49 protein-coding genes are annotated in these 57,203 nt (G+C 71.6%); 29 read left to right on the forward strand and 20 right to left on the reverse strand.

Annotated features, from left to right (window positions below; translation table 11 throughout):
* Positions 1–179: 179 nt before the first annotated feature.
* Positions 180–1,199 (reverse strand): non-homologous end-joining DNA ligase, encoded by a 1,020-nt coding sequence (gene ligD / locus AC0699_RS07905; protein WP_478657020.1) that lies wholly within the window; start codon positions 1,197–1,199, stop codon positions 180–182.
* 52 nt (positions 1,200–1,251) lie between these two features.
* Between ligD and AC0699_RS07910 the strand changes: the two genes are divergently transcribed.
* Complete coding sequence (locus AC0699_RS07910) at positions 1,252–2,322, forward strand: ATP-dependent DNA ligase (RefSeq protein ID WP_478657219.1); 1,071 nt, start codon at positions 1,252–1,254, stop codon at positions 2,320–2,322.
* A gap of 107 nt (positions 2,323–2,429) precedes the next feature.
* Here AC0699_RS07910 and AC0699_RS07915 read toward each other — a convergent pair whose 3' ends face one another.
* Positions 2,430–4,343 carry an AMP-dependent synthetase/ligase gene (locus AC0699_RS07915; protein ID WP_478657022.1) on the reverse strand — a complete coding sequence of 638 codons (1,914 nt, stop codon included), beginning with the start codon at positions 4,341–4,343 and terminating at the stop codon, positions 2,430–2,432.
* A gap of 216 nt (positions 4,344–4,559) precedes the next feature.
* Here AC0699_RS07915 and AC0699_RS07920 point away from each other — a divergent pair, with 216 nt between their 5' ends.
* Together AC0699_RS07920 and AC0699_RS07925 are read left to right on the forward strand one after the other, a co-directional pair.
* The gene (locus AC0699_RS07920) at positions 4,560–4,817 is read left to right on the forward strand and encodes a hypothetical protein (RefSeq protein WP_453664232.1); all 258 of its coding nucleotides are present in this window, start codon (positions 4,560–4,562) and stop codon (positions 4,815–4,817) included.
* Between the two features lie 77 nt (positions 4,818–4,894).
* Positions 4,895–5,344, forward strand: coding sequence for a hypothetical protein (locus tag AC0699_RS07925; RefSeq protein ID WP_478657024.1), 450 nt, complete (start codon positions 4,895–4,897; stop codon positions 5,342–5,344).
* A 70-nt stretch (positions 5,345–5,414) separates the two neighbouring features.
* Here the strand turns inward: AC0699_RS07925 and AC0699_RS07930 are convergent, their stop codons facing one another.
* Both AC0699_RS07930 and AC0699_RS07935 read right to left on the reverse strand, forming a co-directional pair.
* The gene (locus AC0699_RS07930) at positions 5,415–6,338 is read right to left on the reverse strand and encodes a phosphotransferase (protein ID WP_478657027.1); all 924 of its coding nucleotides are present in this window, start codon (positions 6,336–6,338) and stop codon (positions 5,415–5,417) included.
* A 97-nt stretch (positions 6,339–6,435) separates the two neighbouring features.
* Positions 6,436–6,861, reverse strand: a complete 426-nt coding sequence (locus AC0699_RS07935) for a YchJ family protein (protein ID WP_478657030.1) — start codon at positions 6,859–6,861, stop codon at positions 6,436–6,438.
* Between the two features lie 126 nt (positions 6,862–6,987).
* Between AC0699_RS07935 and AC0699_RS07940 the strand changes: the two genes are divergently transcribed.
* The 9 genes from AC0699_RS07940 to AC0699_RS07980 all read left to right on the forward strand — a co-directional run bounded on the left by AC0699_RS07940 (position 6,988) and on the right by AC0699_RS07980 (position 18,814).
* Complete coding sequence (locus AC0699_RS07940; RefSeq protein ID WP_478657032.1) at positions 6,988–8,757, forward strand: hydroxysqualene dehydroxylase; 1,770 nt, start codon at positions 6,988–6,990, stop codon at positions 8,755–8,757.
* Between the two features lie 501 nt (positions 8,758–9,258).
* Positions 9,259–10,587: a 6-phospho-beta-glucosidase gene (locus tag AC0699_RS07945; protein WP_478657035.1), complete on the forward strand. Its 1,329-nt coding sequence runs from the start codon at positions 9,259–9,261 to the stop codon at positions 10,585–10,587.
* Positions 10,588–10,598: 11 nt separating this feature from the next.
* A complete protein-coding gene (locus AC0699_RS07950; protein ID WP_478657037.1) occupies positions 10,599–13,718 on the forward strand; it encodes an alpha-mannosidase in 3,120 nt (1,039 codons plus the stop codon).
* A 247-nt stretch (positions 13,719–13,965) separates the two neighbouring features.
* Positions 13,966–15,006 carry an NAD-dependent epimerase/dehydratase family protein gene (locus tag AC0699_RS07955; RefSeq protein WP_478657040.1) on the forward strand — a complete coding sequence of 347 codons (1,041 nt, stop codon included), beginning with the start codon at positions 13,966–13,968 and terminating at the stop codon, positions 15,004–15,006.
* A complete protein-coding gene (locus AC0699_RS07960; protein ID WP_478657043.1) occupies positions 15,003–15,659 on the forward strand; it encodes a glycosyltransferase family 2 protein in 657 nt (218 codons plus the stop codon). The genes AC0699_RS07955 and AC0699_RS07960 overlap by 4 nt, the downstream gene beginning before the upstream one ends.
* 132 nt (positions 15,660–15,791) lie before the next feature.
* Positions 15,792–16,415: a TIGR04282 family arsenosugar biosynthesis glycosyltransferase gene (locus tag AC0699_RS07965; RefSeq protein WP_478657045.1), complete on the forward strand. Its 624-nt coding sequence runs from the start codon at positions 15,792–15,794 to the stop codon at positions 16,413–16,415.
* Entirely contained in the window at positions 16,412–17,128 is a 717-nt protein-coding gene (locus AC0699_RS07970) for a methyltransferase domain-containing protein (RefSeq protein ID WP_478657047.1), read from the forward strand. Before AC0699_RS07965 ends, AC0699_RS07970 begins: the two co-directional genes overlap by 4 nt.
* 152 nt (positions 17,129–17,280) lie before the next feature.
* Positions 17,281–17,790 (forward strand): mycothiol transferase, encoded by a 510-nt coding sequence (locus AC0699_RS07975; RefSeq protein WP_478657050.1) that lies wholly within the window; start codon positions 17,281–17,283, stop codon positions 17,788–17,790.
* 37 nt (positions 17,791–17,827) lie between these two features.
* Positions 17,828–18,814, forward strand: coding sequence for a D-cysteine desulfhydrase family protein (locus AC0699_RS07980; protein ID WP_478657052.1), 987 nt, complete (start codon positions 17,828–17,830; stop codon positions 18,812–18,814).
* A gap of 190 nt (positions 18,815–19,004) precedes the next feature.
* On the opposite strand, the gene AC0699_RS07985 is transcribed toward AC0699_RS07980, so the two are convergent.
* Together AC0699_RS07985 and AC0699_RS07990 are read right to left on the reverse strand one after the other, a co-directional pair.
* Positions 19,005–19,466 carry a hypothetical protein gene (locus AC0699_RS07985; RefSeq protein WP_478657055.1) on the reverse strand — a complete coding sequence of 154 codons (462 nt, stop codon included), beginning with the start codon at positions 19,464–19,466 and terminating at the stop codon, positions 19,005–19,007.
* Positions 19,466–20,611 (reverse strand): molybdopterin-dependent oxidoreductase, encoded by a 1,146-nt coding sequence (locus tag AC0699_RS07990; RefSeq protein WP_478657057.1) that lies wholly within the window; start codon positions 20,609–20,611, stop codon positions 19,466–19,468. The genes AC0699_RS07985 and AC0699_RS07990 overlap by 1 nt, the downstream gene beginning before the upstream one ends.
* A gap of 182 nt (positions 20,612–20,793) precedes the next feature.
* On the opposite strand from AC0699_RS07990, the gene AC0699_RS07995 reads away from it, so the two are divergent.
* Complete coding sequence (locus tag AC0699_RS07995) at positions 20,794–22,200, forward strand: glycosyltransferase 87 family protein (RefSeq protein ID WP_478657060.1); 1,407 nt, start codon at positions 20,794–20,796, stop codon at positions 22,198–22,200.
* A 96-nt stretch (positions 22,201–22,296) separates the two neighbouring features.
* A complete protein-coding gene (locus tag AC0699_RS08000; protein ID WP_478657063.1) occupies positions 22,297–24,195 on the forward strand; it encodes a M64 family metallopeptidase in 1,899 nt (632 codons plus the stop codon).
* A gap of 38 nt (positions 24,196–24,233) precedes the next feature.
* Here AC0699_RS08000 and AC0699_RS08005 read toward each other — a convergent pair whose 3' ends face one another.
* From AC0699_RS08005 to AC0699_RS08015, 3 genes are all read right to left on the reverse strand, one after another.
* Positions 24,234–25,043, reverse strand: a complete 810-nt coding sequence (locus AC0699_RS08005; RefSeq protein ID WP_478657066.1) for an SAM-dependent methyltransferase — start codon at positions 25,041–25,043, stop codon at positions 24,234–24,236.
* Between the two features lie 87 nt (positions 25,044–25,130).
* A complete protein-coding gene (locus AC0699_RS08010) occupies positions 25,131–25,367 on the reverse strand; it encodes a DUF397 domain-containing protein (RefSeq protein ID WP_453663046.1) in 237 nt (78 codons plus the stop codon).
* Entirely contained in the window at positions 25,368–26,228 is an 861-nt protein-coding gene (locus tag AC0699_RS08015; RefSeq protein WP_478657070.1) for a helix-turn-helix domain-containing protein, read from the reverse strand. It lies immediately after the preceding gene.
* Between the two features lie 290 nt (positions 26,229–26,518).
* Here AC0699_RS08015 and AC0699_RS08020 point away from each other — a divergent pair, with 290 nt between their 5' ends.
* Positions 26,519–26,989 carry an ATP-binding protein gene (locus AC0699_RS08020; RefSeq protein WP_478657073.1) on the forward strand — a complete coding sequence of 157 codons (471 nt, stop codon included), beginning with the start codon at positions 26,519–26,521 and terminating at the stop codon, positions 26,987–26,989.
* Between the two features lie 5 nt (positions 26,990–26,994).
* Positions 26,995–27,396 (forward strand): hypothetical protein, encoded by a 402-nt coding sequence (locus AC0699_RS08025; RefSeq protein ID WP_478657222.1) that lies wholly within the window; start codon positions 26,995–26,997, stop codon positions 27,394–27,396.
* Here the strand turns inward: AC0699_RS08025 and AC0699_RS08030 are convergent.
* The gene (locus AC0699_RS08030) at positions 27,374–28,585 is read right to left on the reverse strand and encodes a cytochrome P450 family protein (protein WP_478657075.1); all 1,212 of its coding nucleotides are present in this window, start codon (positions 28,583–28,585) and stop codon (positions 27,374–27,376) included. The genes AC0699_RS08025 and AC0699_RS08030 overlap by 23 nt on opposite strands.
* 102 nt (positions 28,586–28,687) lie before the next feature.
* Here AC0699_RS08030 and AC0699_RS08035 point away from each other — a divergent pair, with 102 nt between their 5' ends.
* Positions 28,688–29,506, forward strand: coding sequence for a metallophosphoesterase family protein (locus AC0699_RS08035; RefSeq protein WP_478657078.1), 819 nt, complete (start codon positions 28,688–28,690; stop codon positions 29,504–29,506).
* Between the two features lie 8 nt (positions 29,507–29,514).
* Here the strand turns inward: AC0699_RS08035 and AC0699_RS08040 are convergent, their stop codons facing one another.
* A complete protein-coding gene (locus AC0699_RS08040) occupies positions 29,515–30,285 on the reverse strand; it encodes a VOC family protein (RefSeq protein WP_478657080.1) in 771 nt (256 codons plus the stop codon).
* A gap of 133 nt (positions 30,286–30,418) precedes the next feature.
* Here AC0699_RS08040 and AC0699_RS08045 point away from each other — a divergent pair, with 133 nt between their 5' ends.
* Positions 30,419–30,946: a nucleotide triphosphate diphosphatase NUDT15 gene (locus AC0699_RS08045; RefSeq protein ID WP_478657083.1), complete on the forward strand. Its 528-nt coding sequence runs from the start codon at positions 30,419–30,421 to the stop codon at positions 30,944–30,946.
* Between the two features lie 122 nt (positions 30,947–31,068).
* Positions 31,069–32,628, forward strand: coding sequence for a sigma-70 family RNA polymerase sigma factor (locus AC0699_RS08050; protein ID WP_478657086.1), 1,560 nt, complete (start codon positions 31,069–31,071; stop codon positions 32,626–32,628).
* 115 nt (positions 32,629–32,743) lie between these two features.
* Here AC0699_RS08050 and AC0699_RS08055 read toward each other — a convergent pair whose 3' ends face one another.
* On the reverse strand, positions 32,744–33,151 hold the full coding sequence (locus AC0699_RS08055) for a hypothetical protein (RefSeq protein WP_478657088.1): 408 nt from the start codon (positions 33,149–33,151) through the stop codon (positions 32,744–32,746).
* Between the two features lie 475 nt (positions 33,152–33,626).
* Between AC0699_RS08055 and AC0699_RS08060 the strand changes: the two genes are divergently transcribed.
* The 5 genes from AC0699_RS08060 (at position 33,627) to AC0699_RS08080 (ending at position 40,644) form a co-directional block, all read left to right on the forward strand.
* Positions 33,627–33,854 (forward strand): type A2 lantipeptide, encoded by a 228-nt coding sequence (locus AC0699_RS08060; RefSeq protein ID WP_478657090.1) that lies wholly within the window; start codon positions 33,627–33,629, stop codon positions 33,852–33,854.
* A 95-nt stretch (positions 33,855–33,949) separates the two neighbouring features.
* A complete protein-coding gene (locus AC0699_RS08065) occupies positions 33,950–34,843 on the forward strand; it encodes a hypothetical protein (RefSeq protein WP_478657093.1) in 894 nt (297 codons plus the stop codon).
* The gene (locus AC0699_RS08070) at positions 34,840–37,089 is read left to right on the forward strand and encodes an NHLP family bacteriocin export ABC transporter peptidase/permease/ATPase subunit (protein WP_478657095.1); all 2,250 of its coding nucleotides are present in this window, start codon (positions 34,840–34,842) and stop codon (positions 37,087–37,089) included. Before AC0699_RS08065 ends, AC0699_RS08070 begins: the two co-directional genes overlap by 4 nt.
* Positions 37,090–37,141: 52 nt before the next feature.
* Entirely contained in the window at positions 37,142–39,961 is a 2,820-nt protein-coding gene (locus AC0699_RS08075) for an NHLP bacteriocin export ABC transporter permease/ATPase subunit (RefSeq protein ID WP_478657224.1), read from the forward strand.
* A 476-nt stretch (positions 39,962–40,437) separates the two neighbouring features.
* Positions 40,438–40,644 (forward strand): hypothetical protein, encoded by a 207-nt coding sequence (locus AC0699_RS08080; RefSeq protein WP_478657098.1) that lies wholly within the window; start codon positions 40,438–40,440, stop codon positions 40,642–40,644.
* Positions 40,645–40,780: 136 nt separating this feature from the next.
* On the opposite strand, the gene AC0699_RS08085 is transcribed toward AC0699_RS08080, so the two are convergent.
* Positions 40,781–41,473, reverse strand: a complete 693-nt coding sequence (locus AC0699_RS08085) for a TetR/AcrR family transcriptional regulator (protein ID WP_478657100.1) — start codon at positions 41,471–41,473, stop codon at positions 40,781–40,783.
* A 60-nt stretch (positions 41,474–41,533) separates the two neighbouring features.
* Between AC0699_RS08085 and AC0699_RS08090 the strand changes: the two genes are divergently transcribed.
* The 3 genes from AC0699_RS08090 to AC0699_RS08100 all read left to right on the forward strand — a co-directional run bounded on the left by AC0699_RS08090 (position 41,534) and on the right by AC0699_RS08100 (position 45,408).
* On the forward strand, positions 41,534–43,186 hold the full coding sequence (locus tag AC0699_RS08090) for an FAD-binding oxidoreductase (RefSeq protein ID WP_478657103.1): 1,653 nt from the start codon (positions 41,534–41,536) through the stop codon (positions 43,184–43,186).
* A gap of 144 nt (positions 43,187–43,330) precedes the next feature.
* The gene (locus AC0699_RS08095) at positions 43,331–44,629 is read left to right on the forward strand and encodes a VWA domain-containing protein (protein ID WP_478657105.1); all 1,299 of its coding nucleotides are present in this window, start codon (positions 43,331–43,333) and stop codon (positions 44,627–44,629) included.
* Positions 44,629–45,408, forward strand: coding sequence for a hypothetical protein (locus AC0699_RS08100; RefSeq protein ID WP_478657108.1), 780 nt, complete (start codon positions 44,629–44,631; stop codon positions 45,406–45,408). The genes AC0699_RS08095 and AC0699_RS08100 overlap by 1 nt, the downstream gene beginning before the upstream one ends.
* Positions 45,409–45,600: 192 nt before the next feature.
* On the opposite strand, the gene AC0699_RS08105 is transcribed toward AC0699_RS08100, so the two are convergent.
* Positions 45,601–46,296: a lysostaphin resistance A-like protein gene (locus tag AC0699_RS08105; protein WP_478657110.1), complete on the reverse strand. Its 696-nt coding sequence runs from the start codon at positions 46,294–46,296 to the stop codon at positions 45,601–45,603.
* Between the two features lie 362 nt (positions 46,297–46,658).
* Entirely contained in the window at positions 46,659–48,533 is a 1,875-nt protein-coding gene (locus tag AC0699_RS08110) for a cellulase family glycosylhydrolase (RefSeq protein ID WP_478657112.1), read from the reverse strand.
* Between the two features lie 105 nt (positions 48,534–48,638).
* On the opposite strand from AC0699_RS08110, the gene AC0699_RS08115 reads away from it, so the two are divergent.
* Positions 48,639–49,442, forward strand: coding sequence for an N-formylglutamate amidohydrolase (locus AC0699_RS08115; RefSeq protein ID WP_478657114.1), 804 nt, complete (start codon positions 48,639–48,641; stop codon positions 49,440–49,442).
* A gap of 10 nt (positions 49,443–49,452) precedes the next feature.
* On the opposite strand, the gene AC0699_RS08120 is transcribed toward AC0699_RS08115, so the two are convergent.
* From AC0699_RS08120 to AC0699_RS08140, 5 genes are all read right to left on the reverse strand, one after another.
* Entirely contained in the window at positions 49,453–50,217 is a 765-nt protein-coding gene (locus AC0699_RS08120) for a hypothetical protein (protein WP_478657116.1), read from the reverse strand.
* Between the two features lie 31 nt (positions 50,218–50,248).
* Positions 50,249–51,535, reverse strand: coding sequence for a Gfo/Idh/MocA family protein (locus AC0699_RS08125; protein ID WP_478657118.1), 1,287 nt, complete (start codon positions 51,533–51,535; stop codon positions 50,249–50,251).
* 154 nt (positions 51,536–51,689) lie between these two features.
* Positions 51,690–52,502 (reverse strand): maleylpyruvate isomerase family mycothiol-dependent enzyme, encoded by an 813-nt coding sequence (locus tag AC0699_RS08130; RefSeq protein ID WP_478657226.1) that lies wholly within the window; start codon positions 52,500–52,502, stop codon positions 51,690–51,692.
* A gap of 265 nt (positions 52,503–52,767) precedes the next feature.
* Complete coding sequence (locus AC0699_RS08135; protein ID WP_478657120.1) at positions 52,768–53,445, reverse strand: response regulator; 678 nt, start codon at positions 53,443–53,445, stop codon at positions 52,768–52,770.
* Positions 53,442–54,653: a sensor histidine kinase gene (locus AC0699_RS08140; RefSeq protein ID WP_478657122.1), complete on the reverse strand. Its 1,212-nt coding sequence runs from the start codon at positions 54,651–54,653 to the stop codon at positions 53,442–53,444. The genes AC0699_RS08135 and AC0699_RS08140 overlap by 4 nt, the downstream gene beginning before the upstream one ends.
* 289 nt (positions 54,654–54,942) lie before the next feature.
* On the opposite strand from AC0699_RS08140, the gene AC0699_RS08145 reads away from it, so the two are divergent.
* Positions 54,943–57,174, forward strand: a complete 2,232-nt coding sequence (locus tag AC0699_RS08145) for an MMPL family transporter (protein ID WP_478657124.1) — start codon at positions 54,943–54,945, stop codon at positions 57,172–57,174.
* Positions 57,175–57,203: the final 29 nt, after the last annotated feature.

The following is a 57,203-nucleotide window of genomic DNA, read 5'->3' on the forward strand; positions in this document are numbered from 1 at the left end:
GTTCCCGGGGGAAGACCGGCCCCAACAAAGAACAAAGGGGGGGGGGGGGGAAACAGGAAAAGTTGGGCTCCGCCCGGGTGGTGGGCGGGGGGGGGGGGGGGGCCCCCCCCCCCCCCCCAGCGCGTGTCCGGTTCACCACTGACAGCGGTGAACCCTGTGAACCCCACCCCTGGACGGGGTCAGTCCTCGCCTTTGGCCTTCTTGGCCCTGCTCGGCTGGACCCGTTTCGGCTCGCCCGGCATCTTCGGGTACTCCGGCGGGTACGGCAGGTCCCCGAGCCCGTGCTCAGCCTCGTCGCGGCGGGCGAGTTCCAGCAGGCTCTCCAGGCTGAAGCGGTGGTCGTCCATGTCCGCGTGGACATCGCCGGCTTCGGCGTACCGGGCGGGCATCGTCTTGATGTCGAAGTCCTCCGGCACGGCGTCGTCGATCTCCTCCCAGCGCAGGGGCGCGGAGACCGGGGCGTTGGGGCGGGGGCGGACGGAGTAGGCGGAGGCGATGGTGCGGTCGCGGGCGGTCTGGTTGTAGTCGACGAAGATCCGCTCGCCGCGCTCCTCCTTCCACCACTTGATGGTGACCTGGTCGGGCATCCGGCGCTCCAGCTGCCGGCCGCAGGCGATCGCGGCGCGCCTGACCTGGGTGAAGGTCCAGCGCGGTTCGATCGGTACGAACACATGGAGTCCGCGTCCGCCGGACGTCTTGGGCCAGCCGCGCAGGCCTGCCTCGTCGAGGACGACACGCAGTTCGTGGGCGGCGCGCACGGCGTCGGCGTAGTCGGTGCCGGGCTGCGGGTCGAGATCGATGCGCAGTTCGTCGGGGTGGTCGGTGTCGTCGCGGCGCACGGGCCAGGGGTGGAAGGTGACGGCTCCGAGGTTGGCGGCCCACAGGACGGCGGCGGGCTCCGTGGGACACATCTCGTCCGCGGACCGGCCGCTGGGGAAGGTGATGTGGGCGGTCGGGATCCAGTCGGGGAGGTATTTGGGGGCGCGCTTCTGGAAGAAGGACTCGCCGGTCACTCCGTCGGGGTAGCGCTCCAGTGTCGTGGGGCGGTCGCGCAGGGCTCGGGTGATGCCCTCGCCGACGGCGAGGTAGTACTGGACCATGTCCAGCTTGGTGTAGCCGTGCTCGGGGAAGTACACCTTGTCGGGGTTGGACACACGGACGGTCCGCTCCCCCACTTCCAGTTCCACCGCTCCGGCCATGCCCGCCAGCGTAGGCCGTGCCGCGACGGCCCGCATACCGGACAATCGCCGTATGGATCTGCCGGTGATGCCGCCCGTGAAGCCGATGCTCGCCAAGTCCGTGGCGAAGATCCCGCCCGGGATGCAGTACGAAGCCAAGTGGGACGGCTTCCGTGCGATCGTCCACCGGGACGGTGACGAGGTGGTGATCGGCAGCCGCACCGGCAAGCCGCTCACCCGCTACTTTCCGGAGCTGGTGGTCTCGCTCCGCGACAATCTCCCGGAGCGCTGTGTCGTCGACGGCGAGATCGTGATCGCGTACGAGGGACGGCTGGACTTCGACCGGCTCACGGAGCGCATCCATCCGGCGGACTCGCGGGTGCGGATGCTCGCCGAGAAGACCCCGGCGAGCTTTGTCGCCTTCGATCTCCTCGCACTCGGCGACGAGTCGCTGCTGGACACCCCGATGGCCGCCCGGCGGGCGGCGCTCACCGAGGCGCTGGGCGGCGCCCGTGACCCCGTACATCTCGCACCGGCCACGACGGACACCACGGTCGCCGCGGAGTGGTTCGAGCGATACGAGGGCGCCGGGCTCGACGGGGTGATCGCCAAGCCGCTCGACCTTCCGTACCGCCCCGACACCCGGCTGATGTACAAGATCAAGCATGAGCGGACCGCGGATGTCGTCGTCGCCGGCTACCGCTTCCACAAGAGCGGGCCGGTCGTCGGTTCCCTGCTGCTCGGCCTGTACGACGACGGGGGCGCACTCCAGCACGTGGGCGTGTGCGCCGCGTTCTCGATGAAGCGGCGCGAGGAACTGGTGGCCGAGCTGGAGCCGCAGCGCATGACGGATGTGTCGGACCATCCCTGGGCGCGGTGGTCCGAGGAGGCGGCGCACGAGTCGGCCCGGCTGCCCGGTGCGCCGAGCCGCTGGTCGGGCAAGAAGGATCTGTCGTGGGTGGCACTGCGGCCCGAGCGGGTCGTGGAGGTCGCCTACGACCATATGGAGGGCGATCGCTTCCGGCACACCGCGCAGTTCCGGCGGTGGCGCCCCGACCGCACCCCCGACAGTTGTACGTACACCCAGCTGGAGGAGCCGGTGCGGTACGACCTCTCGGAGGTGCTGTCGGGGTCGGGCGGCTGAGCTTCGGACCACGGGTCCGGCAGCGGGCCCGGGCCGTGGGGGCCGGAGCCGTGGGGGGCCGGAGCCGTGGGGGGCCGGAGCCGTGGGGGCCGGGGCCGGAGCCCCCTTCAGCCGTAGAGCGCCTCGATCTCCGTGGCGTACGCGGCCGCGACCGCGTGCCGCCTGATCTTCAGCGACGGTGTCAGCAGGCCGTTCTCCTCGGTGAACTCGCCCGCGACGATACGGAATTCACGGATCGATTCGGCCCGGGACACGGCCTTGTTGGCGTACTCGACGGCTCTGCCCACGTCCGCGATCATGTCCGGGTCGTCGCGCAGGCTGTCGAGCGGGGTGTCCACGGGGCGTCCGCGGACGGCGAGCCAGTGCTGCACGGCCTCCGGGTCGAGTGTCACGAGCGCCGCGACGAAGGGCCGGTTGTCCCCGACGACGATGCACTGGCCGACGGGCGGGCGGCTGCGCAGCCGGTCCTCCAACACGGCGGGCGAGACGTTCTTGCCGCCGGAGGTGACCAGGATGTCCTTCTTCCGGCCGGTGATGGTGAGGTAGCCCTCGTCATCGAGGCTGCCGAGGTCGCCGGTCGCGAACCATTCGTCGCGCAGCACCTCCGCGGTGGCCGCTGGGTTGTTCCAGTACGAGCCGAAGACGATGCCGCCCTTGATGAGGACCTCCCCGTCGTCGGCGATCCGTACGGCGGTGCCGGGTATGGGCAGGCCGACCGTCCCGGGGCGGGGGCCGAGCGGCGGGGTGATGGTGGCCGCCGCGGTGGTCTCGGTGAGGCCGTATCCCTCGTAGACGACGATCCCGGCGGTGTAGAAGAACAGGTTCAGCGCGCGGTCCAGCGGTGAGCCGCCGCTGATGGCGTACCGCAGCCTGCCGCCGAGCTCCTTCCTGATCCGCCGGTAGACGAGCAGGTCGTACAGCGCCCAGGCGAGGTACAGCCCGGCGCCGGGGCCCTTGCCACGGCCCATGAACCGGTCGAGATACGCCTCCGCGAAGCGTACGGCGATCCGGTCGGCCCGTTCGAAGGACGAGCCGCGCCCGATCTTCTCGGCCGTGGCGCGGCCGGCGTCATGGATCTTCTCGAAGAGATACGGCACTCCGACGAGGAAGGTCGGCTTGAACTGGCGCAGTTCGGGCCGGAGTTCGGCGGGCTTGATGCTGGGGCAGTGGCCGAGCTCGATGCGCGCCAGGAGGCACGCGACCTGGATCGTGCGTCCGAGGATGTGCGCGAGGGGAAGGAAGAGGAGGGTGGCGGCGGTCTGACCGGTGACCTCCTTGAACACGGGGTGGAGCAGCTCCACCATGTTGGCGGCCTCGGCGTGCAGATTGCCGTGGGTGAGCACACAGCCTTTGGGACGGCCGGTGGTTCCGGATGTGTAGCAGAGCGTGGCGATGGTGTCGGGCGTGAGTGCGGCGCGCCGCTTGGCGATCTCCTCGTCGGGGGTGTCGCGGCCGAGCCGGGTGAGCCGGTCCAGGGCTCCGTCGTCAATGCGCCAGACGGGCGGCGGCTCGGGCAGCTCCTGTGCGGCTTCGGCGACGGTCGCGGCGTTGTCGTCGTTCTCCACGACGACCAGACGGGCGCCGGAGTCGCGCAGGATCCAGGCGATCTGTTCGGCCGACGAGGTGGCGTAGACCGGTACGGACTGGCCGCCGGCCGCCCAGACCGCGAAGTCGAGGACGGTCCATTCGTAACGAGTGCGGGACATCAGCGCGACCCGTCCGCCGGGCTCCAGGCCGGCCGCGATGAGACCCTTGGCGACGGCGGCGACCTCGCGGGCGAACTCGGCCGCGGTGACGGTCCGCCAGGCGCCGGACTCCTTGCGCCTGAGGACGACGGCGTCGGGGGCTTCCTCGGCGTTCACGAAGGGGATGTCGGCCGTCGATCCGGAGGCGGCGGGCCGCGCGAGCCGGGCGGCACGTACCTCACGCACGGTCCCGCCCTCCCTGATCAGCTCGACCGCGGCACGATCTGCCAGGTCAGCGCGCTGCTTGGCCTTCTTGAGATTCTTGCGTACGCCCATGGTCGGCTCCTGTTCCGCGGGTGCGACGTCGGACTTACCGAGAGTTACCGGGAGATCAACCTACTCTTGCGTAAGGCGAAATCAACGGTCGGTTCCGGAACGGTTGCGGCACAGAGACGGACCCGCTGACGAACGGTGAAGCGCATCCGGTACGTATAGAGGGAGAACACCACCCATGCCCGGCGACCCCGGAGCAACATCAGCAAAGGACCTCACGTGACCGCGTCGAACCTTGTCCCCGTCCCGATTCCCGACGGCGTCGCAGCCCTCATCGGGTCCTGCATGCCGGTCGGCATCCTGCACGCGGAGATCGACGCCGAGTGCGCGGCGCGCGAGGCCCTCCGGTTCCGGGCACCTTTCTGCAGCGAGGACCAGGCGGACCGCGAGCACGCCCTCGCGGCGCTGGCCAGGGCGAACAAAGTGCTGGCCGCGTACAACCCGGGGCTGGTGGTGCGACCCGGCGGGGCGCGCTGACCGGCTGGCAGGAACCCGTTGAACTCTGGCGCTCCTGCCGCTGTGAGGGGTGGCGGGGCTCTCGTTAGCGTCGCCCCGTGACCAAGATCCTCCTCATCGTCCATGTCCTGGCCGCGATCGTCGCCGTGGGCCCGGTGACCGTGGCGGCCAGCATGTTCCCCGCAGCCGCGCGCCGTGTCATGGCCGAGCCCGGCGACGACCGGGCGCGTGCCGTTCTCCGCAATCTCCACCGCGTCTGCCGGGTGTACGCACTCGTCGGCGTCGTCGTGCCCGTCTTCGGACTCGCGACCGCCAACAGCCTGCATGTGCTGGGGGACACCTGGCTGATCGTGTCGATGGTGCTCACCGCGACGGCCGCCGCCGTGCTCGCCGCGCTGGTGCTGCCCCGGCAGAGCGCCGTCCTGGAGGGTCCTGCCGAGATCGCGGACACCAAGCGGCTCGCCATGTACACCGGGATGTTCAACCTTCTGTGGGCGACGGTCACCGTACTCATGATCGTGCGGCCCGGATCGACGACGGGCGCCTGAGTCCCTTGTCCGGGCGTCTGACTCCCTCCTCACCGGTCGGGCCCGCCCCCGGCCACCAGGGCCGGTCCGATCAACATGCGCCGAACCACTGCTGCGCGAGGGACTCGAGCGTCGGCTCCGGTGGCGCGGGCAGCTCGCGCAGGTACCAGGGCAGATTGCTGTACACGTGCAGCAGCGTGTACGCGAGGAGCTCGGCCGGCTCGAAGGTGCGGCCGTACGCCGTGACGAACCGGCCCATCAGGTGCGGGTCGCCGCGGGTGACGAAAAGGCCGACGCCGACGAAGTCGTAGGCCCGGTGGCCGATCATCGCGGGCTCGAAGTCGAAGAGCCCGGTGAGCCGCCATCCGTCCGGGTCGGCGAGCAGGTGCTGGCGCATGAACTCGGTGTGCAGCAGGCAGTGCTGCGGGTCCGGCGTCAGCGCCACCGAGCCGAGGAAACCGGGGATCTGCTCCAGCCAGGGCTCCGGCAGCCCGTGCCGGCGCTGCTGCTCGACGGCGCCCGCGCGCTGCCGGTCGACGAACGCCCCCCAGTCGCCGGGGCCGAGGACGTCCGCGAGCGGCCCGGGGTCGAGCGCGTGCAGCGCGGCGAGGATTTCGCCGGCCTCGGCGACGATCCGCTCCCGGTCGGCCCGAGGTATGCGCTCCCAGGCGACGGCCAGGCCTTCGCCGTGGAGTCGGGACATGAGGACGTAGTGCCAGCCGTTCTCGTACGGGCCGAAGTCACGGACCCGAGGGGTGGGGACGGGCAGTCGGCCCTGAAGGTGGGTCAGGACCCGTCCCTCGGCGATGCCGTCCTGCGCGGCCGTCCCGGGGAAGAGCTTGAGAACGTGCTCGTCACCGACCGCGTAGACCGGCTGTGACCCTTCGGTGAAGCGGGTCAGCGGGGCTCCGGCCAGTCCGAGGCGGGCGCAGAGATCCTCCGCGCCGGGCCGCATGACCGTCTCGTCGGGGACGATCGCGGCCCACTCGTCGTCCGTCTCGACCACAGGCAACATGATCGGGACCGTAGACGCGCCGGGGACCGGGCCACAACGGTGTTTTCGTGCCAGGCCCTGTCCGGTCGGTCCCGTTGGGCCCGCGACGCTCCCCCGCTCACTGTTCGAACGTACCGTCCGCATACACCCAGGCGCCGTCGTGGCGCTCGAAGCGGCTGCGTTCGTGCAGTTCGCCGGGCTCACCGTCGTACGTGTAGCGGGCGACGAACGTGACCGTGCCGGTGGTGTGGAACATGCTGCCGTCGGCGGTGTCCAGGATGTCCAGACCGCTCCAGCGCATGCCGGGGTCGAAGTCGACGGAGGCCGGCCGGGTGGCGGGGTGCCAGGTGCGCAGCAGATACGCCTCGTCTCGGACGACGAAGGCGCTGTACCGGGAGCGCATCAGCAGCTCGGCGGTCGGGGCGGCGGCCTGTCCGGTGTGGAACCGGCCGCAGCAGGCACCGTACGAGGCGGGCAGCCCGCAGGGGCAGGGCGACTCGGCGGTGACGGTGGGCTGCTGGGGGCGGGCGGTACGTCGGGGCATGGCTCCATTGTCTCGCGCCGTGTGTCGCGCTTGGTGAATGGGCCCGCATGCGGGTTCCGGGTCAGTGGGGCCGACCGTATGCTCCTGCGCCGGACGTGACAGTTACCGTCGAGTAGGGGGCTGGGCATGGATCGGTCGGGCACCACACGGCGCACCTTCATCGCAGGGGCCGCGGCGGCCGGATCCGCCGCGGCGCTCACCACCGGAAACGGGACGGCGGCCGCGGCGCCCGCCTCACCCTCGCCCTCGGTCGCCGTCCTGGGCGGCGGCGTCGCGGGGCTCACCGCGGCTCATGAACTCGCCGAGCGCGGCTTACGCGTGACGGTGTACGAGCGCAGAGCGCTGGGCGGCAAGGCCCGCAGCATGGACGTACCGGGCACCGGAAAGGGCGGGCGCCGCCCCCTCCCCGCCGAGCACGGCTTCCGCTTCATCCCGGGCATCTACCACAACCTGCCGGACACGATGCGACGCATCCCCTTCCCGGGCAACGCCAACGGCGTCTGGGACAACCTCGTCGCGCCGCCCGAGATGTCCTTCGCCCGCACCGGGCGCGAGGATCTGCGCATCCCGCTCCCCTGGCCCGGGCACCGCCCGGCCGAGCTCACCCTCGACGAGATCCGCCGGGCCCTCACGGCGTTCTTCGACACGGCTCTGGGCATCCCGCTGCACGAGACGGCGTACTTCGTGAACCGCGGACTGGTCTTCCTCACCAGCTGCGACGAGCGGCGGGACCAGGCCTGGGAGCGCACCCCCTGGTGGGACTTCATCCGCGCCGAGGAGATGTCGTACGACTACCAGCGCATCCTCGCGATCGGGCTGACCCGCAACATCGTGGCGACCAAGGCCGAGGAGGCCAGTACGCGCACGGTCGCCACGCTGCTGGAGGCGTTCGTGTTCAACGCGCTCGGGCGGGGTGCGGACGGTCCGCTGGACCGGATCCTCAACGCCCCGACCAATGAGGCCTGGATCGATCCCTGGGTCGGGCATCTGCGCTCGCTGGGTGTGGAGTTCAAGGTCGGCTGGACGCTGCGCGAGCTGGCGTACGGCTCGGGCCGGATCACCGGGGCGGTCATGGAGGATGCCGACGGGGCGCGGCGGACGGTCACCGCCGACCACTACGTCTCGGCGATACCGGTGGAGCACGCCCGGCGCACCTGGGGAGCGGCGCTGCGGGCCGCGGATCCACAGCTCGCCCGCTGCGACAGGCTCGAGACCGACTGGATGACGGGTATCCAGTTCTATCTGACGGAGAAGGCACCGCTGCTGCACGGCCATCTCAACTGCATCGACTCCCCCTGGTCCCTGACCGCCATTCAGCAGGCCGAGCACTGGCCGCACCGCGAATTCCCGCAGGACTACGGCGACGGAGTGGCGGTCGACTGCGTGTCCGTGGACATCTCCGAGTGGGACAGGCCGGGCATCCTCTACGGGAAGACGGCCAAGCAGTGCACGCGCGAGCAGGTCGCCCGCGAGGTGTGGGCGCAGTTGAAGGCGGCGCTCAACGACACCGGCCGTACGGTCCTCAAGGACGGCGCTCTGCACTCCTGGTTCCTCGACCCGGGAGTGGACGGCCTGGGCACCCCGCACCCCACGAACGACGACGAGCTGCTGATCCACCCCGTGGGCACGTTCCACAACCGTCCCTCGGCGGCCTCGAAGGTCCCCAATCTCTATCTCTCCGGTGACTACGTCGCCGTCGACATCGACCTGGCGACGATGGAGGGCGCCAACGCCTCGGCCCGCGCCGCGGTCAACGCCCTCCTCGATCGCATCGGTTCACCGGCCGAGCGCTGCACGATCAAGCCCCTGTTCCGCGCTCCGGAGTTCGATCACCTCAAGCGCCACGACCGCACCCGCTACCGGCTGGGGCTGCGCAACGTGTTCGACCTGGGCTGAGGTGCCGGCCGGGCTCGCGACCACACGGTGGTGTGTCCGGCTGCGGGGAGTGGCCCGGCTCAGCTGCGCCCCCCGCGGGTAGGCGTACCCGGCCTGGATCTCGTCGGGGGTGTGCCGCTCCCCCGGCCGGGCGGCGCCGGTGATGTCGAACTCGCTCGCCAGGTGGGAGTCCTTGCCGACGCCGACCGCGGTGCCGTCGATCTCGGCGATGAGGACCTCATGGGCAGCCGCAGCCAGCCGGTCAGCTCGGGTGATTCCCAGGGTCGTACGGCAACGCTGAAGGTCATCGAAGGGTCCCCTCGGCCAGGCCGGGAGTCACCCGACGGAAACCGACAGTATCCACCGGAATCAGACAGAATCCAACGGTCACGCGGTGATCGCGTCGCCGCAATGGGCACTGCCCGAGGCCTCCTTGGTTCTCGCGCGAACGTCCCAAAGGTGACAGCGTTGGGCAGGAGAAATACACCGGACACCGGCGGACGGCATGAGGACGGTCGGGGCATGAGGCTGACGATTCTCGGCGGCGGAGGATTCCGCGTGCCGCTGGTGTACGGCGCACTGCTCGGCGACCACGCCGAGGGCCGGATCACCCACGTCACCCTCCATGATCCCGACCGCGCCCGGCTCGCCGCGGTCGCCACGGTGCTCGCCGAACAGGCCGCCGGGATCCCGGACGCGCCGGCGGTCACCGTCACCACCGGCCTGGACGACGCCGTGCGCGGCGCCGACTTCGTCTTCTCCGCGATCCGGGTGGGCGGACTCGCGGGCCGCGCGGCCGACGAGCGCGTGGCTCTCGCCGAGGGGGTGCTCGGCCAGGAGACGGTCGGCGCGGGCGGAATCGCGTACGGGCTGCGGACCGTGCCCGTGGCCATGGACATCGCCCGGCGGATCGCGGCGCTCGCGCCCGACGCCTGGGTCATCAACTTCACCAATCCGGCCGGGCTGGTCACCGAGGCCATGTCCCGGCTGCTGGGCGAGCGGGTCATCGGGATCTGCGACTCCCCCGTCGGGCTCGGCCGGCGCGTCGCGCGCGTCCTCGGCGCGGACCCCGACGAGGTGTGGATCGACTACGCCGGGCTCAACCACCTCGGCTGGCTGCGCGGTCTGCGGGTCGCCGGCCGGGACGAACTCCCCCAGCTGCTGGCCGACTCCGAGGCCCTCGGCTCCTTCGAGGAAGGCAGGCTCTTCGGCGCCGAGTGGCTGCGCTCGCTGGGCGCGATCCCGAACGAGTATCTGCACTACTACTACTTCAACCGGGAGACGGTGCAGGCGTACCGGACGGCCGAGCGGACGCGGGGCGAGTTCCTCCGCGACCAGCAGGCCGCCTTCTACGCGGACCCCTCCCTCAAGCGCTGGGAGCTGACCCGCGCCGAGCGCGAGGCCACGTACATGGCGCTGGGCCGCGAGGCGTCGGGCGCGGGCGAGCGGGCCGCCGCCGACCTCGGGTCCGGCGGCTACGAGAAGGTGGCGCTCGCGCTCATGCGCGCCATCGCCCGTGACGAGCGGGCCACCCTCATCCTCAACGTCCGCAACCGCACGACCCTTTCGGAGCTCGACGAGGACGCCGTGATCGAGGTGCCGTGCCTGGTCGACGCGAACGGCGCCCATCCGTGCGCGGTCGCCCCGCTGCCCCCTCACGCGGCCGGCCTGGTCACCTCGGTGAAGGCCGTCGAGCGGGAGGTCCTCGCCGCGGCGGAGAGCGGTTCGCGCGCCACCGCCGTCAAGGCCTTCGCCCTGCATCCCCTCGTCGACTCCGTCACCGTCGCCCGCCGTCTCCTCGACGGCTATACGGGCGTGCACCCGGGCCTCGCCTATCTCAACCGGAAGTAGGTGTCAGTCAGATGCACGACGAACGCCACAGGATCGAACAGCGCGTCGAGCGGGTCCTGGAGCAGCGCATCCGGCCGCTGATCCACTCCGCCACCGTGCCGCTGACCGTCGAGGCCTGGCAGGTGCCGGACGAGCCGGTGCCGTTCGAGCAGGCGCGGGAGGCGGTGTACGAGCCGTTCGCGACGGGCACGCCGTGGGGTCCGCCCTGGGGCACGACCTGGTTCCGGGTGCGCGGCGAGGTGCCCGCGGACTGGGCGGGACGCCGTGTGGAGGCGTGGTTCGACCTGGGCTTCGTCAGCAGCTGGCCGGGCAACCAGGCCGAGGCACTCGTCCATCTGCCGGACGGCACCCCGGTCAAGGCGGTCAATCCGCAGAACCAGTACGTCCCCATCGCCTCCCCCGCCCGAGGAGGCGAGCAGGTCGCCTTCCTCGTCGAGGCCGCGTCCAACCCCGACATCCTCGCCGATCACTTCCGCCGCCCCACCCCGATGGGCGACAAGCGCACCGCCGGCAGCGACCCTCTCTACACGTTCGCCGGCGCGGATCTCGCCGTACTGGACGAGGACGTCTGGCAGCTGTCGCTGGACATGCAGGTGCTGCGCGAACTGATGCTGGAGCTGGGCGAGCACGAGCCGCGCCGCCACGAGATCATGCACACGCTGGAACGGGCGCTGGACACCCTGGATCTCGACGACGTCTCCGGGACGGCCGCCGCCGCACGTAACGTCCTCGCAGCCGCCCTGTCCCGGCCCGCCCACGCCAGCGCGCACACCCTGTCGGCGGTCGGCCACGCGCACATCGACAGCGCCTGGCTCTGGCCGGTCCGCGAGACCAAACGCAAGACGGCCCGCACCTTCTCCAACGTCACGGCCCTGGCGAAGGAGTACCCGGAGTTCGTCTTCGCCTGCTCGCAGGCACAGCAGTACGCCTGGGTGCGCGACAACCATCCGCAGGTGTGGGCCCGTATCCAGGAGGCGGTGAAGAACGGACAGTGGGCACCCGTCGGCGGGATGTGGGTGGAGGCCGACGGCAATCTGCCCGGCGGTGAGGCGCTGGCCCGCCAGCTCGTCCACGGCAAGCGCTTCTTCCTCGACGAGTTCGGGGTGGAGACGGAAGGGGTGTGGCTGCCGGACTCCTTCGGGTACACGGCGGCCTATCCCCAGCTGGCCGGACTGGCCGGGATGAAGTGGTTCCTGACCCAGAAGCTGTCCTGGAACCAGACCAACAAGCTTCCCCACCACACCTTCTGGTGGGAGGGCATCGACGGCTCGCGGATCTTCACCCACTTCCCGCCGGTCGACACGTACAACGTGGTCTTCTCCGGGCGGGAGATGGCACACGCGGTGCGCAACTACCAGGACAAGGGGCGCGGTACGCGTTCGCTGGCGCCGTTCGGGCACGGCGACGGCGGGGGCGGCCCGAACCGGGAGATGCTGGAGCGGGCGCGGAGGCTGGCCGACCTGGAGGGCTCGGCGAAGGTCGTCATCGAGCATCCCAACGCCTTCTTCGCGGCCGCGCGGGCGGAGTACCCGGACGCCCCGGTGTGGTCCGGCGAGCTCTATCTGGAACTGCACCGGGCGACGTACACCTCGCAGGCCCGCACCAAGCAGGGCAACCGCCGCAGTGAACACGCGCTGCGCGAGGCCGAGTTGTGGGCGACGGCCGCGGCACTGCACGTTCCCGGGTACGCGTATCCGTACGCGGCGCTGGACCAGCTGTGGAAGACGGTGCTGCTGCACCAGTTCCACGACATCCTGCCGGGCTCGTCGATCGCGTGGGTGCACCGGGAGGCGGAGGCGGAGTACGCGCGTGTCGCGACGGAACTGGAAGCACTCACCGCGCAGGCGCTGGAAGCGGTGAGCGGGGCGGGGCCGGTGGAGCCGTGGGTGTACAACGCGGGTCCGCGGGACCGGGCCGAGGTCGTCCGGATCCCGGCGGTGCTGGCCGCCATTCTCGACCCGGGTCTGCCACGGCTGTCCGACGGCGCGGCGGCGGTGTTCGTCGAGGTGCCCGCGTCCGGCAGCGCGCCCGTCGCCGCCCACGTCCCCGTGCAGCATCCCGTCACCGTCACCAACCGGGCCCTCGACAACGGCCTCGTACGGGTCGAGATGGCGGACGACGGCACGTTCACGTCCGTACGCGACCTGGCCGCCGGCCGTGAGGTCCTCGCGCCCGGCGGCAGGGGCAATCTGCTGCGGCTGCACTCCGATCTGCCCAACTACTGGGACGCCTGGGACATCGACAAGCACTACCTGGGCCGCTGGACCGACCTGCTGGAGGGCACGACGATCAGGATCGCCGAGGACAGTCCGCTGCTGGGCGCGGTGCGCGTGGAGCGGAGCTTCGGCAGGGGTTCACGGATCGTGCAGACCGTCACCGTCCGGGCCGGCAGTCGCCGCGTCGACATCGAGACCGAGATCGACTGGCACGAGGCGGAGAAGATCCTCAAGGCCGCATTCCCGGTGGATGTGCACGCGGACCGGTCCACCGCCGAGATCCAGTTCGGCCACGTGCACCGGCCCACCCACACGAACACCAGCTGGGAGGCGGCCCGGTTCGAGGTGTACGGGCACCGCTGGGTGCACATCGGCGAGCCGGGCTACGGCGTCGCGGTGATCAACGACTCGACGTACGGCCACGACGTCTCGCGCACGACCCGCGAGGAGGACGGCGGTACGACCACGACCGTCCGGCTCAGTCTGGTACGCGCCCCGCGCATCCCCGACCCGGAGGCCGACCAGGGCATGCACCGGTTCACGTACTCCCTGCTGCCGGGCGCGACGATCGAGGACGCGGTGGCGGAGGGGTACGCGCTGAACCTGCCGCTGCGGGTGGGACCGGGCGGATCGCAGGTGCCGCCGGTGGTGACGACGGACGGTGCGGCGGTGGTCGTCGAGGCGGTGAAGCTCGCGGACGACGGCTCGGGCGATGTGGTGGTACGGCTCTACGAGTCGCTGGGCGGCCGGGCGACGACGACGCTGCGCACGGGCTTCCACACGGTCGGAGCAGTTCTCACCGATCTGCTGGAACGCCCTCTGCCGGAGCAGCCACCGCTCGACGTCGAGGGCGACACGGTCGGGCTGGCGCTGCGGCCCTTCCAGATTCTGACGGTGCGGCTGACCCGCGCCTAGGCCGTGTTCTAGAACTCCCGCCTGGCCCGCGACGCCTGGCACGCACACTCGCCGCGTTGTCGGAGTCATCCAAGTACGTCCAGTACGAGGATGGTCCTCCGCCTTGCGATTGCACGCACCAGACGCCGCGAGCCCCGCCCTGCGGGCGGACGGCGCTGGTTCTAGAGCACGGCCTAGTCCTTACGGACCTGTGACGGCGCGGCGCGCGACAGGGGTGGAACGTGATCCTCCGCGTAGCGTCGGTGACATGCGAGTACTCGTCACTGGAGGCGCGGGCTTCATCGGGACGCAGGTCGTCGCCGCCCTCGCCGCGCGCGGCCACGAACCGGTCGTCCTCGACCTCCGGCACTCCTCCGGCACCGGCACGGACACCGGACCGATCCACGGCGACGTCCGCGACCCGGAGGTGGTCACGCGGGCGCTGCACGGCGTCGACGCGGTCTGTCACCAGGCAGCGATGGTCGGCCTCGGCACGGACTTCGCCGACGCGCCCGCGTACGTGTCGTGCAACGACCTCGGTACGGCGGTCCTGCTCGCGGCGATGGCGGAGGCCGGAGTCCGCGATCTGGTGCTGGCCGGATCGATGGTCGTGTACGGCGAGGGCCGCTACGACTGCCGGGTCCACGGCCGGGTCCGGCCCAGGCCGCGGCCGCTCGCGGCGCTGGAGGCGGGCCGCTTCGAGCCCGGGTGCCCCGACTGCGGCCGCGAACTGACCCCGGGTCTGGTCGACGAGGACGCCCCGGCCGACCCGCGCAATGTGTACGCCACGACCAAACTCGCCCAGGAGCATCTGGCGGCGTCCTGGGCACGGGCCACGGGCGGCCGGGCCGTGGCGCTGCGCTACCACAACGTGTACGGGCCGGGGATGCCGCGCGACACCCCGTACGCGGGGGTGGCGTCCTTCTTCCGCTCCGCGCTGGAGCGCGGCGAGCCGCCCCGGGTCTTCGAGGACGGGCGCCAGCGGCGGGACTTCGTGCACGTACGGGATGTGGCGAGCGCGAACGCCGTGGCGCTGGAGGCGGTGCGCGGCCGGGAGCCCGGAGTGCTCACCGCGTACAACACGGGCAGCGGCACACCGCACACCGTCGGCGAGATGGCGGCCGAGCTGGCAGCGGCGCACGGTGGGCCGGAGCCGGTCGTGACCGGGGAGTTCCGGCTCGGGGACGTGCGCCACATCACCGCCGATTCGGGACGGCTGAAGGCCGAGCTGGGATGGCGGCCGCTGATCGGTTTCGCCGAAGGCATGGCGGAGTTCGCGGCGGCGGGACTGAGGGGGGCAGCCACGTGAACGCCACCGTGGATGTGGTCCTGCCCTGCCTGGACGAGGCGGAGGCGCTCCCCTGGGTCCTGGAGCGGATTCCGGAGGGCTGGCGGGCGATCGTCGTCGACAACGGTTCGACGGACGGGTCGGCGGAGATCGCCCTGTCGCTCGGCGCGAAGGTCGTCCACGAGGCGCGGCGCGGCTTCGGCGCGGCCTGTCAGGCGGGGCTGGTGGCCGCCGAGGCGGAGTACGTGTGCTTCTGCGACTGCGACGCGTCGCTGGATCCGGGGCTGCTGCCGGAGCTCGTACGGCGGGTGGCGCAGGGCGAGGCGGACCTCGTGCTCGGCCGGCGGCGGCCCCTCGGCCGGGGCGCCTGGCCCGCCCACGCCCGCGCCGGGAACCTGGCCCTGGCCCGGATGGTGCGCCGCCGTACCGGATTGCGCCTGCACGACCTGGGCCCGATGCGGGCGGCGCGCCGCAAGGACCTCCTCGGCCTCGGTCTGACGGACCGGCGCAGCGGCTACCCGCTGCAGATGGTGGTGCGGGCGGCGGACGCCGGCTGGACCGTCGCGGAGCTGGATGTGCCGTACCGGCCCAGAACCGGGAGGTCGAAGGTGACGGGCACATGGCGGGGCACCTGGCAGGCGGTGCATGACATGCGGGCGGTGCTTCATGAGTGAGCCGGGGGCAAGCCCCGGACCCCCCTACGGCCTTCCGGGAGCCGACTCCCGCACCCCCGTACGACCTCCGGCCGTGTCCTCGATCGCCGGACGGGCTGAAACAGCCGCACCCCCACCCCCAAGGAAGGCCGCATGACCACCCTCCTCGTCATCGCGAAGGAGCCCGTCCCGGGCCGGGTCAAGACCCGGTTGACGCCCTCGTACACCGCCGCGGAAGCCGCCACGCTGGCCGAGGCCTCCCTCGCCGACACGCTGGCCGCGGTGAGCGCCACCGCGGCGGCGCGCCGGGTGCTGGTGCTGGACGGCGCGCCGGGAGCCTGGCTGCCGCCCGGATTCGAGGTCGTACCGCAGGTGGCAGGCGGTCTGGACGAGCGGCTGGCCGCCGCGTTCGCGGCCTGTTCGGGGCCCGCGCTGCTGATCGGCATGGACACCCCGCAGGTGACACCGGCCCTGCTCACCCACGGAATGGAACTCGCCGCGGACGGCGCCGCGTTCGGGCCCGCCGAGGACGGCGGCTTCTGGGCGCTGGGACTGGCCGAGCCCGATCCGGGGCTGCTGTCCGGGGTACCGATGTCCGTGCCGGAGACGGGAGCGGTGCAGCGGCGGCGGCTGGTCGATGCGGGGCTGACGGTGCACGACCTGCCACGGCTGCGTGACGTCGACACGCCGGAGGACGCACGGCTGGTGGCGGCCGCCACGCCGGGCAGCCGCTTCGCCGCGGCGGTGGCGGGGCTGGCGCGGGCGGGTGGGCGATGACGACGACGGTACCTGCGGGAACCCCCGCGGCCACGGCGTGGCGGGCCGATCCGTACAACGACGCGCTGCGCACCGGGCGCGGCCCGCTGTTCCTGCGCCGCCCCGACGGCTGGCTGCTGCCGCTGGACGTCGAGCGCTGGTGCGCGGACCCGGACCCGGCCGACCGCACGGTGCTGGACCGCTGCCGGGGCCCGGTGCTGGACATAGGCTGCGGCCCGGGCCGGCTCGTGGCCGCTCTGGCCGGGCTGGGGCGGACGACCCTGGGCGTCGACGTCAGCCCGGCGGCGGTCGCCCGTGCGGTCCGCTCGGGTGGCAGCGCGCTGTGCCGGTCGGTCTTCGACCCGCTGCCGAGGGAGGGCAGTTGGGGTACGGCGCTGCTGATCGACGGAAACATCGGCATCGGCGGCGATCCGCGCGCCCTGCTCTCCCGGGTCGCCGAACTCGTCGCCCCGGACGGGGTGCTGATCGCCGAGGCCGCTCCGGTCGACGTCGACGAACGCGTGGACGTCCGGGTGGTCGACGGCGACGGAGCTCCGGGCGCCCCCTTCCCATGGGCCCGGGTGGGGCTGTCCGCCCTGGTCCGCCACGCGGCGGCGACGGGGTGGCCGAACGCCCTGCCGTGGACGGCCGGTGGGCGTACGTTCGTGTGCCTGTCCCGTGGCCGCCCGGCCCCGACCCCGTTGCCGGTGGCGGCTGTTACGTTCCCCGCGTGACGAAGCACGTGCCCCGGACCGGCGGCGAGAAGGACGTCCTGCGCGAGCGGTCGACGGCGCGACGGCGCGACGGCGGAGATCCGGGCTCGGGGAGCTGAATCCCCGCCGTGTCGGACCCGCGTCGCAGGGGACGTGCGCGGTTCACTCGCCGTATGAACTCCGCAGATGTGCTCGCCGACGCTTTCGGACGTGTCCAGGAGGTGGTGCACGAGGCCGTCGAGGGGCTCTCGGCGGACGAACTCAACGCCAGGCTCGACCCCGGTGCCAACTCCATCGCCTGGCTGGTGTGGCACCTCACGCGCATCCAGGACGACCACGTGGCCGACGCCGCCGGCCGGGATCAGATCTGGACCTCCCAGGACTGGGTCGGCCGCTTCGGGCTGCCGTTCGCCGAGGGAGCGACCGGCTACGGCCACTCCCGCAAGCAGGTCGCGGCGGTCCGAGTAGACTCGCCCGAGCTGCTGCTCGGCTACTTCGACGCCGTCCATGAGGAAACCATCGCGTTCGTCGGAGGGCTGAAGGGCACGGCTCTGAACCGGGTCGTGGACGACTCGTGGTCCCCGCCCGTGACCCTGGGCGTCCGGCTGGTGAGCGTCATCGCCGACGATCTCCAGCACGCCGGGCAGGCCGCGTTCGTCCGGGGCTCGCTCGAACGCCGCTGAGACACCGTTCCACCTTCAGGAGAGCAGCGCCGAAACGATGACCGACGACAGCGGTACCCCCCGACGGGCCACGCTCGGCGCATGGCCTACCCCGCTCGAACCCGCGCCGCGGCTGGCCCGTGCGCTCGGCCTCGGCCCGGACGACCTGTGGATCAAACGGGACGACCTCACCGGCCTGGGCGGCGGCGGGAACAAGATCCGCAAGCTTGAGTGGTTCTGCGGCGCGGCGCTGGCCGACGGCGCCACGGTCCTGGTGACCACGGGCGCACCGCAGAGCAACCACGCACGGCTGACCGCCGCCGCCGGGGCCCGGCTGGGTCTCGACGTCGTGCTGGTGCTCGCCGGCACACCCGGATCGTCGGCCTCCGGCAACATCGCGCTCGACGGGCTGTTCGGCGCCCAGGTCGTGTGGGCGGGTGACATCGGCGGTGAGGCGCTCGGCTCCGTCGCCGAGCAGGTGACCGGGCGACTGCGGGACCAGGGCGCCGTCCCGGCGCTGATCCCCTTCGGCGGTTCCAGCGTGCTCGGTGCGCGCGGTTACGTCGAGTGCGGACGCGAACTCCTCGCCCAGGCCCCCGACCTGGCCACGGTCGTCGTCGCGATGGGCTCCGGCGGGACCATGGCCGGCCTGCTCGACGTGCTGGGGCCCGCGCGCGTGCTCGGCGTCCACTGCGGAGCCGTCGGCGACCCTGCCCGGACCGTGTCCGAACTGGCCGCCGGACTGTCCGGCGCGCCCTGCCCGGCCGAGACCCTGAGACTGAGGCTCGACCAGGTCGGGGACGGTTACGGTGTGTTGACCGAGCCGGTCATGGCCGCCCTGACTCTGGCGGCCCGCACCGAAGGGATCGTGCTCGACCCGATCTACACCGGGCGCGCGATGGCTGGCCTGACCGCAGCGGTCGAGGACGGCGACATCGTGCCCGGACAGCGCACGATCCTCCTGCACTCGGGCGGTCTGCCGGGACTTTTCGGCCACGCGGAGACGCTCGCAAGGGCGGAGGGCGCACTCAGCGCCGGTTTGTGACCCTCGGGGCGTCCCCGCGCCCCGGCATTCCCGTGCCCGGGCGTTCCGTGCCCGGGCGTTCCGTGCCTGGCCGTTCCGCGCCCGGGTGTGCCGTGGATGGCGATCGCTGCTCACAGAGGAGCGCTCATGCAGCTCGGTCCGGAGCGCACGGTTGACCTCTCGGTCCGGAGTGCACAGTTGACGTCCGAGGTCAGTTGCCGGAAGGCGGGACCCTCTTGGCCTTCTCCTCACGACGCGCTCGCCGCCGCTCCGGCCACCCCGACAGTGAGCGCGCCACCCGGGGCAGCAGCAGCAGCACCCCGGCGGTCAGGGCGGCCACGACGCCGAGCGTGAGCAGCCAGTTGCGAAGGTAGTCCAGCGGCAGCGCGGACGGGTTCGTCGGGGCGCCCGGTCGCAGCAGGGGCGGCAGGGCGATCAGGGTGAGCGCCCCGCAGACGATGAGCCCCGCCCGGATCGTGCCGCGCGCGGGCAGGGCCGCCAGCAGGAAGCCCACCGCCAGGACCAGAGGCGCGATGAGTCCGTCATGGAGGACGATCGCTCCTCCCAGCCAGACCACCGCGTCCCACGGGTCGCGTACGTCGCCCGCGCCGAACAGCAGCCACGCGCCGAAGCCCATCAGAGCGACGCCCACCGCGCCCACGACGACCCGCATCACAGCACCTCCAGCCGGCTGACCCATTTCGTCTGGAGCACACCGGGCCGGTTCGGAGCGATGACGCGCGCCGGGAAGCCGTGGTCGAGCGACAGCACCTCACCGTTCAGCCGCAGGGCGAGCAGCGTCAGCGGGTCGCGCGCGTAGCCCCGGCCCATCTCCATGATCCGGTACGCGCCGTGCCGCTCCAGTGACACCACGCGCAGCAGCGCGCCGGGCGGCGCGCCGGCCCGGTCCAGCAGGTCCCGGATCCGTACCCCCGTCCACTCGGCCGACTTGCTCCAGCCCTCGACGCAGGCGATCGGCAGGGTCACGGTGTGCTGGGGCATGGCCCGGAGGTCGTCGAGCGACAGCTCGTACGGGCGGGGCCCGGCCACCGACAGCCGCCAGCGGTCCGCCTGCACCCCGGCGGCGAGCCCCGCCGCTGCCGCGGTCCGGTTGACCGGCAGGCCCTGCGGGCCGTGATCGGGGTGGCGGGGCGCCAGCAGGTCGAGGCTCTTCAGCGGGGTGAGGGACTGGCCCACCGTGACCACGGTGACCGCGCCGACGGCCGCCGCGACGCCGGTCAGGAACGACCGCCGGTCCGGCCCGTCCTCCGCCGGCAGCTCCAGTGTCCCGGGCGAGCGCCGGGTCCAGTGCGCCTTGATCTCGGGCGCCTTGACCGCGAGGTGCAGCAGCAGCGCGCCCACCAGCACCCAGGCGACCGCGTAGTGCACCGGTACGAAGGAGAACGGCCACGGATACCACTGCACGATGTTCAGCAGCCCGCTGAACACCTGGAACACGGCCGCCGCCACCAGCACCCCGATCGACAGCCGTTCCAGTGCGTGCCGCAGCGACCGGGCCGGCGGCCACACGAAGAGCCTCGGGTACACGGTCCACAGCTTCGCCATCAGCAGCGGGATCGCGGCGATTCCGCTCGCGACGTGCAGCCCCTGCGTCAGCCGGTAGCCCCAGACGGGCCGGGGCGGCAGCAGCGGCTGCAGCCAGTCCGGCGGCTTCTGCAGGAAATGGCTGATCAGGCCGGTCAGAAAGCACACCGCGATCGTCACGCCGAGCCAGCGGCCGACGGCGGTGGCGGTGCGGGGGTCGTGCAGCCGGCCTTTGAAGGACGGCAGGGGTGGCCGCTTCAGCGCGGGCCGCATCGATGCGGGCCACCTCAGTGCCGGTGGACGCAATGCCGGCAGACGCAGTGCCGGTGGTCGGAACCTCATGTCTCCATCAGACCCCCGAACCGGCCCCCCGGGGCGGCTCTGACACCTTACAGATCGCTGACGTCAGCGGCCGGTGCACGGTCCCGGGGCGCCGGGACTGCCACGCTGAGCAGGTGATCACCCCGCGCACCCTCGGCACCGGCCTCCTCCTCGCCGCGCTCACCACCGTGCTCGCCCTCACGGTCCGCAAGGACGGCTACTTCTCGGACCCGGTCGGGCTGGCCGGCTGGTACGGGGCCTGCTGGCTGCTGTTCGCCGCGGCCGTGTGGTGTCTGCGCAGAGTGCCGGTGCGCCACGCCGTGGGGCTGATCCTCGGCGGCAGCGTGATCGTCGCCGCGACCGGTCTGCTCGCTCCCCCGCGCACCAGCAGCGACATGTACCGCTACGCCTGGGACGGGCGGGTGCAGGCCGCCAGGATCTCCCCGTACGACCACGCGCCCGCCGACCCGGCGCTCGCCCCGCTGCGCGATCCGTGGCTCTTCCCCACGGACGCGGGCTGCGCGGGCCCGGAGCGTGCCCGGATCCCGGGCCCGAAGGGCGAGATCCACTGCACCCTGATCAACCGTCCGCATGTCCACACCATCTATCCGCCGGTCGCCGAGGGCTACTTCCTGCTGGTCCACGCGCTGTCTCCCGACGGCGCACGGCACAAACCGCTCCAGACCGGCGGCGCGCTGCTGTCGGTGGGCGTGACCGGCGCGCTGCTCCTGGTCCTGCGGCGGCGCGGTGGCGATCCGCGGACCGCGGCGTACTGGGCGTGGTGTCCGGCCGTCCCCCTCGAAGCCGTCAACAACGCCCATGCCGATGTGCTCGGCGTGTTGCTCGGGGTGGCCGGACTCGCGGTCGTCGTGCGCCACCGGGCGGCGGGCGGCGCACTCCTCGGCGCCGCCACGGCCACCAAGTTGCTGCCCGCGGTCCTCCTGCCCGGGGCCCTGTCCGGGGTACGCCGATGGAGTGACGCGGCCGCCGTCCTGCTGCCCGCCGCTGCCGTCGTCGCGCTGACGTATCTGCCGTACGTCCTTCTTTCCCACGGCTCGGTCTTCGGCTATCTCACCGGCTACGTCGAGGAGGAAGGGTACGAAGACGCCTCGGCCCGCAGCCGGTACGCCCTGCTGCGGCTGGTGCTGCCGGACGACTGGGCGGCCTGGGCTCTGGTCGCCGCGATGCTCTGTGTCGTCGGCCGGGTACTCCTGCGCGGGGATCCCGAACGGCCGTGGAGCGGCGCCCTGCTCGTCACCGGCACCGCGTTCCTGGTGCTCACGCCCGGCTACTCGTGGTACGCGCTGCTGCTGGTCGCGCTGGTGGCCCTGGACGGCCGGTGGGAGTGGCTGGGCGTGGCCATGGCCGGCGCCACGAAGTACGTCACGGCCCAGTCCGAGGCCGATTCTTTCGTGGTCACCGCGACGGCCTACGCGGTCGCAGCCGGCGCGGTGCTCGCCGGCTGCGTCCTGCGGCGAAGGCGACGCTCCCGCGACGACGAGCAGGTCAGCACCGGCCCTGCCCAGTCGATCCGGTCGTAGCGGTGGCCGGTCCGGGGAGCGCGGCCAGCGGGCCGACTTCATGGCCAACTCGGCTGTCTTTACGGCCCATTGGGCACGGACCTACGCTCCCGCCCCATGGACACCTCCGGCATACGCTTTCCCAGAGCCGCGGCGCTCGCCACCGCGGGCGCCCTGCTCCTCTCCGGTCTGCTCGGCGCGGCGCCGCCCGCGACGGCCGAAGCCGTCGCCGACGAGCCGGTGACCGAGCACGCCACCGTCGTCCCCGTCCAGACCACGGGCCCGGCCGACAAGCGCTTCAATCTCGTCGTCCTCGGCGACGGCTACACCGCCGCCGGCATGGACGAGTTCCGCGCGGACGTCGACAAACATCTGCAAGTGCTGTGGAGCACCGAGCCGTTCGCCTCGTACCGCTCGTACGTCAATGTGTGGGCGGTCGAGGTGCCCTCGCCCGAGGAGGGTGTCGACTGCGACCCGTCACTGGACGCCCCACGCCGTGACACCCCGCTGAACATGGGCTTCTGGGGCGGCTGCAATCCGGCCGGCGTGCAGCGACTGCTCACCGTCGACAGCGGTGCCGCGACCGCGCTGGCCGATCTCGTCGCCGGGACGACGGGCGCCAACCGCCAGATCGTGGCGCTCGCGAACAGCGACACGTACGGCGGTGCCGGCGGCACGTACGCCACCGCGTCCGGAGGCAATGCCCTCTCCTCTCTCATCACCCCGCACGAGATCGGCCACTCGCTGGGCAAGCTCCAGGACGAGTACGACTACTACGGCCGGGGCGTCCCCGGCGGTACGTACACCGGCGGCGAGCCCGCGTCCGTGCACCACACCCTCCTCACCGAGCAGCAGATGCGGGACCAGCAGGCGAAGTGGTGGCGCTGGCTGGGCGAGAAGAGCGAGGCGGGCGGAGTGATCGGACGGCACGAGGGCGGGATGTACAGCACCAAGGGTGTCTGGCGGCCCAGCAAGCACTCGATCATGAAGACCCTGGGTTATGCCTTCGACCAGGTGGAACGGGAGGTGATGGTCCGCGCGATCTCCGCCAAGGTGAACCTGGTCCAGGACCACACCCCGGACGCCGCTCCGATCGGCGCCGACCGCACGGTGTGGGTGGACACCCTGCACCCGGTCGGCGGCGAACTCGACGTCGTCTGGCGGCTCGACGGCCGTCCGCTGCGGCACACCGACGGCGCCCGCACCGTGGATCTGCGCAGGATCGGCATCGGCCGGGGTACGCACACCCTCACGGCCACCGTCACCGACCCGACGCCGTTCGTCCGCGACCCCGCCGTCCGCGCCTCGGCCGCGCTGACCCGCACCGTGAGCTGGACGGTCGACACGTCCGTACGCACGCACCACACTCCGGTCCCCGCGGCCTTCACGGGCCACACCGCCACCGGGACGCCCGTCGGGGCCGGGTCCGTCGTGTACGCCGACACCACGCACCCCACGGACCGTACGCACGCCGTCCGTTGGTCCCTCGACGGCCGCCCGCTCGCGAACCCCGGCAACGACCGCGACCTGGACCTCGGCGCGCTGCGGCTCCGTCCCGGGACGCACGCGCTGACGGCCAGGATCGCCGGAACGGACGCCGTGCTGCGCTGGACCGTGGACGCGGCCCCGGCGGCGGGTTCGTACGAGCTGTCGGAGCCGCTGCGGACGGTGCACCGGCCCGGGCGGCCGCCCGAGTACGTCTATGACGGTCCGTTCACCATGCGGTTGACGGCGGCCGACGACCAACCCGGGGCGGTCGTCTCGCAGTTCCGGGTGGACGGCGACGGCTGGTACACGTACTACGGCTGGCCGACGGACGCCGACGCGCCGTTCCGCTTCACCCCGAGCGGCACCGTCATCGACGATCTCGTCTACGGCAAGCTCGGTACGCCGCGTGCCGTGCCTTGGGACGACGCGACGCCCGACTACGGCACCCACACCGTCGAGCACCGGACGATCGACGCGGCCGGAAACGTCAGCAGGGCGACGAGTTTCCTCGTCACCCTGCTCGAGTGAGGCTCGGTTCGCCTCCGGGGCGCCTGCCGGACGGAGCGTCAGCCGACGCGGGCGACTCCCGCGTAGCCGGGAATGGGTTCGCCGCCCAGCACGTCGATGACCTCGCCGAGCTCGGGGTGCCACTCAGCGGTCAGTGACACACCGGGCCCGACGAGCTCCAGACCGTCGAAGAACCGGGTGAACTCCTCGCGGGAGCGAAGGCGCAGCGTGAGGCCGCGGGCCTGGTACATCGCGCGGGCCTGCGCCGCCTTCTCCGGGTCGAAGTCGCCCGTCGTGTGGGACAGGACGAGGTAGCTGCCGGGTGCGAGCTGCTGGACCAGCCGGTCCACCAGCTCGTACGCGCCGTCCTCGTCGTCCACGAAGTGCAGCAGCGCGAGCAGCGACAGCGCGATCGGCCGGGTGAAGTCCAGGACCTTGCCCGCCGCGTCCAGGATCGCCTCGGGATCGCGGGCGTCCGCCTGGATGTAGTCGGTGGCGCCCTCGGGGGTGCTGCGCAGCAGGGCCTCGGCGTGGGCGAGCACGATCGGGTCGTTGTCGCAGTAGACGACGCGGGACTCGGGGGCGGCCTGCTGGGCTATCTGGTGGAGATTGGGCTCGGTGGGGATGCCGGTGCCGATGTCGAGGTACTGGCGCACGCCGTTCCTGCCGAGCCAGCGCGTGGCGCGGTGCATATAGGCCCGGTTGACCCTGGCCATGTCGCGCCCGCGTGGTTCGAGGGCGAGGAGCTGCTGGGCCATCTCCTCGTCGACCGGGTAGTTGTCCTTGCCTCCGAGGAACCAGTCGTACATGCGGGCCGGGTGCGGCTTGCTGGTGTCGATCCGTACGGCGGCGGGGTCCTGCCCGGTCATCTGGCGTCTCCAAGGGTCTGCGACGGGTGGGCGACATGAGGACGAACGATCGGAACTGCACGTACCACTCGGGCGGTCGGTCCCGGGTCACGTCAGAAGGAAGTCTGCCTGACCGGACTTGGCGCCCTGGATGAAAGCGGCGATCTCGCCGTGCGTGTAGATGAGAGCGGGGCCTTCAGGGTCGGCGGACTGGCGCACCGCGACCCTGCCGTCGGCCAGCTTCATGGCCTCGATGCAGTTGCCGCCGTTGCCGCCGCTCCACGGCTTGTGCCACCCCTCCGAGCCGAGCTCCCGGGCAGGCATGCCGTTGTATATGCGATCCATTCACAGCTCCTTGCGGACGCCCCGGAGGATGTCCTTCGTGCGTTGCGCGGTGGCGGCCTGGGCCGCCATGCGGTCCATGACCTCCAGGTGCGAGGCCACCTCGGGACGCGCGTCGAGATAGACCGCGCCGGTCAGGTACTCGCTGTAGACCATGTCGGGCAGCTCGGGCACCGCGAACCGGAAGAGAACGAACGGTCCGTAGGTGCCGGGGTGCGGCCCCGTCGCGAACTCCGCGACCTGGAGGGTGACGTTCGGCAGTTCGGTGGCTTCGAGGAGCCGGTCGATCTGAGCCCGCATCACCTTCGGGGCGCCCGCCGGCCGGCGGAGCACCGTCTCGTCCATGACCACCCAGAATCTGGGGGCGTCGGCTCTGGTGAGCAGCCCCTGCCGCTCCATCCGCAGGGCGACATGCCGCTCGATGTCGTCGGCGCTGGTGGCGCCGAGGGCTCCGCTGCGCATGACGCCGCGTGCGTACTCCTCGGTCTGGAGGAGTCCGGGAACGAAGTGGGGTTCGTACGCCCGGATGAGACTCGCGGCCCCCTCCAGGCTGACGTACATGCTGAACCAGCCCGGCAGGACGTCGTGGAAACGCTGCCACCAGCCCGGCTTGTTGGCGTCCTCGGCGAGCTGGACGAAACCGTCGGCCTCGTCGTCGGCGATGCCGTAGGCCCGCAGGAGGAGTTGCACGTAGGGGATTTTCAGCGCGACCTCGGCCATCTCCATCCGGCGGATGGTGGCGGGGGCCACTCGGAGCACCTTGGCGGCCTCCTCGCGTTTCAGGCCGGCTCGCTCCCGCAGATCCTGCAGTCGCTTCCCCAGTACGACCTGCCCCACAGTGGGGGCGGACCGCGGCTCGCTCACTACAGACCTCCCCAGCGCGCTGTTCTCGATGTCACAACGTCACAACGTCACAACGTCACGACGTCACAAGCCGGTGACACGACTCCTGGTTCGGAGACGCGACTCGGCGTCACGACGAGTGTGCCATGACACTCTCCCCCAGAACTCGACACTCTGCAATTTTCAGAGTGCCTCTTGCCAAGTGTCGCCGCCGGGTGGAAAGTGTGTCGGTGAACCAGTTCACGAGGCTGCCGCGCTCTGCTCATGGAGAGGCACGACCGGCACCGCTTCCCCACCGTTAAGGATTGGTCGTGGCTTCTGGTAACGCGCTCAACCCCCTGCTCGTCGGCACGTTCGCGCCGGCCTTCACGGGGTCGGCGATCCGCCGCTTCGGGTTCGAGCTGCCCGGCCGCACCGATTCGGTCGCACGCGCCCGGCGCCTGATCCGGGAGCGGATGCTGCGCTGGGGCCTCGGGGACGACCACCTCGACGCGGTGGCTCTGGTCGCGACCGAACTGTTCACCAACGCCGTGGTGCACACCGAGAGCGAGCGCGTCCTGTGCGAACTGCGCGACGCGGAAGGTCAGTTGCGCATAGCGGTACAGGACCAGGGCTGCCCGCCCGGCGAGCCTCGACTGTGCCGGATCTCCGAGGACGAGCGCGGACGCGGACTGCTGCTGGTGGACGCCGTGAGCAGCGCCTGGGGCGCGCACGACGCACAGCCGGGTCCCGGCCGGATCGTCTGGGCCGAGCTGGCGCTCGACCTGGAGGGTCCGTGCTGAGGAGCATGGCCGGGCTGCTCTCCCGCAGACGCCACGGGACTCAGGAGCAGCGTCGCCTGGAGGTCCCGCCGGGGCTGCCCGCAACACTGGGCTGCGACGCGGTCGGGGTGCCCGCACGGCACGGATTCCGGATGCTGGCCAAGCTGCCGAGCACGGGCTGTGTCTACTCGGACACGGACTGGTGGTGGTGGATCGTGCCCGCCGGCTCCGACCTGGAGCTGAGGTGGCCGCTGCCCTCGTACTACTCCCGCGGGGCATACGTACCGGCGGCGGCGCGGCTGATCCACTGGCCCGAGGACACCAGTCCCTACACCCCACCCATCCCGCTCTATCTGATGATCTGCCAGATCACCGGCACCGCGCCCGCCTGGACGGGTCACGGGCTCAGAAGCGCACAGGGAGCCTGAGCAGCCCGCGGGCCCGCATCGAGGGCCGGTGGGCGAGCTCCCCCTCCGCCATGTCGAGGGCCAGCCGGGGAAAACGCTCCAGCAGCGCCCCGAGCGCGATCGCGGTCTCCAGCCTGGCCAGTGGTGCGCCGAGGCAGTAGTGGATCCCGTGGCCGAGCGCCAGATGCGCGCCGGCGTCCGTACGGTCCAGGTCCAGCCGGTCCGGGGCGGGGAACCGGCCGGGATCCCGGTTCGCCGCCGCGAGCGAGAGCAGGACGGTCTCCCCGGCCGGGACGGTGACGCCGCCGATGGTGACGTCCCGAACGGGGAAGCGGCGGATCGCCAGCAGCGCGGGACCGTCGTAGCGGGCCAGCTCCTCGACGGCGGGTCCCAGTCGGCCCGCCGGGTCCGCACGCAGGGCCGCGAGCTGGTCCGGGTGGCTCAGCAGCGCCAGGACGGCGTTCCCGATGAGATGGACGGTGTTCTCGTACCCGGCGAAGAGGATCAGGAAGACCAGCGACCTCAGCTCGTCCTCGGACAGCCGGTCGCCCTCCTCGTCACGCACCGTGATCAGGGCCGAGATCAGATCGTCACCGGGGCTGCGGCGTTTGGTGGCGAGCAGTGCCGTGAAGAACGACAGCATGCTGACAACGGCGTCCTTGGCCGCGTCAGGCCTGGCCGGATCGGGCGCGACGAGGGAGTCCGTCCAGTCCCGGAAGTCCCTCCGGTCCCCCTCGGGCACACCGAGGAGGTCGCAGATGACCGTGACCGGCAGCGGCGCGGCGTACGCGGCGATGAGATCGGCCCGGCCGTGCGGCTCGATCGCGTCGAGGAGCCGGTGCGCGGTGCGCAGGACGGGGTCCCGCAGCGCCTCGATCCGGGACGGAGTGAACACGCGGGAGACCAGCCTGCGGATCCGGGTGTGGTCCGGCGGGTCCATGTTCAGCAGGTTCGCGTCCAGCGCCGGCGGCAGCGCGAAACCACGGTAGCCACCGGCCCCGGCGTTGCTCCGGTCGAGCGACAGCCTGCTGTCGGCGAGCGCAGCGCGTACGTCCTCGTAACGGGTGACCAGCCAGACGGGGCTGCCGTCGGGGCCCGCCACCTTGTGCACGGGGGCGGAGCCGCGCAGCCGCTCATAGGCGCCGTACGGGTCGGACAGCAACGGGTCGGACAGCAACGGGTCGGGCCGGTCGTGCGGGACATCTGACATGCCCTCACCCTAGGCAACGGGGGGCGGAGAAGGACAGTTGCCCCCTCCCGATGGGATGATCGCCATGACGCTTCGGCAGGCTGTCCACTCACGGGGGTTGCGATGTCTCTGCTCGCCATCAGTGATCTGCACGTCAACCACAAGGAGAACCGCAAGCACGTCGACAGTCTGCGGCCCGGCTCCGACGACGACTGGCTGCTCGTCGCCGGCGACGTCGGCGACCTGGTGTCGGACATCGAGTGGGCGCTGACGCTGCTGCGCGACCGGTTCGCCAAGGTCGTATGGGCACCGGGGAACCACGAGCTGTGGACGGTGTCCACCGACCCCGTCCAGGCGCGCGGCGTGGAGCGCTACGAACTGCTCGTGGAGCTGTGCCGACGGCTGGGCGTGGTGACACCCGAGGACCCGTACCCGGTCTGGACGAGCGAGGACGGGCCCGTCGCGATCGCGCCGCTGTTCCTGCTGTACGACTACACCTTCCGCCCCGAGGGCACGGCCACCCAGGAGGAGGCCCTGGACCAGGCGCGCCGCGCGCATGTCGTCTGCACCGACGAAGTTCTGCTGCATCCCGACCCGTATCCGAGCCGCGACGCCTGGTGCCGGGCCCGGCTGGAGCTCACCGAGTCACGGCTGGCCGCCGTCCCCGACGGGCTGCCCACGGTGCTGGTCAACCACTATCCGCTGGTCCGTGAGCCGACGCGGGTACTGCGGTATCCCGAATTCGCGCTCTGGTGCGGGACCGAGCACACCGCGGACTGGCACATCCGCCACCGGGCCCTCGCGATGGTGTACGGGCATCTGCACATCCCCCGCACCACCCGGCACGACGGTGTGCCGTTCCACGAGGTGTCGGTGGGCTATCCGCGTGAATGGCGGGAGCGCTCGGGGGAGCCGGCGCTGCCGACGACGATCCTGCGCTGAGTCCCCGGTCAGCCCTTCGAGGCGGGCAGCGTGTGGACCCCGAACGCCGCGCGCTGCGGATCGTGCAGCACCGCGAACCGCGGCCCTCCCTCCATCTGCACCGGTTCCAGGAACACTCCGCCGCCCGCGTCCGACGCCGTGTGCGCGGTCGCGTCGACGTCCGTCACCTGGAAGTACGGCAGCCAGTGCGCCGTGGCCTCCGGCGGGAACCGCTCGTCCTGCATCCTGAGCAGCCCGCCGAAGTCGTCGCCCCCGACCCCGAACTGGGTGTAGTGCTCCGATACGTTCACGGTCCAGCCGAAAACCGTCGGATAGAACCGCCTGGCCTCTGCCGGGTCGCGGGTCAGCAGCTCGACCCAGCCCAGCGCACCCGGCGCGTTGAGCAGCTCCGCCCCGGCGAAGTTGCGGCCCTGCCAGAGCGAGAAGACCGCGCCCTCGGGGTCCGCGACCACCGCGAAGCGGCCGTCCTCGAAGACGTCCATCGGTCCGGTGAGCAGCGTCCCGCCCGCGTCGGTGACCGCTGTTGCGGTGGCGTCCGTGTCGTTCGTCGCGAAGGACACGGTCCACGCCGCGGGCTGCTTCGGCTGGTACAGCGGGGTGAGCGCGGCGACCGCGGCGTCGCCGACGCGGGCCATGGTGTAGCCGCCGGCCTCGGCCCGCGGATCGGTCGCCGTGCGCCAGCCGAAGACCGTGCCGTAGAAGTCCTGCGCACCCGGAATGTCGTCGGTGCCGAGCTCGACCCAGCAAGGTCCGCCGATGACGGGACGGGAAGTCTTCATGGTCGTACCTCCGGGGGTGGGATCCCCCGCTAGCACGCTATGCCGCCTGCGTCACAGCGGCCACCTGTGCACGGCCCGTACGATCGGGCACCGCCACGCCCACCCGGGCGGGCGACACCCGTCTGGAGGGCCAATGGTGACCCCTGGCAATGCCGCGCGCCTCTCGCCGGCTCCGGCCGCGGCCGGAGAGCCCGCTGCCGCCGAACGCCCGGCGCGGGCGTCCCCCGTACCGAACGGGGTGACCGGCGTCGGTATGATCGTCGTCGACGCGGGCGGCCGGATCCTCCTCGGGCTCGCGCACAACGGCTGCTGGGAGCTGCCCGGCGGCAAGGTCGACCCCGGTGAGACCTTCGAGCGGGCGGGGGCGCGGGAACTGGCCGAGGAGACGGCGCTCCGGGTGCGCGAAGAAGACGTACGGATCGTCGCCGTGGTGCTCGACGGCGAGCGCGGCATCACCCGAATCTCCGCCGCGGGCCTGGTCACCGGCATCGAGGGCGAGCCGGAGGTCACAGAGCCGGACAAGATCGTGCGCTGGCAGTGGCACCGTCCGGACGCCGTTCCGGCCGAGCTGTTCGTTCCCTCGGCCGCCGTGCTGCGCGCCTGGCGGCCCGAACTGACGCTGCCGGAGGTCCCGGCCCACAGCTATCCCGTCGTCGGCTGACCGGTTCCGGGTTTCCGGGTTCTGGGTTTCTGGGTTTCTGGCTTTCTGTTATCGGCGCGGGGGCGGCGCGTCTCCCATGTGTCGGAGGACAGGCCCGAGTTCTGAAAGAGAGTGGACACAGCGTGAGCAGCGAACGCGAAGCCGCGATGATCATGGCGGCGCAGGCCGGGGACCAGCAGGCGCAGGACGGGCTCGTCGCCGAGTACCTTCCACTCGTCTACAACATCGTCGGCCGGGCCATGAACGGCCACGCCGACGTGGACGACGTGGTGCAGGAGACCATGCTCCGCGTCCTCGGCGGCCTTGAGGGGCTCCGCAGCCCGGAGAACTTCCGCAGCTGGCTGGTCGCCATCACGATGAACCAGATACGCGGCCACTGGCGCGAGCGCCGGTCGGGCGCGATACCCACCGGCGGTGGCCTGGACGACGCGTACGACGTCGTCGACCCCGGCGCGGACTTCGTGGACCTCACCATCACGCGCCTCGGACTCTCCGGTCAGCGCCGCGAGACCGCTGAGGCCACCCGCTGGCTGGACGAGGACGACCGGGCGCTGCTGTCGCTGTGGTGGCTGGAGGCCGCCGGACAGCTGTCGCGGGCGGAGGTCGCCGCGGCACTGGAGCTGTCCCCGCAGCACACCGCGGTACGGGTGCAGCGGATGAAGGCCCAGTTGGAGACGGCCCGTGTCGTGGTCCGCGCGCTGTCCGCCGACCCGCGCTGCGTCCTGCTGGAGCCGATCGTCGCCGGCTGGGACGGCATACCCTCGGCCCTCTGGCGCAAGCGCCTGGCCCGCCACGCCCGCGGCTGCACGGTCTGCTCGGGGCACTGGTCGGGGCTGGTGCCCGCCGAGGGCCTGCTCGTCGGCCTCGCGCTCGTACCGGTGGCGGCATCGCTCGGCCGGTTCGCCTCGTCGCCGGACATGGTCGCGACCGCTTCCGCCCACGCGCCCGCCTCCACCCGTACCCAGGCCCGCCTGGAGCGGGCGCGGCGGCGCCGCCGTACCGCGGCAGTGGCCGCCGCGGTCGCCGCTCTCGTCACGGGCGGCGGTGCGGTCCATCTCCTCACCGGCCCCTCGGACGACGAGGAACCGCGCGCCACGGCCGCCGCCCCGGCGTCCCCGTTGCTTCCGTCGCCCACCCGGAGCCCGTCCCCCTCCCCGTCGCTCACCGCCTCCCCGAGCCCCACGCCGAAGCCCAGCCCGAGCAAGACGGCCAAGCCCACGCCGAAGCCCACGCCGGCCAAGCCCAGGCCGAAGCCCACGCCCACGCCGGAGCAGCCGGACCCGGCGCCGCCCCTGCCGAGCGGCGACGCCGAGCAGGTCGTCGCCCTGGTCAACTCCGAGCGCGCCAAGGCGGGATGCGGACCGGTGACCAGCAACGACAAGCTCGACACGGCGGCCCAGCGGCACTCCGAGGACATGGCGGCCCGTGACTACTTCGACCACACGAGCCCGGACGGGACCGATCCCGGCGACCGCATCACCGCGGCCGGCTACCGCTGGAGCACGTACGGCGAGAACATCGCGAGGGGCCAGCAGAGCCCTGCCTCGGTGATGGACTCCTGGATGAACAGTTCGGGCCACCGCGCGAACATCCTCAACTGCTCGTTCAAGGAGATCGGCGTGGGCATCCACGACGCGTCGGGCGGGCCGTGGTGGACGCAGGCGTTCGGTACGGCGATGTGAGGTGAACCGGCCTGCGGCGGCGCCGGCCGACGGACCGTCACCGTGCGGCGGTGCCGGGGCACCGGGGAGTGCCTGCCCGGACGCCGCCGGGCGGACGGAATCTCGACGAGGCGGTTCAGGCGCAGATGCGTTTGTAGCCGGTCGCCCCCGGCCGGGCCCGGAACGTCACCTCGTGCCCCGCGTCGTCGGTGAAGACCGCCTGCGTCCCGGACGTCAGAGTCATCGTGCCGCGCTGGGTGGGGTTGCCCCACCCTTCGGGCGGGTTTCCCGCGCCGTCGTCGAGCGGCGTCCGAGCCTCGAAGTACGTCGAGCCGATTCGGGCCTCGTCGATCCCGCAGTGTGTGTAGAGGTCGTAGGGGATCGCCCGGCCGGACGGCCGGGCCCGGACCGTCTCCACGGCCTCGCCCTTACCGGCTTTCCCTGCCTCACCGGCCTCGGCTGCCTCCCCCGCCTCGGTGCAGCCTGTGAGGGCACCAGCAGCCAGCGCGAGGGCGCACACGATCCGTCCGGCTCTCTTGGTCATGGCACTTGGACGCCCGGTCCGCTCGGGCGGTTCCACCGGCCGGCGGCCTCCGGAACACAGTCTTCCGCAAACCTGCACACCGAACGCGCAACCGATGCACAGCAGCTGACCGAGGCTCACCGCGTGCGGCGGGGTTGGCGGCATGGCAGGCCATTGGGGCGGGAGTGTCCGATTCCGCTTCGGCGGCGCGCTCCACCCGAAGGGAATCGGGAACGTGAACCTTGTGAAGAAGTCGCCGCCGAGGCGTGGACGCATCTGCACGTGAACGTGAATCCGTGCCGGATGAGGCCCTGACCGGGAGTTGTCCGATTGGCTGTCCGGCGCGTCGGCGTGCTTTGATCCGTCGCATCGCGGGAGTTGCACCGAGGGTTCCTGATTTATTGGGCATCCGCACGACCGCTGACGCGGCCGGGTCGTTTTCCGGCGGGACCGGCCGGCACCTTTGAGAAATATCCACATGAAGGGAAGCTTCATCATGAACTTCACCCCCCAGGTCGAGACCGCTGAGATCTCCGACGCCGACCTCGACAACGTCTCGGGCGGTCTGCACAGCGCCGTTGCCGCCGGTGCGGTTTCCGGCCTGACCTCCACCGTCGACGGCATCGTCCCGGTCTCCGGCGTCCTGGGCTCCGTCGTCGGCACCGTCGAGGGCGCCACCGGCCTCAACACCGGCGCCGTCACGGGCCTGGTCGCCGGTCTCTGAGACCCGCATGAGTGAGCCCCGGAACGGTCAAGGTTCCGGGGCTCACGGCGTCATCATACCCTGACCCGGACATTTGCAGTCGAGGGAAGAGTTACGTGCAGTTCCGCCAAAAGGCCCTTTCCAAGCTGCAATCGCCCGAAGAAATAGATTTGCCGGTGCGTTTTGCCCGTCCGCAGGGCTGGCTCGTCCTCACGATCACGGTTGTCGCCATGGCAGCGGCGTCTTTCTGGGCCGTAAAAGGTTCCGTTTCGTCCACTCTCACCGTCCCCGGCGTTCTTACGCACGCACAGGGCAGTTATGTCCTGCAGAGTCCGGTCGCGGGCCAGGTCACCGAAGTCCTCGCCGAGGAGGGCAAACAGCTGCCCGCGGGCGCGCCGCTACTGAAGGTCCGTACCGCCGAGGACGACAGGACTGCGGGCGACAAGGAACAGGGCGAAACGGCGGAGGACGAAACGACGGAGGGCGACAACGCCGACGGCGACAAGGCGGACGGCACGGTCATTCGCACGATCGCGGCGGGCCGGGTGACCACCCTCGTCGCCACCATCGGTGCGGTCGTCACCACCGGCGCGAACGTCGCGGTCGTGGAGCGGGTCGACGACGCCGGCGCTCCTCTGATGGTGATGCTCTACCTCCCGGCCGACAACGGCTCGACGGTCCCCGTGGGCGCGCGTGTCGATCTCACCGTGCAGTCCGTGCCGGCCCAGCAGTACGGAGTGCTGCGGGGCCGGGTGAAGGCGATCGGCAGGACCTCGCAGACGCGGGCGCAGATCGCCGGATTCCTCGGCGACAGCCAGCTGGGCGAGCAGTTCTCGCGGCAGGGCAGGCCGGTGCCCGTGCTGGTGCAGCTGGACCGGTCGTCCCGTACGAAGTCCGGTTACGCGTGGTCGTCGGCGGACGGGCCGCCGTACGCGATCGACTCCATGACTCTGGCCACCGGGGCCGTCCATCTGGCCGACCAGCGTCCGATCGATTGGCTGCTGCCGTGACCGCACCGCACCGCACCGCCGCACCGCGACGCGCCAACGCCCGCCGCGCCAACGCCCGCCGCGCGAACCCCCGCCGTGCGCAGAAGCCCGTGCAGCAGAAGGCCGTCCGCACGCCCACCGTGCTCCAGATGGAGGCCGTGGAGTGCGGCGCCGCCGCGCTCGCCATGGTGCTCGGCCACTACGGCAGGCACGTACCCCTCGAAGAGCTGCGCATCGCGTGCGGCGTCTCCCGCGACGGCTCGCGGGCCAGCAACATCCTCAAGGCGGCTCGCAGCTACGGGCTGCAGGCCAAGGGCATGCAGATGGAGCCGGCCGCGCTCGCGGGCGTGCGGGCACCCGCCATCCTCTTCTGGGAGTTCAACCACTACGTCGTCTACGACGGCGTGGGACGGCGCCTCGGCCGCCGGGGCGTGCACATCAACGACCCCGGCAAGGGCCGCCGTTTCGTCCCGGCGGAGGACTTCGACACCAGCTTCACCGGTGTGGTCCTGGTCTTCGAACCCGGTGAGGCGTTCCGCCCGGGCGGGCGCAGGCCCGGGATCCTCGGTTCGCTTCCGGCCCGGCTGCGCGGAACCACCGGCACGATGGCCGCCGCGCTGCTCGCCAGCCTCCTCCTGGTCGCGGTCGGCGCCGCGCTCCCCGCGCTGAGCCGTACGTACATCGACATGTTCCTGGTGGGCCGCCAGACCTCGCTGCTGGGCGTTCTGTTCGCCTCCATGGCCGCGATGGTGGCGCTGACCGCCGTACTGACCGGACTGCAACAGGCGAACCTGCTGCGCGGCCGGATCATCTCGTCCACGCTGAGCAGCGCCCGCTTCTTCCGGCATCTGCTCCGGCTCCCGGTGACGTTCTTCGCGCAGCGCAGCCCCGCCGACCTCGTGCAGCGGCTGCAGTCCAACGACGCGGTCGCGGAGACCCTGGCCCGCGATCTCACCGCGTTCGGCGTGGACGGGACCGTCGTCGTGCTCTACGCGGTGCTGCTGTGGACCTACGACCCGCAGCTCACCGTCATCGGGGTACTGATCGCGCTGCTCAATGTGGTCGCGATGCGGGTCGTGGTACGGCTGCGCGCGACGCGTACGCAGAAGCTGCGCGCCGACAGCGCACGGCTCACCAACACCTCGTACACCGGTATCCAGTTGATCGAGACGATGAAGGCCACCGGGGGCGAGAACGGGTACTTCCGCCGCTGGGCCGGGCAGCACGCGACCACGCTGGAGGAGCAGCAGCGTCTGGGCGTGCCGAGCGCGGCGCTGGCGGTCGTCGCCCCCACCCTCGCCACACTCAACAGCGCGGTGATCCTGTGGATCGGCGGGCTGCGTGCCGTGGAGGGCCATATCTCGATCGGTCTGCTCGTCGCCTTCCAGGCGCTGGTGACCCGCTTCACGGCGCCGATCACCCGGCTCAACGGGATGGCGAGCCGGATCCAGGACTTCGCCGCCGATGTCACCCGGCTCAAGGACGTCGAGAACTTCCCCGCGGACGGCCTGTACACCCGCCGCGAACCGGCCGCGAGCACCCGCAGGCTGATGGGTCATGTGACGCTGGACGACATCACCTTCGGCTACAGCCCGCTCGACAAGCCGCTGCTCACCGGCTTCTCGCTGTCCGTCGGGCCGGGGCAGCAGGTGGCGCTCGTCGGCGGCTCCGGAAGTGGCAAGTCCACCGTCTCACGGCTGATCGCCGGGCTCTACAGCCCGTGGGAGGGGACGATCCGGATCGACGGGCAGCGGCTCGACGACATCCCTCGGGGTGCGCTCGCGGCCTCGGTGTCCTTCGTCGACCAGGACGTCTTCCTCTTCGAGGGCACCGTGCGGGACAACGTGGCGCTGTGGGATCCGTCGATCCCGGACGAGGCCGTCGTCGACGCGCTCAAGGACGCGGCCCTGTACGACGTCGTCGCCCGGCGGCCCGGCGGGATCCACGGCCGCGTGGAGCAGGACGGGCGCAATTTCTCGGGTGGGCAGCGGCAGCGTCTGGAGATCGCGCGGGCGCTGGTCCGCCGGCCCAGTGTGCTGGTCCTCGACGAGGTGACCAGTGCGCTGGACGCGGAGACCGAGCAGCTCATCATCGACAATCTGCGGCGCCGCGGCTGCGCCTGCGTGGTGATCGCCCACCGGCTCAGCACGGTGCGTGACAGCGACGAGATCCTGGTGCTCGACCACGGCTCGGTCGTGGAGCGTGGGCGGCACGAAGAGCTGGTCGCGCGCGGGGGCGCGTACGCCGAACTGGTCAAGGAGCACTGAGGTGATCCCCGTTCAGCCCGGCCATCAGGCCCCTTCGGCGTATCCCGACGACATGGTGCTGGCGGCGCTCGGCGGCCTCGGCCGGCAGGTGGACTGCTCCGGACTGCGGAGTCTTTCGCTGGAGGGGCCGCAGGTGCTGTGGCTCGTCGTGGGCGGGGCACTCGACCTGTTCGCCGTCGACGCCGTGCAGCAGGGGCACTGGCACTTCCTCGGCCGGCTGGAGACGGGCACCCTGCTGCTCGGCCCGGTCGAGGGGCCCCAGCACACCCTGGTCGGCAGGCCGTTGCAGGGGTGCGTGCTGCGCCGGATACCGCTGCGGGAGCTGCACCAGCCGTCCGGGTACGCCGACGCGTGGTCGTACCAGAACCCGTACCAGAGCCAGTACGACAGCCAGGACGGCACCCTGAGCCTGCTGGAGCACGCATTCGCGCTCGGCGTCGGACGCGGCCAGCGCGTGCTGTTCGAAGCCCCGCTCGACGGCCGGACGACGGACGACGAGGCGGTCGCCGACGACGACATCCTGTGGCTGCCGGTCTTTCCCGGCAGCGTGCAGTACGGCGCGGCGTTCAGCGCCGAGGCGGCCGCCGATCTCCTCGTCGACGGCGCCCTGTGGCAGCAGATGGTCAACCAGCAGTACCGGCTGCTGTCGGGCCTCGACCGCTGGATCGAGCGGCTCGAACGGGCCCACGAGGACAGGGCCGCCGCCGGCATCAAGGCGGGCGAAGCGGTACGCGCGGGCGCGGACCAGGCGCTGCTGGCCTCCATGGGCCGCTCCCGCAGGACTTCCTCGGCGCGGTCGGCAGGCGCCGCCTCCGACGACGCCGTGTACTCCGTCTGCCGGCTGGTCGCGTCGGCGGCCGGGGTCACGCTCGCGGAGCCCAGGCAGGGCGGCCCGGTCAACGAGCGGATCGGGCCGGTCGAACGCATCGCGCTCGCTTCGCGGATCCGGACCCGCGCGGTACGGCTCGACGGGAAGTGGTGGCGGGAGAACTGCGGACCTCTGGTGGGTCACCGTGCCAAGTCCGGTGCACCGGTAGCCCTGTTGTGGCGGCGTGGCGGATATCAGGCGGTGAACCCGGTGACGGGCAGCCGGATCCGTGTCGACGAGGACACGGCGGAGGAGTTCGAGCCGCGTGCCGTCATGTTCTACCGGCCGCTGCCCGAACGCCCGATGAGTCTCTGGCGGCTGATGCGCTTCAGCCTCCATGGCAGCCGCCCGGACGTGCGCAACCTCGCGATCGCGGGCCTGGTGACGGTCGCTCTGGGCGCGCTGGTGCCGATCGCCACGGGACAGGTGCTCGGGGTGTACGTACCGAACGCCGAGACCAGCCTCATCGTGCAGGTGTCCGTGGCCGTCATGGTCGCGGGCATCGTCTCCGCCGCGTTCATGCTGCTGCAGAACCTCACCATCCTGCGCATGGAGGGCCGCATCGAGTCCACGCTGCAGCCCGCCGTGTGGGACCGGCTGCTACGGCTGCCGACCAAGTTCTTCGCCGAGCGCTCCACGGGAGAGCTGGCGAGCGCGGCGATGGGCATCAGCGCGATCCGCAGGCTGCTGTCGGGCGTGGGCCCCGTGGTCGTCCAGGCGAGCACGGTCGGGGCGATGAACCTCGTCCTGCTGCTCGCCTACAGCGTCCCGCTGGCGCTGGCGGCGATCGCGATGCTGACCGTCATCGGGGTCGTGTTCCTGGGGCTCGGGCTGTGGCAGCTGCGCTGGCAGCGGCGGCTCGTGGAGCTCGGCAACAAGCTCAACAACCAGGCGTTCCAGACACTTCGCGGGCTGCCCAAGCTGCGGGTCGCGGCGGCGGAGAGCTTCGCGTACGCGGCGTGGGCGCGGCAGTTCGCGCGCAGCCGCGAGCTGCAGCGGCGGGCGGGCCGGATCCGTAATCTGACCACGGTCCTCGACGCGGTGTATCTGCCGCTCTGCGCGCTCATCATGTTCATGTTGCTGGCGGGCCCGGCGCGCGGGAGCCTCACGGCCGGTGAGTTCCTCACCTTCCACACCGCCGTGACGATGATGCTGGCGTCGGTGACACAGCTGACCGGAGCGCTCGTCTCCGCCGCTGCCGTCCTGCCGATGTTCGAACAGATCAAGCCGGTTCTTGAAGAGGCGCCCGAGGTACGCGGCGCCAGCACCCAGCCCGGAGAGCTGTCCGGGGCGATCGAGGCCCGAAAGGTGTCCTTCCGTTACGCCGACGACGGCCCGCTCGTCCTCGACGACGTGTCCCTCACGGTCCGGCCCGGCGAGTTCGTCGCGATCGTCGGTCCCAGCGGCTGCGGCAAGACGACCCTGCTCCGCCTGCTCATCGGCTTCGACAAACCCGCCTCGGGCAGCGTGCTCTACGACGGTCAGGACCTCGCCGCACTCGACCAGGCGGCCGTCCGTCGCCAGTGCGGTGTCGTCCTGCAGAACGCCCAGCCGTTCACCGGGTCGATCCTGGACTGCATCTGCGGCGCCGAGCCGTTCACGCAGGAGGAGGCGTGGGAGGCCGCCGAGATGGCGGGGCTCGCCGAGGACATCCGGCGCATGCCGATGGGCATGCAGACCATGATCGCCGGCGGCGGCGCGATCTCCGGCGGACAGCGACAGCGTCTGATGATCGCCCAGGCCCTCGTACGACGGCCGCGCGTCCTGTTCTTCGACGAGGCGACGAGCGCGCTCGACAACGCGACCCAGCGCACGGTGATCGAGAGCACGCGGGCGCTGCGGGCCACCCGTGTCGTCATCGCCCACCGGCTGTCGACGGTGATGGACGCGGATCGGGTCGTCGTCATGTCGGAGGGGCGGGTGGTGCAGGTGGGGCCGCCGGCGGAGCTGCTGGCGGATACGAGCGGGCGGCTGCACGAGCTGGTACGGCGGCAGATGACCTGAGGTGCGGGCCCGGCTCGTTTACGCGTGGTGCTCTGCAGTGCGTGACAGCACATGCACATCCCGTCCCTTTTGCTGGATTTTGCCCTAAATTGTTGACCGTGTCACTATCTCGGTTCTAGCGTGAAAGGCACGAGGTGACTCGTAGAGGGTTCAATCATTAGGGCCGCTCGGCACCTCGAAGACCGGTCGGGACCGTGACCGAACGCCGCGGCCCGGGCGGCGGGGTGGTGTCGCGGAACTGTGGCCCGCCGCATCATGTCGGCGAGGCTGCGAAAGCCCGGTACCGAATCCCACCCGTACCTCCTCGCCATACTCATGAGGCGGCGTCAGTTCTGCCGCGCGTGGGCGGGTGCCGGTGCCGGTGCCGGACAGGGTCGCGAGTGCATCCCGCGCGTCGGCCCCCAGGTGGGCCGGATGCGCGCCGGGCCCGGGACTTCCGGGTCCGCGAAACCCACTCATCCCTGAAGGGAAGAATCATGAGCGCAACCATGTCCCGGACCGGGCGCCTCGTTGCCGCAGTGTTCGCCGCGCTCGTCCTCGCGTTCACCGGGATCGGAGCCGGCACGGCCGCCGCGGCGGACTCGCACTACGGCAACTCCGGATACTCCAGTGACCGCGGCGGCCACGACGGCGATCACGGCGATCACGACTACGGAAGCTGGGACGGCCACGACAACTGGTGAGATGACACCGGGGTCCCGCTCGCCTCGAGCGTGGGGTGCCCCGGCTACGAGATACAGGTCCGCCGCTGCTCAGCGGCGGACCTTTCGCACGCCGCGACGAACTCGGCGGGCTGCCCGACAACGCGTGGTGGCAGTCTCAACCATCGTCGCGGACGGCGGAGAGCAGACGGGCACAGCGCGCGCTCATGTCCTGCGCGGACAGGTCGGGGTGGGAGACCCACCAGCCGACGAGGGCGCTGACCGTGCCCGTCCACACATGCTTGAGGGCGTCCGCGTCAAGGACGTCGTCATTGCCGTGGCCACGCAGCAGCGACGCGGTGCCGGAGGCAGCCAGGTCGTCGATGGCCTCGCGGTGACGGTGGGCGGCGCGCCATGGTTCGGAGCCGGGCGGCAGGGTCCGGTCGTACAGCACGAACCAGGCGTGCCGCTGTTCCTCCAGCGTTTCGAAGACCGCGGTGAGGACGGCGTGGGGCAACCGGCGCTCCGACGGACTCGATGACATGGCCTCGTTGATCGCCGCGAGAAGGCGGGGGCCGATGTGTTCGAGACAGGCCGCATAGAGGCCGTCCTTGGAACCGAAGTACGTGTACAGCATCGGCTTGGTGACCCCGACGCGCCGGGCGATCGCGGCCATCGACGCCGCGGCGTGGCCGTGCCGTCCGAACTCCTCCAGGGCCGCGGCCACGATCTGCTCCTCGCGACGGGCACGCGGGACGCCCTTGGTTCCGGCGCCGCGGCTCCGGCCCTGGATTCCTTGCGTACCGCCGGATCCGCTCGATGCGGCGGCGCCGGCCGGATCCGGAGTGGCCGAGGCACTTGCAGTGGTCATGACGGGGACTATACATTGCGGTAACTTACCAAGAGGTAAATTACCGAGAGGTCATATCTCGTGGTCGACAGCACTCCGCCCGTGTCCCGCTCCGACTCCAGCTCCAGCTACAGCGCCAACTCCTCCCGGAACCGCTCCTGGTGGGGCTGGGGCGCGACGGACAAGGCGCTGCCCGACGCCGAATGCACCGCACTCGGCGGACTGGTCCCGGGCGCGGCGGCGACCCCGCTGCCGGTGCCCGACATCTCCGCCCTCGAACTGCCCAAGGTGCGCATCGAGCCGCCCACGGCCCTCGCCCCGTTGATGTCGGCCGCGCCGCGGGACCGGGCCTCGCACACCTACGGCAAGGCGTACCGCGATGTGGTCCGGGCCCTGAACGGAGACCTCTCGGCCGCCCCCGACCAGGTCGCCTTCCCCCGCACCGAGCAGGACGTGATCGACGTTCTCGACTGGGCGACGGACGCGGACGTCGCCGTCGTGCCGTACGGAGCCGGCAGTTCGGTCGTCGGCGGGGTCGAGTACCGCGCGGCGCGGCACAGAGGCGTGGTGTCACTGGACCTCTCCTCCCTGGACCGCGTGCTGGAGATCGACCGTGTCGGCCGAGCCGCCCGGATCCAGGCCGGCGCCCTGGGCCCCGGCCTCGAAGCACAACTGAGGCCGCACGGACTCACTCTGCGCCACTTCCCGCAGAGCTTCGAGTTCTCCACCCTGGGCGGCTGGCTGGCCACTCGCGCCGGCGGTCACTACGCCACGCTGTACACCCACATCGACGACCTGGTCGAGTCGATGCGCGTGGTGACACCCGTGGGGGTCAACGAGTCGCTGCGGCTGCCCGGTTCGGGAGCGGGCCCCTCCCCCGACCGGTTGTTCCTGGGGTCCGAGGGCACGCTCGGCGTGATCACGGAGGCCTGGATGCGGCTCCAGGACCGCCCGCTCCACAAGGCCTCGGCCACGGTGCTGTTCGGCGACTTCGGCGATGCGATGAACGCCGTACGCGCCATCGCGCAGTCGGGTCTGCACCCGGCCAACTGCCGGTTGCTCGACCCCGGAGAAGCCGCACTGGCAGCTGTCGCACGGGACGGCGAGAGCGTGCTCGTCCTCGGGGTGGAGTCGGCCCACTTCCCCGTCGGCGAGGGCCTCGCCGATCTCGTCACCCTCGCGCGTGACCACGGCGGCTCACCGACGCCGGCCGTCCCCGGCGCCGAGGACACGGCCGGGGACGCCGCCGGCACCTGGCGCTCGGCGTTCCTGCGGATGCCGTACCTGCGTGATGGGCTCGCGCGGATGAGCGTGGTCACCGAGACGTTCGAGACGGCCTGCACCTGGGACCGTGCTCCGGAGCTGTACGAGTCGGTGCGCAGGCGACTGGGAGACGTCGTGAGGGAAGTGACGGGCACCGCGGGCACGATCAACTGCCGCTTCACCCATGTCTACCCGGACGGTCCCGCGCCGTACTTCACCGTCATCGCGCCGGGGCGGCGCGGCGAGGAAGTCGCCATGTGGGACGAGATCAAGTCCGCGGCCATGCAGATCCTCACCGACCACGGCGCGACCGTCACCCACCATCACGCGGTCGGCCGCGACCACCGTCCGGGATACGACCGCCAGCGCCCGGAGCCGTTCGCCCACGCACTGCGGGCCGTGAAGCAGGCGCTCGACCCTGCCGGCATCCTCAACCCGGGCGTGCTTCTCGATCCGGGCGCTGCCGACTGACGGTGGCCTTCACCGGAGTTCAGCTCGGGACGGGGGCCACCTTCGGCGGCCGGGACGCCGGCCGGAAGTGGTCGCCGCCTCCTGCGGCCCCGGCACGTCCCCACGGAATTGGGCAGCACCCTCCGCGATCACTATGATCCGCCGATGATCACAAGAAAACGACTGGCAGCCGCCCTGTGCGGCGCGCTGCTGGTCACGTTGACCGGTGGCCTCCTCCCCGCCGCCGCCTTCGCCGACTCGGGCGACTCCGCCGACGAACCGGCCGCGAAGGAACCGCCCAAGGTCGAACTCGTCCTCGACGTCAGCGGTTCGATGCGGGCACGCGACATCGACGGACAGTCCCGGATGTCCGCGGCCAAGCAGGCCTTCAACGAGGTACTGGACGCGGTGCCGGAAGAGGTCCGGCTCGGCATACGTACGCTCGGCGCCGACTACCCCGGCAAGGACCGGAAGACGGGCTGCAAGGACACCCGTCAGCTCTACCCCGTCGGCGAGCTCGACCGGACCGAGGCGAAGACGGCGGTGGCGACGCTCGCACCGACCGGCTGGACTCCGATCGGGCCCGCCCTGCTGGGCGCCGCCGACGACCTGGAAGGCGGTCACACCACCCGCCGGATCGTGCTCATCACGGACGGCGAGGACACCTGCGCCCCGCTCGACCCGTGCGAGGTCGCACGCGAGATCGCGGCCAAGGGCATCAACATCACCATCGACACGCTCGGCCTGGTCCCCAACGCCAAGATGCGTGCCCAGCTGATGTGCATCGCCGAGGCCACCGGCGGCACGTACACCTCCGTGCAGCACAAGGAGGAACTGTCCGACCGGGTCAGCCAATTGGTCGACCGCGCCGCCGAACCGGTCGTCACTCCGGTCGCGACGAAGGGCGGCGACAGCTGCAAGGACGCCCCGCAGCTGAAGGCCGGCCTCTACAACGACCGCGAGACCTTCGGCCAGCACCGCTGGTACCGGGTGGACCTGCGGCCCGGGCAGGAGCTGCGCGCGTCGGTGAGCATCGCCGCCGACCGCGCCGTCAACCGCGACTACGGTGTGCTGCTGCGCGCATCGACCGAGCACGGCCGGGAGATCGTACGCGGCGAGGCCGCCGGTGACGGACGCACCGACGTCATCTCGACGGGACTGCGCTATCCGAAGCCCGAGACCGAGGACGCCGGGACGGACACGGACGAGCCCGCGGCCGAGACGGTCTGTCTTCGGGTGAGCAACTCCTTCTCCGCCCCGGCCTCGGTCAAGACCGCTCCCGGTCTGCCCGTCGAGCTGACCCTCGATGTGGTGGACGGCCCGCACGACGCGTCCGACGTCGCCTTCTACGGCCTCGGCCGCGGCTGGTGGCTGCTCGGACTGCTGACGCTCGCGGGCTTCGCGGCCGGTCTGCTGTGGGGCTGGATCTCGCGCTGGCGCATCGCCGTCTGGAGGACCAACTGATGCGTACCGTACGTACCTTCGCAGCCGCCCTGCTCGCGGCCGCCGCACTCTTCTCGCTCCCCGGGACCGCTGCCGCGGACACCGCCTCCCCCACGCCGAGTGAGGGCTCCGAGGAGAGCGCCGCGCCGACCGAGGCAGGCACGACCTTCCGTACGGCCACCGTCGTCCGCCCCGGACAGCGGGCCACGGCTCAGGCGTCGACCGGTGACTACCTCTACTGGCAGTTCGCCGCCGACGCCGGGCAGCAGGCCACCGTACGGGCCACGGTGAAGCTGCCCGAGTCCGCGGCCCGGCACGGCGCCCACACCTGGCGGCTCGACGTGTACGACGGGCTGCGGCGCCGTCAGGCGTGCCGCTACGGCAGCGACGCCAAGGCGGCCCCGGCCGAGGCCGCGTCCGTCGAGCTGTCCTGCGCGCTGCGCACGGTCCGGGCCTGGTCCGAGCCGGCGGCGAACGACCCTCTGCCCGGCGCGTACTACGTACGCCTGACCGTCGTCGACGCGCCGGCCGAGGACCTCGGCGAGCCCGTCGACACCTCGGTGGAGGTCACGGCGGCAGACTCCGGAGGCGCCGCCGCAGTGGACGGCACCCTCGCCGCACCGCTGGTTCCCGCGTCGGGCCCCGAGATCCAGCCGGATGGCGGCTGGGCCTCCGGCCGGTGGTCGTCCCGCATCCTGTGGACGGCGGGGGGCGCGGTGCTCGCCGCCCTGGCGGGTATCTGGGGCTACCGCCTCAGCCGCGGCAACGGCCGCCCGGCGCACGTACCGACGGGCGCCTGACCTCGCACTGCGTCGCCCGCCCCGGGGCTCGTGACCCGGGGCGGGCGGCGCGGCTCGCGGAAAGCGACACCGCGGTCCGGTCACCCGGCTTCTGTGACGAGCAGAAGGCGCGGTCATCTTCCACCTGGCCCAGCGTCTGTCGAGCGACACCGCCTCGGGCAGCAGGATCTGAGGATCCGGACGGCGCGGCGGTCAGCTACTCCACCAGCGGCCGGCCGCCCACGCCAGTGCATAGCCCGCGCTGTTGAGGGCGCAGTGCAGCGCCATCGGGGGGATCAGGCTCCCGGACCGGCGACGCAGTTCGCAGAACACCACACCCGCGAGCGTGGTGCCCACGACCGCTGCCGTCACCGACAGCGCGATCCCGGCCGGTCCCGTACCGAAGACCGCCTCGGCGGCGGCGTTCGAGCGGGTGAGCCCGCGGGAGGGCTGGATGTGCCACAGCCCGAACAGCACCGAGGAGATGGCGGTGGCCCATGCGGCGCCCCATTGCCGCCGCATCATGGCCCACAGGACGCCCCGGAACGCGATCTCCTCCAGCAGCACGGTCCCGAGCGGTACCCGCACCAGGACGCGGAACAGCAACTGCCCGGCCGTCAGCTCCGCCGCCCGCTCGTCCTGGAATGCCTCGCGGGTGAACGGAAGGGCCAGCGCGACCGCGTAGACGAGAAGGACGGCCCCGACCAGAACGAGCCCCCAGCGCAGGCCCCGCCGGGCCGAGGAACGGCCGAGCCCCAGCTCGTCCCAGGTGAGGCCGGCCAGCCGGGCGATCAGCACGAGCGCGGCGGCCGCCATCACGCATACGGGCACGTACAGCTCGGGCCCGAGCCGGTTGACGAGCGCGTTCGTGGCCGCGAGCACGGCGACGGCCAGGAGGAGCATCCCCATGGTCACAGGAGGATGTCCGAACCCCGCGCCGGGCTGCGCGCAACGCGCCGCCCGGCCGGCAGAGCATCCGGCTCACCCGGTCCACGCACCACGAGCGGCCGGATCGAGTCGTCTCGCGTGAGTACGACGACCCGCAGCCGGCCACGGCGGCCCGCGAAGCCATCACGGGTCAGGTGTCGCGGGCCTCACCGTCCCGCACGCGCCGCTGGTGGCGTCGTTCCCAGCCGGCCGCAGACGACCGTTCAACAAGGCTGTCGACGCCTCACCGCGACCTCAACCGTGGTGGAGGTGCCTTCCACAAGGACGACGTCCCGCGTGGCCCCGAAGGCCGGCCGCACCCGTCCGCTGGGCCCGAGCGGCCCTCAGCCGCGTCCCGCCGCCCACTCCGCCAGTTCCTCGCGCGCGCCACGCAGCAGGTCGCCGGAGGGGGCCGTCGCCCCGCTGGTGATCAGAGCGTAGTGCAGGCCGTCGGCGTCCGGCGCGGTGAGCAGGAGGCGGCGGCTGCCGGTCCCGCCCGGCTCGGGAGCCGCTGCGATCGGGGTACTGCCGTCGTACGACGGAGGTGCGTGCACCGAGCCCAGGTCGGAGACGACCGTCGTACGCGACGTCGCGAAGGAGGCCGGGAGGTGCAGGTCCGTGGGAACCGACGTACCGTCCGAACGCCACAGCAGGAGGCCGTACTGACCGTCGCCGACGAGCTCGCGGACGCGCGGCAGGGACGACGGCACCAGGTTCCAGGTGAGAGTGGTGGAACCGTCGCGGGAACGGTCCTCGTACGTGAAGGCGAATACGCGTCCCGCGGTGGCACTCGGGTAGAGGCGGTCCAGCAGGCGGGCGTCCTGGCGGAGCACCGGCGCGCCCGTGTCGTCGAGACGGACCGCCGACAGGTCCTCGTCGTTCCAGGCGTCGCCCGCGCTGAGGACCTTGTCGGGGTTGTCGTTCATGAGTTCGTGGTGGCGGTCGTTGTAGATGTCCCACTGCCACTGTGTGCCGGACAGGACAGGGCCCGAGTCCTGGGGGCGAGACCACCAGGTCGCGCCGGGCAGCCGGGAGTCGAGGGCCTGGTACATCGCCTTGCCCACGGTCGGGGCCTTGTCGGAGACCGTGCCGCTGAGCGGGTGTCCGAACTCGCTGACGACGGCCGCCGTTCCCGCACTGGCAGCACGGTCGCGGACGGCGCCGAAGTCGCCCGCGTACTGGCCGTCCTTCGCCTTGCCCCACATGAAGACGCCGGAGATCGCCTTCTGGTCGTAGAAGTGGGTGTTGAAGACATGGCGCGGACCGAGCCGTCCGGCGTCGAGGAGTCCGCCCTCCTGTTTCTGGAAGTCCAGGTTGGCGTTCCAGAAGAGGTTCGGCTCCACGAATGCGGGCTTGTCACGCCACCCTGCCGCGTCCATGCGGGCGCGGAACTTCTCGTAGAAGGGCCAGAGGACGTCACGCTCCCAGGCACGGCTGGTCTGACCGGGGTCGTACGAGCCCGCGTGCGGCTCGTTGTACGGGTCGAAGCCGACGACGCCCGCGAACTCCGCTGCGGTGAGGTGCTCGGCGACGTAGGCCATGGTGGTCTGCGCCGTCGTGAGGAACGCGTCCTGGATACCGCCCTGGTTGTGCCAGAAGTCGTACGTCGCCCGCGTCACGGCCTGGTTCTGGGTGATGTTCTGTCCCCAGAACAAGCAGATCCCGCAGAACTCGCGCGGGTAGCCACCGGAGTCCACCACCCACTTGGGGGCTCCGTCACCGGTGTACCAGCTGCCTTGGTCGAACAGGTACCGGGAGAAGAGGTCCTGGTGGAAGTCCGGGTAGACGCGGACACCGGCCCGGAGGAAGGCCCGCATCTGGGCGGTGGCGGCGGCGAGATAGGCGTGATCGACGTGGCCGCGTACGGGTTCGGCGTGCGCCCACGACAGCAGGAAGCGCACGGCGTTCCCGCCTCCGAGCACGCGCAGCGCGGCAGCGGACTTCTCGGCGTCTGCGACGGACGCGAAGGGCAGTCCGCCGTTCTCCTCGAGTTTGGTCTCCCCCGAGACGTTGTATCCGCGCAGGACGACCTCACGGCCGAGTCCGTCGACGAAGCGGCCGTCCTGGACCGTGAAGGAGGCGGCGGCCCGCTCGTCGAACCAGAGAGGGCCCGGCACGGGAACTGCGGCGGACGGTGTCCCGGTTCCGGCGAGGGGCGCCATGACGAAAACAAGGACAAGGGCAAGGACACCGAGGAGACGCGCGCGCATCGTCGTCATGCGCTCCACGTTCCTGACGCGTCGTCAGACTGTCAATGGTCGCGGGTAGGGTCGTTCCACGCACTGCGACAGCAAAGAGCAGCGAAGAACAGCAAAGAGAGGCACATGACCGACACAACGCCTTCCTTCCGTCTCCTCCCCGGCTCCGGCGACTCCCCGGTGATCCTGCATGTCCCGCATTCCTCCCGGGTGATACCCGGGTCGGTGCGGGGCGGCATCGTGCTGGACGACCATGCTCTGCAACGCGAACTCGACCACATCACCGATGCCCATACCGCGGAGCTGGCGGCCGCCGCGGCCGATGCCGCGCGGGTCAGGCCGTGGCGGTTCGTCAACGGACTCTCGCGGCTGGTGGTCGACCCCGAGCGGTTCCCGGACGAGCGGGAGGAGATGCTGGCGGCCGGTATGGGCGCCGTGTACACGCGGACCACGCACAGGGAACAGCTCCGCCCGGCGGACCTGGACCCCCGGCCGCTGATCGACCGCTACTTCCATCCGTACGCGGAGGCGATGACGGCCGCGGTGGCCGGCCGGCTGGAGGCTGCCGGACGAGCCGTCGTCGTCGACGTCCACTCGTACCCGACGGCGCCGTTGCCGTACGAGCTCCACGGCGAGGGCCCACGACCGCCGATCTGTCTCGGGACCGACCCCTTCCACACCCCGGCCGGTCTTCTCTCCCTCGCGGAGAAGGCGTTCGCGGGCTTCGGCGGGACCGGCCTCAACAGCCCCTTCGCGGGCACGTACGTCCCGCTGGAGTTCTACGGCAACGACCCACGCGTCAGCGCGCTGATGATCGAGATCCGCCGGGATGTCTACATGGAGGAGCCGGGAGGCCCGGCGGGTCCCGGGATCGCCGGACTCGCCACCGCGCTCGCGGAGCTGGTCGACGGGCTGGTCGACGGGCTGTGACGGAGCGCGCTCACGTGTCCCGGACGTCCGGCTCGAGGAAGACCGCGACGAGCCGGTCGCTCCACTGCCTGGCGTCATCCGCACCCGCCTGCGCGGCGCGGTACGCGCGGATCGCCGGGTCGGAGAGCGTGAGGGTCACCACCGGGCAGTCCGCGGCGTCGTTGGTGTGCTCGGGCGTGCAGGAGATCACGTCCGCCATGGTGCGACCCGGACAGACAGCCCCGGCGGGCACGTCCACGTCGAGGAGCAGCTCCTCGCCGGGAGCGACCCGGTAGCTGCCGGACGGCGGGACGCCGACAGGCTTGCCCGGGTAACCGCCGTCGACGACCGTCGCGGAGAGTCCGCGGGCGCTGGCGCGACGGCCTTCACCGTGCGGGCCGTAGAGGTCGAGCGTGACCCGGCCCTTGGCCACCGGTGCGTCGAGCAGCAGGGGCCGCTCGCCGGTCCGGACATTCACATGGACGGTGAAGGTGGGCCTGCCCCGCAGCTTCGGGCCGGGGTCCTCGACGGCCCAGCCGGTGAGCACCAACTGGGGGTCGTCGTCCCGCTCGCCCTCCCCCAGCGGCCGCGGCCTGGGGCCGTCGTCCAGCCCGCACTTCGACAGCTGGGCCGTACCGCCGCCCGGGAGCGGGACGTCCCTCGGCGGCTCGGCCGCGGCGGACTCGGGGCGCCACAGGGTCGTCGCCGACGGATTCATCAGCAGCACCACGAGCACCAGGAGGGTCACGACGGGAACGGAGAGCAGCAGCCAGGAACGCAGGGATATGCGGGTCACGATTGTTCCAGCGCATCGGACCGCAAGATCGTCACATCTGGGACGGCGTCCCGGCGGTGTCCGAGAGCTCGGGGACGGACTCGACCGTGCCGCGGTGCCGTGCGCGTTCCGCGGCGAGGACGGCGAGGTGGCCGGCCAGGGAGTCCCGCGGACCGGACGTGATCGGATCCGGATTGCCGGTGGCCACGGCTTCGACGAAGGCGTCCATCAGGCCGGCGTCCCCACCGCCGTGGCCACCGCCGGCGCTCATCGCCCCGTATGCGTCGGGGGTGATGACCTCCTCGCTGCGGCTGAGGAAGTCGTAGACCCGCAGCGTCGCGCCGTCGCCGGCCAGTTCGCCGTGGGTGCCGAAGATACGGGTGCGGCGGTTGGCGTGTTCGGTGAACGCGGTCATGGTGAAGGTGGCGGTCGTGCCACCGGGGAACTCCATGGACACCACCTGGTGGTCGACGACGTCGTTGTCGCACGCGTACACGCAGCGGCCGTACGGGCCGGTGCGCAGGGCCTGTTCGAGTGCCCCGGGGGTGCAGTCGTCGACGACGACGGTCAGCGGCCAGTGGTGTTCACGACGGTCGAGCATGCCGCCGTAGAGGCGTTTGGCGGAGTACGGGCAGGAGGTCTCGACGGTGCAGTCGAGGCAGCGGTCCGCGGCGCCTGCGGGCCGGTTGGCCGGGGTGAAGTGGGACAGCCCGCCGAAGCTGGCCACCCGGGCCGGCGGCCGTCCGAGAACGTACTGCAGCCAGTCCAGGTCATGGCACGACTTCGCCATGAGCATCGACGTCGACTCGTCGCTGCGGCGCCAGTTGCCGCGTACGAAGGAGTGCGCCTGATGCCAGAAGCCGACCGGTTCCAGGTGCTGGACGCTCATGATCCTGCCGAGCCGGCCGGAGTCGACGATCCGCTTCAGGGCGCGGGTGTACGGGGTGTAGCGCAGCACGTGTCCCACGGCGAGCATGACTCCGGCCTGTTCCACCGCCTCGACGATCTCCCTGCAGGAGCTCTCGTCCAGGGCCATGGGCTTCTCCAGCATGATGTGGTACCCGAGGGCGGCGAAGGCCACTGCGGGCTCCACGTGCAGACGGTCGGGGGTGCAGATCAGCACTGCGTCGGCGATCCTGCCGCGGCCGAGGAGCTCCTTCCAGTCGGCCGCCGCGTACTGCGGCGCGATGCCGTGCGCTTGCGCGAACCTGGTCCGGCGTACGTCGCGGGGCTCGGCGACGGCCACGACCCTCGCGCGCTCAGGGTGCTGAAGTGCCCATCGTGCGTACCCGGTACCACGGTCGCCGGCGCCGACGACGAGGAGAGTGACAGGTGGCATGCCGCGACGGTAGCGGCGGCGATCGCCTCACGGGAAGCGTTCTCCGTCCGGAGCCTACGGAGCGCCACCGCACTGCCTGTATCCGCGTCCGCGTCCGCCTGCGCATGCGGACGCGGATACAGATACGGATACGGATACGGATACGGATGTCGGGTTACGGCGCCACGAAGAGCGCCGGGAAGCGGGGAGCGAGCCAGGGTTTGCGGCCCCAGGAGAGTGCGCGGCCCCGGGCGATGGCGCCCCAGGGCTCGCAGCGGCCGAGCGCCATCAGCAGGAACGTGACCGGCTCGGTGAGGATCGTGCAGTCCGGGCGGTCCGGCGGCTGCGGGCCGGCGGACACCGCGCCGTCGGTGAGCGTGACGCCGAAGCGGGCCCCGCCCCACAGGCGGATGGCGAACCGGGCGTTCAGCCGACGTGCGGCAGCGGCATCGACGACCCGCGGCATGGCCACGATGAGGAAGGGCAGCGTCAGCTCGACACGGGCACGGTCGATCATGTGCGGCCGGCCCAGGGCGCGGGCGAGGTCGTAGCCGTGGCCCAGCATGTGCGTCAGCAGGTACGAGCCCAGCGTGGCGACGTCCATCGGGCCCAGCGGCGTCGTCACGGTGCCCTGCGCCGTGCCCTCGTCGGCAGCCTTCAGAAAGGCGGCGGCATGCTGCACGATCATCTCGGCCAGCGGATCGGCCGCACGCTCGTCGAAGTCGGCCAGCGCACGCGCATTGGCCGCCGCCAGGCTCTGCGGCGTACCGTCCCCGTAGCTGCGCTCGCGCCCCGCCGCGATGTCGGCCATCAGCTCGTTGGCCTGGGCCAGGTGCGCCGCCGCCTCCCCGACGGTCCACTCCGAGCGGGGTACCGGAACGGCTGTGTCCGCGAGCCCGCGCAGCAGCGTGGCGATGTCCTCGGCGGTGTCGCGTATCGCGTCGGCGAGTCCGCCGGGCAGAGTGCCTCGTGCGTCCTGCCCGGCCATTGGTTCCACGCTTCTCCTCATCACCCTCGAATCGCGCGGGATGCATGTCTTTCGGCCCGCCGGCGGACCTGTTCGTGATCGCCCGCGGTACACAAGACCAGGCAACGGCGGCCGCGACAAGAGGCTGACCAGCAAAGCCGTACGAAACTCCGGGCACCGGGCCCGGACCGTCGCCGGGCCCGGACGGGCACCGGGCTCGGACTGTCGCCGGGCCGGGCCGACTGTCGTCGCCGGTACACCAACGATCTTCGAGGGAGCGCCCCCGTCAGTGACCGACGTCGTGGTCGCCGGCCTCGACGAGTCCGCTCTCGTACGCGAAGATCACGATCTGGATGCGATCGCGCAGACCGAGCTTGGTGAGGATGCTCGACACGTGCGACTTGACGGTGGCGGTCCCGATGACGAGCTCCTCGGCGATCTCCGAATTGCTGGCCCCCCGAGCGACAGCCACCAGAATCTCGCGCTCCCGGTCGGTGAGCCGTCCCAGGCGGCCCGCGACCGCCGTGTTGACGGTGCGGCGCCCTGCGAACTGGTCGATGAGGCGCCGAGTGATCGAGGGCGCCAGCAGCGCCCCGCCCTCGGCCACGGTGCACACAGCGGTGGCGAGTTGTTCCGGAGGGATGTCCTTGAGCACGAAGGCGCTGGCGCCGGCGCGCAGTGCCTCGTAGACGTACTCGTCCGGGTCGAACGTGGTCAGGATCACCACCCGGACGACCCAGTCGGCCTCCTCCAGAATCCGGGAGGTGGCCTCGAGGCCGTCCATCTCGGGCATGCGGATGTCCATGAGAATCACGTCAGGACGATGCCGGCGCGCTGCCTCGATCGCCTCGCGCCCGGTCCCGGCCTCGGCCACGACCTCGATGTCGTCGTTGATCCGCAGAATCATGGCGAAGCCTCTGCGGACCAGCGCCTGGTCGTCGACGACGACGACACGGATGCTCACGCGGGCTCCTCCCCCGTGGGCAGATGAGCTGCCACCCGGAATCCGCCACCGGGACGCGGACCCGCTTCGAGGCTGCCGCCCAGCAGAATCGCCCTCTCCCGCATACCGACGATCCCGTGGCCTGCCGCGTTTCCGCGGGCCGCGCCGGGAATGGACTGGGCGGCGGCACCGTGGCCGTCGTCGACGACCTCGACGGTGATGCCGCCCGTCCCGCTGCTCAGGCGCACTTCGGTGCGTGTCCGCGGTCCGCTGTGCTTGAGCACGTTGGTCAGAGCCTCCTGGACGATGCGGTACGCCGACAGCTCCACGCGGGCCGGAAGGGGAGCCCGAACACTGTCGGTCACGGAGACCTCCAGACCGGCCTCCCGGACCTGCTCCACGAGCCGGGGCAGATCGGCCAGGCGGGGCTGGGGCCCGAGCCCTTCGCGCTCCGCCTCCGGCCGCAGCACTCCCAGCAAGTGCCGCAACTCGTCCAGCGCCTGGCGCCCTGCCTCCTCCACCGCTGCCATCGCTTCCACAGCACCCTGGGGATCGTCGGCGGCCACCACCCGGGCCGCACCGGCCTGCACCGTCATCATGCTCACCCTGTGGGCGACCACGTCGTGCAGTTCACGAGCGATGTGGGTGCGCTCCTCAGCGACGATCCGCCGTGCCTCGGCGGCCTGCTCCCGGCGGAGCTGCTCGGCCCGCTCGGCGCGCAGCCGCAGTCGTCGACCGACGTACCAGACGCCGAACATGACCAGGGCCCCGAAGCCGATCTCCCCCCAGGGGACGGGGTCGAGGAGTCCGTCGACGGTGAGGACGGCGACGGCCGCCACGACGCCGAGGCGCCCCCGCCAGGCGTCTGCGGCGTACTTCCCGGCGCTGTACAGCGCGATGAGCGCGAACCCTCCCAGATCGGAGTAGCCGCTGCCCAGCGTCAGGGCCCAGGCGGCGATCACCACACCCAGGACCGCGTCGGGTCGGCGGCGGCGCCGTTGGAGCGCCGCGGCGGCCACCGCGAAGACCAGCAGGGCAAGGACCGGGATGTCGGTGACCGAGCGGACGACGACCGTGTCGCCCGGTCCCTCCACCAAGAACACCGTCATCAACAACACGGCGATCGCGAGGGCGGCGTCCGCGACCCGCGGCCAGCGGGCGAACGGGCCGCGGAACCTGCCCGGCACGCGGCGGCCCGCGGTCTCGGAGGGCGGCGCCGTGCGGTTCATCTTCGCTCCAGGAAAGCCGTCGGTGCCCCGGCGCAGGCCATCAGCTGCGCCAGGCGGGCCATCCTATTTCCAGGTCGGAGCAACAGTCACCCGCCTGCAGGCGGACACCGGCTTCCCCCTCCAGGGGGAGGCGCCCCCTCGTTCGCCCCGCTCCCCGCGGGAGCGCCGAACCCGTCCGGCGGCGGGGGACAGCGCCGTTGCCGGCGCCGACGATGGAGCCGCTCACCTCTCCTGCCCTCGATGTGCCCAAGACGCACGGGTGGCAGCCGTCTCACAGGAGCGCGCATCCATGAATCGATTCACCCGTCGCATCGGCGCAGCGAGCGCCCGCCGGCCATGGGTCACGATCACCACCTGGGCGATCGCCCTTCTCCTTGTGCTGCCCCTGGCCGGCACGGTCGGGGGCTCCTTCGTCGACGATCTCGTCGCTCCCGGCAGTCAGAGCGAGGAGGCGATGGAGCTTCTCGAAGAGCGATTCCCCGAAGCGTCACGCGGCAGCGCCATGGCGGTGTTCGCCGTGCCCGAGGGGGAGCGACTCGAGCTCCACCAGGCGGCCGTCGACACGGCGGTCGCCCGGATCGCCGACGTGGAGCACGTCGCCGCGGTGACCGATCCCTTCACCGCCGGCACCGTGTCGTCCGACGGGCGTACCGGCTTCGCCGAGATCGCTTTCGACGTGTCCGCGATGGACGTGGATCCCGGGCAACTCGAGGCCCTGGCCCATGCGATCGAGCCTGCGCGCGGCGACGGCGTCGTTGCCGAGCTGGGCGGTGATGCCGTCTTCATCAACGCCGAGACGGAGACGACGGGTGCGGAGGCAGGTGGTTTGCTGGCCGCGCTGGTCGTGCTGGTCGTCGCGTTCGGCACCGTCGTGGCCGCACTGGTCCCGATCGCTCTCGCTCTGGTGGCGGTCGCCGCGGGTCTGGGCGGCATCATGCTGCTCGCCAACACCATGGAGGTCTCCACCGCGGCGCCGACGATCGGCGCGATGATCGGCCTGGGTGTGGGGATCGACTACGCCCTGTTCATCGTGGCCCGCTACCGCGAGAACCGTTCCGCCGGGCAGGACGACCCCAACGCGCTGGCGAACGCGATGGGATCGTCGGGCGCAGCCGTACTGTTCGCCGGCGGCACCGTCGTCGTGGCGATGGCCGCCCTCGCGCTCACCGGTGTGGGCTTCCTGATCTCGATCGGCCTGAGCACCTCGCTGGTCGTGCTCTTCGCCGTGGCGACCGCGCTCACGCTGCTGCCGGCGTTGCTGTCGCTCCTGGGCGAGCGCATCGACACCGGACGCCGCGTGGGCCGGCGCCGTGTGAAGTGGACCGGCCGTGTGAAGTGGACCGGCCGTAAGAAGCGGGCCGGCCGTGAGAAGCGGACTGTCAGTGTGAAGCGGGCTGAGGACTCGGCATGGTGGCGCTTCGCCCACCGCGTGTCGGGGCGGCCATGGCCGTACCTGATCGTTGCCACGACGGCGCTCCTCACGCTGGCCGCTCCGGCGTGGCGCATGGAGACGGGCTTCCCCGACGCGGGCAACGACTCGCCCACCACCACCCACCGTCGCGCCTACGACCTCCTGGCGGAGGGCTTCGGCCCGGGCTTCAACGCGCCGCTGCTGATCGTCGCCGATCTGCGCAGCCCCGGTGCGGACGCGCGTACCATCCCCGCGCTGTCCCGGCGCATCGCAGCCGACCCCGGCATCGCCATGGTCGGCGAGCCCCGGACGTCGCCCGCCGGGGACACCGTGGTGCTGACCACGCTGCCCACCACCGCCCCCGCCGACGCCGAGACCTCCGAGACCCTCCAGCGCGTCCGCGACCTCGTCCCCGACAACGTCGCCGTGTCCGGCCTGACCGCCATGACCGAGGACCTCACCAAGCAACTCTCCGACACCCTGCCGGTCTTCATCGGCGCGATCCTGGCGGTGTCCTTCCTGCTGCTGATGCTGGTGTTCCGCTCCATCGTGGTACCGCTGAAGGCCGCCGTGGTGAACCTGCTGTCGATCGGCGGTGCCTACGGAGTCGTGGTCGCGGTGTTCCAGTGGGGCTGGCTCAAGGACCTGTTCGGCCTGGAGAACACCTTCCCGATCGTCTCGCCCCTGCCGACGATCTTCTTCGCGGTCCTCTTCGGCCTGTCGATGGACTACGAGGTGTTCCTGCTCTCGCGCGTCCGTGAGGAGTACGACGCGATCGGCGACAACGCCGAGTCGGTGGCGCGCGGCATGGCGGCCACGGGCCGTGTGATCACCTCCGCCGCACTGATCATGATGGTGGTGTTCCTCGGCTTCGTCGCCAATCCCTCACCGCTCGCCAAGATGATGGGCCTGGGCCTGGCAACCGCGATCATGCTCGACGCGACGATCGTGAGGATGCTGATCGTGCCTGCCGCCATGGCTCTGATGGGGCGGGCGAATTGGTGGCTGCCCCAGTGGCTCGGTCGTCGGCTGCCCCGCATCCGTATGGAGAGCGCCGACATCCCGCACCAGCCTGACCCGGTACTCACCGAAGCACCCGGGAGCAGCTGACGCGACAGTGCCGTGCGTCACGGCGTCGG

It is taken from the genome of Streptomyces sp. NPDC043870 (assembly GCF_056435785.1).

Coding starts and splice junctions, on each gene's coding strand:
- ligD (WP_478657020.1), bottom strand. CDS start 1,199: ATGGCCGGAGCGGTGGAACTGGAAGTGGGGGAGCGGACCGTCCGTGTG.
- AC0699_RS07910 (WP_478657219.1), top strand. CDS start 1,252: ATGGATCTGCCGGTGATGCCGCCCGTGAAGCCGATGCTCGCCAAGTCC.
- AC0699_RS07915 (WP_478657022.1), bottom strand. CDS start 4,343: ATGGGCGTACGCAAGAATCTCAAGAAGGCCAAGCAGCGCGCTGACCTG.
- AC0699_RS07930 (WP_478657027.1), bottom strand. CDS start 6,338: ATGTTGCCTGTGGTCGAGACGGACGACGAGTGGGCCGCGATCGTCCCC.
- AC0699_RS07935 (WP_478657030.1), bottom strand. CDS start 6,861: ATGCCCCGACGTACCGCCCGCCCCCAGCAGCCCACCGTCACCGCCGAG.
- AC0699_RS07940 (WP_478657032.1), top strand. CDS start 6,988: ATGGATCGGTCGGGCACCACACGGCGCACCTTCATCGCAGGGGCCGCG.
- AC0699_RS07945 (WP_478657035.1), top strand. CDS start 9,259: ATGAGGCTGACGATTCTCGGCGGCGGAGGATTCCGCGTGCCGCTGGTG.
- AC0699_RS07950 (WP_478657037.1), top strand. CDS start 10,599: ATGCACGACGAACGCCACAGGATCGAACAGCGCGTCGAGCGGGTCCTG.
- AC0699_RS07955 (WP_478657040.1), top strand. CDS start 13,966: ATGCGAGTACTCGTCACTGGAGGCGCGGGCTTCATCGGGACGCAGGTC.
- AC0699_RS07965 (WP_478657045.1), top strand. CDS start 15,792: ATGACCACCCTCCTCGTCATCGCGAAGGAGCCCGTCCCGGGCCGGGTC.
- AC0699_RS07970 (WP_478657047.1), top strand. CDS start 16,412: ATGACGACGACGGTACCTGCGGGAACCCCCGCGGCCACGGCGTGGCGG.
- AC0699_RS07975 (WP_478657050.1), top strand. CDS start 17,281: ATGAACTCCGCAGATGTGCTCGCCGACGCTTTCGGACGTGTCCAGGAG.
- AC0699_RS07980 (WP_478657052.1), top strand. CDS start 17,828: ATGACCGACGACAGCGGTACCCCCCGACGGGCCACGCTCGGCGCATGG.
- AC0699_RS07985 (WP_478657055.1), bottom strand. CDS start 19,466: ATGCGGGTCGTCGTGGGCGCGGTGGGCGTCGCTCTGATGGGCTTCGGC.
- AC0699_RS07990 (WP_478657057.1), bottom strand. CDS start 20,611: ATGCGGCCCGCGCTGAAGCGGCCACCCCTGCCGTCCTTCAAAGGCCGG.
- AC0699_RS08000 (WP_478657063.1), top strand. CDS start 22,297: ATGGACACCTCCGGCATACGCTTTCCCAGAGCCGCGGCGCTCGCCACC.
- AC0699_RS08005 (WP_478657066.1), bottom strand. CDS start 25,043: ATGACCGGGCAGGACCCCGCCGCCGTACGGATCGACACCAGCAAGCCG.
- AC0699_RS08010 (WP_453663046.1), bottom strand. CDS start 25,367: ATGGATCGCATATACAACGGCATGCCTGCCCGGGAGCTCGGCTCGGAG.
- AC0699_RS08025 (WP_478657222.1), top strand. CDS start 26,995: ATGGCCGGGCTGCTCTCCCGCAGACGCCACGGGACTCAGGAGCAGCGT.
- AC0699_RS08030 (WP_478657075.1), bottom strand. CDS start 28,585: ATGTCAGATGTCCCGCACGACCGGCCCGACCCGTTGCTGTCCGACCCG.
- AC0699_RS08035 (WP_478657078.1), top strand. CDS start 28,688: ATGTCTCTGCTCGCCATCAGTGATCTGCACGTCAACCACAAGGAGAAC.
- AC0699_RS08040 (WP_478657080.1), bottom strand. CDS start 30,285: ATGAAGACTTCCCGTCCCGTCATCGGCGGACCTTGCTGGGTCGAGCTC.
- AC0699_RS08045 (WP_478657083.1), top strand. CDS start 30,419: ATGGTGACCCCTGGCAATGCCGCGCGCCTCTCGCCGGCTCCGGCCGCG.
- AC0699_RS08055 (WP_478657088.1), bottom strand. CDS start 33,151: ATGACCAAGAGAGCCGGACGGATCGTGTGCGCCCTCGCGCTGGCTGCT.
- AC0699_RS08060 (WP_478657090.1), top strand. CDS start 33,627: ATGAACTTCACCCCCCAGGTCGAGACCGCTGAGATCTCCGACGCCGAC.
- AC0699_RS08075 (WP_478657224.1), top strand. CDS start 37,142: ATGGTGCTGGCGGCGCTCGGCGGCCTCGGCCGGCAGGTGGACTGCTCC.
- AC0699_RS08080 (WP_478657098.1), top strand. CDS start 40,438: ATGAGCGCAACCATGTCCCGGACCGGGCGCCTCGTTGCCGCAGTGTTC.
- AC0699_RS08085 (WP_478657100.1), bottom strand. CDS start 41,473: ATGACCACTGCAAGTGCCTCGGCCACTCCGGATCCGGCCGGCGCCGCC.
- AC0699_RS08095 (WP_478657105.1), top strand. CDS start 43,331: ATGATCACAAGAAAACGACTGGCAGCCGCCCTGTGCGGCGCGCTGCTG.
- AC0699_RS08100 (WP_478657108.1), top strand. CDS start 44,629: ATGCGTACCGTACGTACCTTCGCAGCCGCCCTGCTCGCGGCCGCCGCA.
- AC0699_RS08105 (WP_478657110.1), bottom strand. CDS start 46,296: ATGGGGATGCTCCTCCTGGCCGTCGCCGTGCTCGCGGCCACGAACGCG.
- AC0699_RS08110 (WP_478657112.1), bottom strand. CDS start 48,533: ATGACGACGATGCGCGCGCGTCTCCTCGGTGTCCTTGCCCTTGTCCTT.
- AC0699_RS08115 (WP_478657114.1), top strand. CDS start 48,639: ATGACCGACACAACGCCTTCCTTCCGTCTCCTCCCCGGCTCCGGCGAC.
- AC0699_RS08125 (WP_478657118.1), bottom strand. CDS start 51,535: ATGCCACCTGTCACTCTCCTCGTCGTCGGCGCCGGCGACCGTGGTACC.
- AC0699_RS08130 (WP_478657226.1), bottom strand. CDS start 52,502: ATGGCCGGGCAGGACGCACGAGGCACTCTGCCCGGCGGACTCGCCGAC.
- AC0699_RS08140 (WP_478657122.1), bottom strand. CDS start 54,653: ATGAACCGCACGGCGCCGCCCTCCGAGACCGCGGGCCGCCGCGTGCCG.
- AC0699_RS08145 (WP_478657124.1), top strand. CDS start 54,943: ATGAATCGATTCACCCGTCGCATCGGCGCAGCGAGCGCCCGCCGGCCA.